At 66.2% G+C, this 56561-nt stretch carries 52 protein-coding genes (2 of these 52 only partly in view); 24 read left to right on the top strand and 28 right to left on the bottom strand.

Annotation, left to right across the window (positions count from 1 at the left end; translation table 11 throughout):
* The 4 genes from LZD57_RS17820 to zapE form a co-directional block, all read left to right on the top strand.
* A protein-coding gene (locus tag LZD57_RS17820; protein WP_233720832.1) for a DUF3800 domain-containing protein crosses the window boundary here: on the top strand, nucleotides 1-725 show its 3' portion. It extends 16 nt beyond the left edge of the window; only the last 725 of its 741 coding nucleotides appear in the window; its start codon lies beyond the left edge, outside the window; it ends in the stop codon at nucleotides 723-725.
* Between the two features lie 12 nt (nucleotides 726-737).
* The gene (locus LZD57_RS17815; protein WP_233720831.1) at nucleotides 738-1385 is read left to right on the top strand and encodes a carbonic anhydrase; all 648 of its coding nucleotides are present in this window, start codon (nucleotides 738-740) and stop codon (nucleotides 1383-1385) included.
* A 223-nt stretch (nucleotides 1386-1608) separates the two neighbouring features.
* Complete coding sequence (locus tag LZD57_RS17810; RefSeq protein WP_233720830.1) at nucleotides 1609-2184, top strand: AprI/Inh family metalloprotease inhibitor; 576 nt, start codon at nucleotides 1609-1611, stop codon at nucleotides 2182-2184.
* A 315-nt stretch (nucleotides 2185-2499) separates the two neighbouring features.
* Nucleotides 2500-3678 (top strand): cell division protein ZapE, encoded by a 1179-nt coding sequence (gene zapE / locus LZD57_RS17805; protein WP_233720829.1) that lies wholly within the window; start codon nucleotides 2500-2502, stop codon nucleotides 3676-3678.
* 96 nt (nucleotides 3679-3774) lie between these two features.
* On the opposite strand, the gene LZD57_RS17800 is transcribed toward zapE, so the two are convergent.
* From LZD57_RS17800 to LZD57_RS17790, 3 genes are all read right to left on the bottom strand, one after another.
* Nucleotides 3775-3939 carry a DUF1328 domain-containing protein gene (locus tag LZD57_RS17800; RefSeq protein ID WP_083592076.1) on the bottom strand — a complete coding sequence of 55 codons (165 nt, stop codon included), beginning with the start codon at nucleotides 3937-3939 and terminating at the stop codon, nucleotides 3775-3777.
* Nucleotides 3940-4438: 499 nt separating this feature from the next.
* Nucleotides 4439-4720, bottom strand: a complete 282-nt coding sequence (locus LZD57_RS17795; RefSeq protein WP_233720828.1) for a hypothetical protein — start codon at nucleotides 4718-4720, stop codon at nucleotides 4439-4441.
* 324 nt (nucleotides 4721-5044) lie between these two features.
* Nucleotides 5045-5434 carry a septal ring lytic transglycosylase RlpA family protein gene (locus LZD57_RS17790; RefSeq protein ID WP_233720827.1) on the bottom strand — a complete coding sequence of 130 codons (390 nt, stop codon included), beginning with the start codon at nucleotides 5432-5434 and terminating at the stop codon, nucleotides 5045-5047.
* 406 nt (nucleotides 5435-5840) lie between these two features.
* On the opposite strand from LZD57_RS17790, the gene LZD57_RS17785 reads away from it, so the two are divergent.
* The 3 genes from LZD57_RS17785 to LZD57_RS17775 all read left to right on the top strand — a co-directional run bounded on the left by LZD57_RS17785 (nucleotide 5841) and on the right by LZD57_RS17775 (nucleotide 9935).
* On the top strand, nucleotides 5841-7016 hold the full coding sequence (locus LZD57_RS17785) for a phosphoserine transaminase (protein ID WP_233720826.1): 1176 nt from the start codon (nucleotides 5841-5843) through the stop codon (nucleotides 7014-7016).
* 473 nt (nucleotides 7017-7489) lie between these two features.
* Nucleotides 7490-9097, top strand: coding sequence for a phosphoglycerate dehydrogenase (serA, locus tag LZD57_RS17780; RefSeq protein WP_233720825.1), 1608 nt, complete (start codon nucleotides 7490-7492; stop codon nucleotides 9095-9097).
* Between the two features lie 166 nt (nucleotides 9098-9263).
* Entirely contained in the window at nucleotides 9264-9935 is a 672-nt protein-coding gene (locus LZD57_RS17775) for a GNAT family N-acetyltransferase (protein WP_233720824.1), read from the top strand.
* Between the two features lie 42 nt (nucleotides 9936-9977).
* Here LZD57_RS17775 and LZD57_RS17770 read toward each other — a convergent pair whose 3' ends face one another.
* The 3 genes from LZD57_RS17770 to LZD57_RS17760 all read right to left on the bottom strand — a co-directional run bounded on the left by LZD57_RS17770 (nucleotide 9978) and on the right by LZD57_RS17760 (nucleotide 12454).
* On the bottom strand, nucleotides 9978-10454 hold the full coding sequence (locus LZD57_RS17770) for a GFA family protein (RefSeq protein ID WP_233720823.1): 477 nt from the start codon (nucleotides 10452-10454) through the stop codon (nucleotides 9978-9980).
* Nucleotides 10455-10564: 110 nt separating this feature from the next.
* Nucleotides 10565-11551, bottom strand: coding sequence for an aldo/keto reductase (locus LZD57_RS17765; RefSeq protein WP_233720822.1), 987 nt, complete (start codon nucleotides 11549-11551; stop codon nucleotides 10565-10567).
* 210 nt (nucleotides 11552-11761) lie between these two features.
* Nucleotides 11762-12454 (bottom strand): glutathione S-transferase family protein, encoded by a 693-nt coding sequence (locus LZD57_RS17760; RefSeq protein WP_233720821.1) that lies wholly within the window; start codon nucleotides 12452-12454, stop codon nucleotides 11762-11764.
* Between the two features lie 440 nt (nucleotides 12455-12894).
* On the opposite strand from LZD57_RS17760, the gene LZD57_RS17755 reads away from it, so the two are divergent.
* Complete coding sequence (locus LZD57_RS17755) at nucleotides 12895-13839, top strand: undecaprenyl-diphosphate phosphatase (RefSeq protein WP_233720820.1); 945 nt, start codon at nucleotides 12895-12897, stop codon at nucleotides 13837-13839.
* Here LZD57_RS17755 and LZD57_RS17750 read toward each other — a convergent pair.
* Nucleotides 13823-14581, bottom strand: a complete 759-nt coding sequence (locus LZD57_RS17750; RefSeq protein WP_233720819.1) for a sulfite exporter TauE/SafE family protein — start codon at nucleotides 14579-14581, stop codon at nucleotides 13823-13825. The two genes, LZD57_RS17755 and LZD57_RS17750, sit on opposite strands and share 17 nt — an antisense overlap.
* A 40-nt stretch (nucleotides 14582-14621) precedes the next feature.
* A complete protein-coding gene (locus LZD57_RS17745; protein WP_233720818.1) occupies nucleotides 14622-15629 on the bottom strand; it encodes a complex I NDUFA9 subunit family protein in 1008 nt (335 codons plus the stop codon).
* 312 nt (nucleotides 15630-15941) lie between these two features.
* Between LZD57_RS17745 and LZD57_RS17740 the strand changes: the two genes are divergently transcribed.
* Complete coding sequence (locus LZD57_RS17740) at nucleotides 15942-16358, top strand: RusA family crossover junction endodeoxyribonuclease (RefSeq protein ID WP_233720817.1); 417 nt, start codon at nucleotides 15942-15944, stop codon at nucleotides 16356-16358.
* Nucleotides 16359-16360: 2 nt separating this feature from the next.
* Nucleotides 16361-16984, top strand: coding sequence for a hypothetical protein (locus LZD57_RS17735; protein WP_233720816.1), 624 nt, complete (start codon nucleotides 16361-16363; stop codon nucleotides 16982-16984).
* Between the two features lie 13 nt (nucleotides 16985-16997).
* Here the strand turns inward: LZD57_RS17735 and LZD57_RS17730 are convergent, their stop codons facing one another.
* From LZD57_RS17730 to LZD57_RS17705, 6 genes are all read right to left on the bottom strand, one after another.
* A complete protein-coding gene (locus LZD57_RS17730; RefSeq protein WP_233720842.1) occupies nucleotides 16998-18524 on the bottom strand; it encodes a SpoVR family protein in 1527 nt (508 codons plus the stop codon).
* 47 nt (nucleotides 18525-18571) lie between these two features.
* Nucleotides 18572-19876, bottom strand: a complete 1305-nt coding sequence (locus LZD57_RS17725; protein WP_233720815.1) for a YeaH/YhbH family protein — start codon at nucleotides 19874-19876, stop codon at nucleotides 18572-18574.
* A gap of 31 nt (nucleotides 19877-19907) precedes the next feature.
* Complete coding sequence (locus LZD57_RS17720) at nucleotides 19908-21845, bottom strand: PrkA family serine protein kinase (protein ID WP_233720814.1); 1938 nt, start codon at nucleotides 21843-21845, stop codon at nucleotides 19908-19910.
* A gap of 383 nt (nucleotides 21846-22228) precedes the next feature.
* Entirely contained in the window at nucleotides 22229-22927 is a 699-nt protein-coding gene (locus tag LZD57_RS17715) for an NAD-dependent deacylase (RefSeq protein WP_233720813.1), read from the bottom strand.
* A gap of 4 nt (nucleotides 22928-22931) precedes the next feature.
* On the bottom strand, nucleotides 22932-23570 hold the full coding sequence (gene pncA / locus LZD57_RS17710; RefSeq protein ID WP_233720812.1) for a bifunctional nicotinamidase/pyrazinamidase: 639 nt from the start codon (nucleotides 23568-23570) through the stop codon (nucleotides 22932-22934).
* Between the two features lie 139 nt (nucleotides 23571-23709).
* A complete protein-coding gene (locus tag LZD57_RS17705; RefSeq protein ID WP_233720811.1) occupies nucleotides 23710-24057 on the bottom strand; it encodes a hypothetical protein in 348 nt (115 codons plus the stop codon).
* Between the two features lie 558 nt (nucleotides 24058-24615).
* Here LZD57_RS17705 and LZD57_RS17700 point away from each other — a divergent pair.
* The 5 genes from LZD57_RS17700 to LZD57_RS17680 all read left to right on the top strand — a co-directional run bounded on the left by LZD57_RS17700 (nucleotide 24616) and on the right by LZD57_RS17680 (nucleotide 28919).
* Entirely contained in the window at nucleotides 24616-24984 is a 369-nt protein-coding gene (locus tag LZD57_RS17700) for a hypothetical protein (RefSeq protein WP_233720810.1), read from the top strand.
* 240 nt (nucleotides 24985-25224) lie between these two features.
* The gene (locus LZD57_RS17695; protein ID WP_233720809.1) at nucleotides 25225-25839 is read left to right on the top strand and encodes a hypothetical protein; all 615 of its coding nucleotides are present in this window, start codon (nucleotides 25225-25227) and stop codon (nucleotides 25837-25839) included.
* A 455-nt stretch (nucleotides 25840-26294) separates the two neighbouring features.
* Nucleotides 26295-26441, top strand: a complete 147-nt coding sequence (locus LZD57_RS17690) for an ABC transporter (RefSeq protein ID WP_163465667.1) — start codon at nucleotides 26295-26297, stop codon at nucleotides 26439-26441.
* 310 nt (nucleotides 26442-26751) lie between these two features.
* On the top strand, nucleotides 26752-27384 hold the full coding sequence (locus LZD57_RS17685) for a hypothetical protein (RefSeq protein WP_233720808.1): 633 nt from the start codon (nucleotides 26752-26754) through the stop codon (nucleotides 27382-27384).
* 299 nt (nucleotides 27385-27683) lie between these two features.
* Nucleotides 27684-28919, top strand: a complete 1236-nt coding sequence (locus LZD57_RS17680; RefSeq protein WP_233720807.1) for a lytic murein transglycosylase — start codon at nucleotides 27684-27686, stop codon at nucleotides 28917-28919.
* A gap of 451 nt (nucleotides 28920-29370) precedes the next feature.
* On the opposite strand, the gene folD is transcribed toward LZD57_RS17680, so the two are convergent.
* Together folD and LZD57_RS17670 are read right to left on the bottom strand one after the other, a co-directional pair.
* Nucleotides 29371-30291, bottom strand: a complete 921-nt coding sequence (gene folD, locus LZD57_RS17675) for a bifunctional methylenetetrahydrofolate dehydrogenase/methenyltetrahydrofolate cyclohydrolase FolD (RefSeq protein ID WP_233720806.1) — start codon at nucleotides 30289-30291, stop codon at nucleotides 29371-29373.
* Nucleotides 30292-30385: 94 nt separating this feature from the next.
* Nucleotides 30386-31822, bottom strand: coding sequence for an alanine/glycine:cation symporter family protein (locus LZD57_RS17670; RefSeq protein ID WP_233720841.1), 1437 nt, complete (start codon nucleotides 31820-31822; stop codon nucleotides 30386-30388).
* A gap of 329 nt (nucleotides 31823-32151) precedes the next feature.
* Here LZD57_RS17670 and LZD57_RS17665 point away from each other — a divergent pair, with 329 nt between their 5' ends.
* Nucleotides 32152-32538: a hypothetical protein gene (locus tag LZD57_RS17665; RefSeq protein WP_233720805.1), complete on the top strand. Its 387-nt coding sequence runs from the start codon at nucleotides 32152-32154 to the stop codon at nucleotides 32536-32538.
* Between the two features lie 265 nt (nucleotides 32539-32803).
* On the opposite strand, the gene LZD57_RS17660 is transcribed toward LZD57_RS17665, so the two are convergent.
* The 8 genes from LZD57_RS17660 to LZD57_RS17625 form a co-directional block, all read right to left on the bottom strand.
* Nucleotides 32804-34051, bottom strand: coding sequence for a saccharopine dehydrogenase family protein (locus tag LZD57_RS17660; RefSeq protein ID WP_233720804.1), 1248 nt, complete (start codon nucleotides 34049-34051; stop codon nucleotides 32804-32806).
* 36 nt (nucleotides 34052-34087) lie between these two features.
* On the bottom strand, nucleotides 34088-35191 hold the full coding sequence (locus LZD57_RS17655) for a carboxynorspermidine decarboxylase (RefSeq protein WP_233720803.1): 1104 nt from the start codon (nucleotides 35189-35191) through the stop codon (nucleotides 34088-34090).
* Nucleotides 35192-35326: 135 nt separating this feature from the next.
* Complete coding sequence (locus LZD57_RS17650) at nucleotides 35327-36193, bottom strand: ABC transporter permease (RefSeq protein WP_233720802.1); 867 nt, start codon at nucleotides 36191-36193, stop codon at nucleotides 35327-35329.
* Between the two features lie 63 nt (nucleotides 36194-36256).
* Nucleotides 36257-37312: an ABC transporter substrate-binding protein gene (locus tag LZD57_RS17645; RefSeq protein WP_233720801.1), complete on the bottom strand. Its 1056-nt coding sequence runs from the start codon at nucleotides 37310-37312 to the stop codon at nucleotides 36257-36259.
* 49 nt (nucleotides 37313-37361) lie between these two features.
* Nucleotides 37362-38429: an ABC transporter ATP-binding protein gene (locus tag LZD57_RS17640; protein ID WP_233720800.1), complete on the bottom strand. Its 1068-nt coding sequence runs from the start codon at nucleotides 38427-38429 to the stop codon at nucleotides 37362-37364.
* A gap of 4 nt (nucleotides 38430-38433) precedes the next feature.
* On the bottom strand, nucleotides 38434-39276 hold the full coding sequence (locus tag LZD57_RS17635; protein ID WP_233720799.1) for an ABC transporter permease: 843 nt from the start codon (nucleotides 39274-39276) through the stop codon (nucleotides 38434-38436).
* A complete protein-coding gene (locus tag LZD57_RS17630; protein WP_233720798.1) occupies nucleotides 39273-40541 on the bottom strand; it encodes a metal-dependent hydrolase family protein in 1269 nt (422 codons plus the stop codon). The genes LZD57_RS17635 and LZD57_RS17630 overlap by 4 nt, the downstream gene beginning before the upstream one ends.
* Before the next feature lie 46 nt (nucleotides 40542-40587).
* Nucleotides 40588-41820: a metal-dependent hydrolase family protein gene (locus tag LZD57_RS17625; RefSeq protein ID WP_233720797.1), complete on the bottom strand. Its 1233-nt coding sequence runs from the start codon at nucleotides 41818-41820 to the stop codon at nucleotides 40588-40590.
* Here LZD57_RS17625 and LZD57_RS17620 point away from each other — a divergent pair.
* The 7 genes from LZD57_RS17620 to LZD57_RS17590 all read left to right on the top strand — a co-directional run bounded on the left by LZD57_RS17620 (nucleotide 41758) and on the right by LZD57_RS17590 (nucleotide 49283).
* Nucleotides 41758-43047, top strand: a complete 1290-nt coding sequence (locus LZD57_RS17620) for a CobW family GTP-binding protein (protein ID WP_233720796.1) — start codon at nucleotides 41758-41760, stop codon at nucleotides 43045-43047. The two genes, LZD57_RS17625 and LZD57_RS17620, sit on opposite strands and share 63 nt — an antisense overlap.
* A gap of 56 nt (nucleotides 43048-43103) precedes the next feature.
* Nucleotides 43104-44327 carry a M24 family metallopeptidase gene (locus LZD57_RS17615; RefSeq protein WP_233720795.1) on the top strand — a complete coding sequence of 408 codons (1224 nt, stop codon included), beginning with the start codon at nucleotides 43104-43106 and terminating at the stop codon, nucleotides 44325-44327.
* Between the two features lie 185 nt (nucleotides 44328-44512).
* Nucleotides 44513-45217: a GntR family transcriptional regulator gene (locus LZD57_RS17610; protein WP_233720794.1), complete on the top strand. Its 705-nt coding sequence runs from the start codon at nucleotides 44513-44515 to the stop codon at nucleotides 45215-45217.
* A gap of 103 nt (nucleotides 45218-45320) precedes the next feature.
* On the top strand, nucleotides 45321-46262 hold the full coding sequence (locus LZD57_RS17605; protein WP_233720793.1) for a dihydrodipicolinate synthase family protein: 942 nt from the start codon (nucleotides 45321-45323) through the stop codon (nucleotides 46260-46262).
* 21 nt (nucleotides 46263-46283) lie between these two features.
* Nucleotides 46284-47537, top strand: coding sequence for an NAD(P)/FAD-dependent oxidoreductase (locus tag LZD57_RS17600; RefSeq protein ID WP_233720792.1), 1254 nt, complete (start codon nucleotides 46284-46286; stop codon nucleotides 47535-47537).
* Between the two features lie 14 nt (nucleotides 47538-47551).
* Nucleotides 47552-48553 carry a 4-hydroxyproline epimerase gene (locus LZD57_RS17595; RefSeq protein ID WP_233720791.1) on the top strand — a complete coding sequence of 334 codons (1002 nt, stop codon included), beginning with the start codon at nucleotides 47552-47554 and terminating at the stop codon, nucleotides 48551-48553.
* 196 nt (nucleotides 48554-48749) lie between these two features.
* Complete coding sequence (locus tag LZD57_RS17590; protein ID WP_233720790.1) at nucleotides 48750-49283, top strand: DUF2380 domain-containing protein; 534 nt, start codon at nucleotides 48750-48752, stop codon at nucleotides 49281-49283.
* 108 nt (nucleotides 49284-49391) lie between these two features.
* On the opposite strand, the gene LZD57_RS17585 is transcribed toward LZD57_RS17590, so the two are convergent.
* Nucleotides 49392-50978, bottom strand: coding sequence for a gamma-glutamyltransferase family protein (locus LZD57_RS17585; RefSeq protein ID WP_233720789.1), 1587 nt, complete (start codon nucleotides 50976-50978; stop codon nucleotides 49392-49394).
* A 469-nt stretch (nucleotides 50979-51447) separates the two neighbouring features.
* On the opposite strand from LZD57_RS17585, the gene LZD57_RS17580 reads away from it, so the two are divergent.
* Entirely contained in the window at nucleotides 51448-52785 is a 1338-nt protein-coding gene (locus LZD57_RS17580; protein WP_233720788.1) for a L,D-transpeptidase family protein, read from the top strand.
* A gap of 555 nt (nucleotides 52786-53340) precedes the next feature.
* Here the strand turns inward: LZD57_RS17580 and LZD57_RS17575 are convergent.
* The 3 genes from LZD57_RS17575 to LZD57_RS17565 all read right to left on the bottom strand — a co-directional run.
* Nucleotides 53341-54072 carry a proteasome-type protease gene (locus tag LZD57_RS17575; RefSeq protein WP_233720787.1) on the bottom strand — a complete coding sequence of 244 codons (732 nt, stop codon included), beginning with the start codon at nucleotides 54070-54072 and terminating at the stop codon, nucleotides 53341-53343.
* A gap of 331 nt (nucleotides 54073-54403) precedes the next feature.
* On the bottom strand, nucleotides 54404-55357 hold the full coding sequence (locus LZD57_RS17570) for an alpha-E domain-containing protein (protein ID WP_233720786.1): 954 nt from the start codon (nucleotides 55355-55357) through the stop codon (nucleotides 54404-54406).
* Nucleotides 55358-55360: 3 nt separating this feature from the next.
* Nucleotides 55361-56561: the 3' portion of a circularly permuted type 2 ATP-grasp protein gene (locus tag LZD57_RS17565; protein ID WP_233720840.1), read on the bottom strand. Its footprint extends 194 nt past the window's final position; 1201 of the gene's 1395 nt are visible here — the last part of the coding sequence; the start codon falls outside the window, past its right edge — the gene reads right to left on this strand; its stop codon occupies nucleotides 55361-55363.

The following is a 56561-nucleotide window of genomic DNA, read 5'->3' as shown; positions in this document are numbered from 1 at the left end:
TCGACTACTCCGGTTCCTCGGGAAATGCTTCCGACAAGCATGTCATCCTGGCCGGATTCGCGGTCTTCGAGCGCCAACCGCACTGGCTTTCCCTCAAACTCGATGATCTCGCCAAGGAAATGTGGCCGGAGAATCCCCAGGGACTGGAATTTCGCGGGGCCGACATGTTCAGCGGCAAGCGGCACTGGCGAGGCGTCGAAAAGGCGCGGCGGCTGGATGCCTATCGCCGCGCGCTCGCCATTCTGGGAACATCGCGGCTCGTGCATGTTTTCGGCGTCGCCGTCCACAAGGCGTCCGTCTCGCCGGACGATCCCATGGAGCGCGCGTTCGAAGCGGTTGCCAATCGTTTCGACCGCTTCCTCGGACGACTTCACAAGCAGAACAACACCCAGCGTGGCCTGATCGTTCTCGACAAGTCCTCCTACGAGACGTCTCTGCAGGGGCTGGCGACGAATTTTCGCTCGGTCGGCCATCGTTGGGGGCAGCTGTTCAATCTCACGGACGTGCCGTTGTTCGTGGATTCGCGAGCCACTCGGCTCATTCAATATGCCGACTTGGTTGCCTATGCACTGCGGCGCTATTACGAGAATGGGCAGTCCGCCTATCTCGATACGATCAGCGGACGTTTCGACGCGCAAGGCGGCGTGGTGCATGGTCTCGCTCACATGGTCAGCCCCGAATACCCCTGCAATTGCCAAGCATGCCGGCAGAGGGTTCGGACATAGGATCGAAGTGTAATGGCGGTTCTTCTTCCCGATCATCTGGTGGACGGCTACAAGTCCTTCATGGAAAAGCGCCTGCCCGGCGAGCGGCAGCTGTTTCGCGAGCTGGCGCAGCAGGGGCAGCATCCCAAGACCATGGTGATCGCCTGCTGCGACAGCCGCACGGCGCCGGAAACCCTCTTCGACAGCGCGCCGGGCGACATCTTCGTCGTGCGCAACGTCGCCAATCTCGTGCCGCCCTACGAGCCGGACGGGGAATATCACTCCACCTCGGCGGCGCTGGAATTCGCGGTCAACTCGCTGAAGGTCGAGCACGTCGTCGTTCTCGGTCACGGCAATTGCGGCGGCATTCACGCGGCCCTTTCGCCGGCGGTCGAGCCGCTGTCGCCGGGCGATTTCATCGGCAAGTGGATGAGCCTGCTCGATCCCGCCGTCCGGGCGGTGGGCGCCAACGAACTGATGACCGGGCGCGAGCGCCAGTCGGCCCTGGAGCGCATCGCCATCCGCTATTCGATCACCAACCTGCGCAGCTTCCCCTTCGTCGCGGCGCTGGAGGCGGAGGGCAAGATCACCATCCACGGCGCCTGGGTCGACATCTCCTCGGGGGAACTCTGGGCGATGGATCCGGAGAGCGGCGACTTCTCCAAGATGATCGACGAATAGCACCGTGCCGAGCGGCGGCGGAACTTCGCCGTCCCGATCGTCTTCGTCTCTCGACGCGGGCGCAGCGGCAGGGTTGGTCGTGGATTATCCGTCGATCCGACCCCGTTCGTCCGGTTTTGGACGATGATGCCTTGCGTTGTCGCCTCTCCGTCCGCTTTATGGTGGGGAAGGAACATCGCCGGACAGGCGTTGTCGACGCCAATCGATTTGGGGGAATTATCCGATGAACCATCCGGTCAGGACCACGGCCGTGACCGCCATGCTGCTGTTGGCGGTGGGCTGTTCGCGGTCGGTGTCGCCTTATGCGGACAACGGTCCGCCGCCGCTGGCTCCCGTGCCGGCAGGCCAGGTGGCCTCGAACCAGCTGCCGCCGCCACCGCCGCCACCACCGCCGGGCAACGACATGGCGGCCGGGCAGGACATGACCAGCGACGGCGATGCCAGCCTGGACGCGAGCAATGGCGGACAGCCGGAGACGAGCGGCACGCAGAACACCCAGGTCGCCAGCGCCAGCCAGCCGGCGCTGTCGCGCAATTCCGTCCTCGGCGCCTACAAGGTCACCACCGACGGCGGCAACTGCCAGATCATCCTGTCGCTGACCAAGTGGTCCGGCGGCTACCGCGCCGCCTCGCGCGGCTGCCCGGGCAAGGTCGCCGACGTGTCGGCATGGGACGTTTCAGGCAGTCAGGTCGTGCTGCGCGATTCCGGCGGCACCAACGTCGCCAATCTGAACTCGGCCGGCAACGCCCGCTACGAGGGCCGCACCACCGGCGGCCAGAGCATCACCCTCTACCGCTGACGAGGGGCGCCGGGGCCACGGCCCCGCCCCCATGCGGGTCGCCGAGCCCCGCCGCCGGATCGGTCGGCGGCCTTTGCATGGCCGTGGGCGATCGACGGCACTCGCCGCATCCGCGCCGAAGGAGGCAGCGCTTGTCCTTGCCGTTCCGCAGGGCAATATAGATGATTGCTGCAATGCGGAAGCGATGGACATCCCGGGCCGGTCGCGGCGGTCGGCACCGGGGCGCCGAAACGGATTGAACGAGCTCCCGCATCGTGTCGGCGTGACCGCGGGGCGGGACGGCGGACCGGAACGGACGAAGGAACGCGCGAAGACATGGCCTCCAGCGCAATCGCCCCGCAGAAGCCGCGGCACGGCCCCGTCCGCTCCGCACTGGAGCGGTTGATCGAAAGCGGCGAGATCGAGGCCGACCCGCTGCAGCGCAAGTTGGCCGATCGTCTCGACGCTCTCGACCGGCGCCTGTCGGCCGAGGTCGGCGCCTCGAAGAAGAGCGCCCTCGGCTGGCTGTTCGGCAAGCGGCGCGAGGAGGAGCCGGTCAAGGGGCTCTACGTTCATGGCGAGGTCGGCCGTGGCAAGACCATGCTGATGGACATGTTCTTCCGCCAGAGTTCGATCGCCGCCAAGCGCCGCGTCCATTTCCACGCCTTCATGGGCGACGTGCACGAGCGGATCGGCGCGCATCGGCGGGCGCACAAGAACGGCGAGGCGAAGGGCGACGATCCGATCCCGCCGGTCGCCGCCGCGATCGCCGCAGAGTCCCGCCTCCTCTGCTTCGACGAGTTCACCGTGACCGACATCGCCGATGCGATGATCCTGTCGCGCCTGTTCAAGGCGCTGTTCGCCAACGGCCTCGTTCTCGTCGCGACCTCGAACGTGGCGCCCGACGATCTCTATCCCGACGGTCTCAACCGGCCGCTCTTCCTGCCCTTCGTCGACGTCCTCAAGCGGCATACCGAGATCTTCGAACTTGCCGGGGCGGAGGACTATCGCCTCGCCTTTCTCGGCGAGGAGGACGTCTATCTGGAGACGAGCGATCCGACGGCCGGGGAGCGCCTCGACGCCGCCTGGCGGCGGCTGCTCGACGGGGCACGGGAAAAGCCGGCCTCGCTGTCGGTGAAGGGGCGGACGATCCCGGTTCCGCGAGCCGGCAACGGCGCGGCCCGCTTCAGCTTCGACGATCTCCTGAAGCGGCCGCTCGGGGCGCAGGACTATCTGGCGCTGGCGCGGCGCTTCCACACCGTTCTCGTCGAGAACGTCCCGGTGATGGCCGAGGCCGAGCGCAACGAGGCGAAGCGGTTCATCACGCTGGTCGATTCGTTCTACGATGCCGGCGGGCGTCTGGTCGTCTCGGCGGATGCGCCGGCAAACGAACTCTACCGCGGCCGGTCGGGGACGGAGGCCTTCGAGTTCGAGCGCACCGCCTCGCGCCTCTTCGAAATGCGCTCGAAGGAATATCTGGAACGGGCCGGCGCGGGGCAGGCCGAACGGGTCTGACGCCTGCATTCGCAGGCTGCCGACACTCCGAGAGGATAAACGAAACCGCCCCGTCCGGAGACGAGGCGGCTTCTCGTTCGTTCCGTCAGTTGCGATCTACAGCGCGCGGCGGCGGCCGAAGATCAGCGACAGCACGAAGAGCACGATCGCGACGAAGAAGATGATCTTGGCGATACCGACGGCCGTACCGGCAATGCCGCCGAATCCAAGAACCGCGGCAATCAACGCGATCACCAGAAAAGTAATGGCCCAACCGATCATGGCTGGTACTCCTTTCGCACAGAATGTTTGGTCGTCGAAATAACGGTTCCCATGCTGGAAGGTTGCACGGATCCCCGTGAATCTTTGCCGGCCAAGGTAAACGTCCGGCCGGATCCCGATCACGCGCCAGGAACACGAAGAGCGGGTGGACCGTCGGTCCGCCACTCCGCATCTCCCGGGTCGACCCTCGCCGCTTGGCGGCCGAGCTTTCGGGTCTCATCGAGGTCCCGGACGAGAGTCGCAATGCCCTCCATCCGTGCCGTTGCGCCGATGCCGGGGAGGGTGGAAGCGGCAACGATCGACGGACGCCGGGCGAAGAGAGCGTGAAAGGCCTGCAGAATCGCGCAGCCGCGCACCTTGTGGTCGCGGCTGCGAAGCGGATTTTGGCGGGAACGCCGCGCCGAAGTTTTCCCGGGACCCGCGGCAGGTCCAAATCGCGCCGTGGAGTGAAATGGAAGACCTCTTCGCCCCATGCAGGAATGGCGGCTGGTCTTCGACCCTACTGGCGATCTTCCGGGAAGAACACCGGCCCGACGATGCGAATGCCATCCGCAGTACGACGGATCTTCCGTTGCTCCGATACCTTGGTATCGATACCGAGGGCTGAGGCCCGGGAAGTCGGAACGGGCAGGCTGGTCAATCGAAGACTGGAGACTTCATAGCTCTGCGTAGATTTCGCGTCCTGCGCAGCCGCCATTGCCGGAACGCCGGCAAGTATCAGCGAGATTGCGATAATTTTACCGGTATTTCCGACCACGAGCTGCTCCTTCGAAACCATCAAGGCAGGTTTTTTCGACTTGCAGCATAAAGGCGCGTGGCGGAATCCGGTTCCTTCGCCGCGACGAGAAATGTGTCGAAAGTTCGGAAAGGCCGTCCGCGCATGGCCCGGAAGCGGGCGACGCGGAGGCGTTCGGCAACGTGCCCGAGTCCCTCACGGCGCGGTGTGAGCAGAGAGCGAAAATGCGGAGCTGAAAAAAGCTGGAAAACCCGGGTGGGAAAGCGAGCGCTCACCCATCCCCCTCTCATGTCGTTGGCGAAGCGATGTCCGCCGTCGGACCCCCGTTTCGATCCCTCGGACCGAATCCCCTCGGGAGAAGCCGTGATTTTACAGAATGTCGATCTGCACCGGCGCGGTGCCCGAGCTGATCATTCCGATCCGCGAAGCGGCGGCCCGCGACAGGTCGATCACCCGGCCATGGGCATAGGGACCGCGGTCGTTGATCCGGACGACGACGGACTTGCCGTTGCGCCGGTTGGTGACGCGCACCTTGGTGCCGAAGGGGAGCGACTTGTGGGCCGCCGTCATGGCGTTCATGTTGAAGCGTTCGCCATTGGCGGTGCGCCGGCCATGGAAGCGCTTGCCGTAGTAGGATGCGTTGCCGGCGCGGGCCTTGCTGGCGCCGGCGAATGCCTCGGCGGAGATGATCGGCGCCTGGGTGAGGGCCGGAGCGGAGAGAAGGGCGACCGCCAGGGCAATGGTCTTCGCGATGTTCATCTGGGTCCTTTGCTGAATTTGCGTTCGGTGGCGGCTCTTTCGTCAATCGGTTTGACGAGACCGTGATCAGAAACGGGCGATCGCAAGATTTTTTCAGGGCAGAGGGAACCTTTTTCAGTTTCGCTCCAACTTTCTGATCGCGCGGAGAAAATTCGAGCGAGAGAATGTCCGATCGCGACGGCGATGTCGCAATCGGGCGAAATGCGGCGCCGATCCGGCCCGATCCCAAAAGCGATTTGACGAGCGGCACTTGTCACGTCGGACGGTCGTCCGGGCGCTCCGCAAGGGCGGCCCCGGGAGCCGATCCCGCTTTCTTGTGCTTGCGAGGTGCCCGGCTTTGGTCTATCTCCCGCGGCGGGACACCTCTCCCCAACGAGAGGCGCCTATCTGAAAGGGTAGCTACAAGATGGCGAACATTTCCAAGCCGGACCTGCGTCCGGCCAATCCCCGCTTTTCGTCCGGACCTTGCGCCAAGCGACCTGGTTGGTCGCTGGAAGCGCTGAACGATGCCGCGCTCGGCCGCTCGCATCGCGCCAAGGTCGGCAAGTCGAAACTTGCCCAGGCGATCGACGACACCCGCGAAATCCTCGGCGTTCCCGCCGACTACCGGATCGGCATCGTGCCGGCGTCCGACACCGGCGCCGTCGAGATGGCGATGTGGTCGCTGCTCGGGGCGCGCGGCACCGACGTGCTCGCGTGGGAAAGCTTCGGCGCCGGCTGGGTGACCGATGCGGTGAAGCAGCTCCAGTTGAAAGACGTGCGCACCTTCGACGCGCCCTATGGCGAGATCGTCGATCTCGCCGAAGTCGATTTCGACCGCGACGTCGTCTTCACCTGGAACGGCACGACCTCCGGCGTGAAGATGCCGAATGGCGACGCGATCCCGGCGAACCGCCAGGGCCTGACGATCTGCGACGCGACCTCGGCGGCCTTCGCCCAGGACCTGCCCTTCGACAAGCTCGACGTCGTCACCTTCTCCTGGCAGAAGGTCATGGGCGGCGAGGCGGCCCACGGCATGCTGATCCTCAGCCCCCGAGCCGTCGAACGGCTGGAATCCTACAAGCCGGCCTGGCCGCTGCCGAAGATCTTCCGCATGACCAAGGGCGGCAAGCTGATCGAGGGCATCTTCAAGGGCGAGACCATCAACACGCCCTCGATGCTCTGCGTCGAGGACTATCTGGACGCGCTTGCCTGGGGCAAGCAGATCGGCGGCCTCGAAGCGCTGAAGGCGCGGGCGAACGCCAATCTGAAGGTGGTCGAGGACTTCGTCGCGAAGAACGACTGGATCGGCTTCCTCGCCAGACGCCAGGAGATCCGCTCCAACACCTCGGTCTGCCTCACCTTCACCGATCCCGATCTGGTCGCGGCATCCGAGGACGCGCAGAACGCCTTCGCCAAGGGCGTCGCCTCGGCGCTCGAGAAGGAGGGCGTCGCCCTCGACGTCGGCGCCTATCGCGATGCGCCGGCGGGGCTTCGGATCTGGTGCGGCGCGACCGTCGAGGCCTCCGACCTCGAAGCGCTGATGCCCTGGCTCGCCTGGGCCTACGAGCAGCAGAAGGCGGAGCTGAAAAAGGCTGCCTGAGGGCGCCCGGCGTTTCCTCATCCCTCATCCTGAGGTGCCACCGAAGGTGGCCTCGACGGGCGAGGGATGACAGGCGCCGAGGTCCGCTCCTCGCCCTTCGAGGCTCGCTTCGCTCGCACCTCGGGACGAGGGGCTCGGGGCGGCGGATGTCTGAGCCGGGCTTCGTCGCTGCAAAGTTCAGGCCAGCCCTGAAGCCTTGGAATGCAAGTCTTCGGTCGGCTCATCCGTCATGCTTTTCCCGGCTCGGGCCGACCCCCGACGCTTCGTCATCCCGGGCTTGACCCGGGATCCATGCCTCGCCGTTTCGGCGGCAGTCCGGTCGATGAGAAGCTTCGACCCGATCGGTTCATGTTCTGCGGTTTGGAATGGATCCCGGGTCAAGCCCGGGATGACGACCTCTGTTCCAGTTCCGCGTCTTTCATCCTCACGGCGCAGGCCACGTCGCCGGCGTCGCACCGACAAGGACCAATCCCATGGCACCTCGCGTTCTCGTTTCCGACGCTCTTTCCGAAACCGCCGTCCAGATCTTCAAGGATCGCGGCGTCGAGGTCGACTTCCAGCCGCAGCTCGGCAAGGACAAGGACAAGCTGCTCGAGATCATCGGCAATTACGATGGTCTCGCCATCCGCTCGGCGACCAAGGTCACCGAGAAGATCATCGAGGCGGCGACCAATCTGAAGGTCATCGGCCGGGCCGGGATCGGCGTCGACAACGTCGACATCCCGGCGGCCAGCCGCAAGGGCATCATCGTGATGAACACGCCCTTCGGCAATTCCATCACCACCGCCGAACACGCCGTCGCGCTGATGTTCGCCGTTGCCCGCGAGCTGCCCGCAGCCGATGCCTCGACCCAGGCCGGCAAGTGGGAGAAGAACCGCTTCATGGGCGTCGAGATCACCGGCAAGACCCTCGGCGTCATCGGCTGCGGCAACATCGGCTCGATCGTCGCCTCGCGCGGGGTGGGGCTCAAGATGCGCGTCGTCGCCTTCGATCCGTTCCTGTCGGCCGAGCGCGCCGCCCAGCTCGGCATCGAGAAGGTCGAGCTCGACGAATTGTTCAAGCGCGCCGACTTCATCACCCTCCACACGCCGATGACCGACAAGACCCGCGGCATCATCAACGCCGCGGCGATCGCCAAGATGAAGGACGGCGTCCGCATCATCAACTGCGCCCGCGGCGGCCTCGTCGTCGAAGCCGATCTCGCCGAGGCGCTGAAGAGCGGCAAGGTGGCGGGCGCCGGCATCGACGTCTTCGAGACCGAGCCGGCTAAGGAAAGCGTGCTCTTCGGCCTGCCGGGCGTCGTCTGCACGCCGCATCTCGGCGCCTCGACCTCGGAAGCCCAGGAGAACGTCGCCCTGCAGGTGGCCGAGCAGATGGCCGACTATCTGATCCGCGGCGCCGTCTCCAACGCCATCAACATGCCCTCGATCACCGCCGAGGAAGCGCCGATCCTGACGCCCTTCGTGAAGCTCGCCGAATGCCTCGGCGCCTTCGTTGGGCAGGTGACGGAGGAGCCGATCAAGTCGGTCGAGATCGTCTATGACGGCGCCGTCGCGGCGATGAACACGAGGGCGCTGACCTCTGCCGCCCTCTCCGGCCTGATGAAGAGCCAGGTCGCCGACGTCAACATGGTCTCGGCGCCGGTGATGGCGAAGGAGCGCGGCATCCAGGTGACGGAGTCGCGGCGCGACCAGTCGGGCGTTTTCGAGACCTACATCAAGCTGACGATCACCACCGAGAAGCAGACCCGCGACGTCGCCGGCACGGTGTTCTCCGACGGCAAGCCGCGCTTCATCCAGATCAAGGGCATCAATCTCGACGCCGAGATCGGCCGCTACATGGTCTACACCACCAACAACGACGCACCGGGCATCATCGGCCTGCTCGGCACGACGTTCGGCCAGGCAAACGTCAACATCGCCAACTTCCAGCTCGGCCGCAACCGGCCGGGCGGCGACGCCATCGCGCTGCTCTACGTCGACTCGCCGGTGCCGGAAGACGTGCTGGAAAAGGTCCGCGCCCACAAGGCGATCGCCAGCGCCAAGCCGCTGACCTTCGACGTCGCGGAAGTCACCGCCTGATCGGGCGAGAGCCCGGATTTTCGTCCTCCCGAGACGAGCCATGTGCCGGCGACATTCGTGTCGCCGGCACATTTTTGCGTCTGCCTGCCCGCGATCCTGCCTGCTATCGACGATTTCGGGGCTAAAACCGGCGCGGCGGCGTCGGACCGACGAGCAGGATTTTCGCATGACCGAGGCAGACGACGTCGTGATCCGCGTTCCCGCGGCTAGCCCCGAGCGCATCGTCCTCGAAGGCCGCTACGCGCGGTTGGAGCCATTGGATCCCGCGCGGCACGCGGACGATCTCTTCGCCGCGATCGCCTTTGATGCCGAGACGCGGCATCGCTGGCTCTTCGACCACGCGCCGGCAACGACCGAGGCTCTTCGGGAATGGATGGAGGGGGCGTCCCGATCGAGCGATCCGCTCTTTCACGCCGTGGTCGACGGGGCGACCGGCCGCGCCGGCGGGCGCCAGTCGCTGATGCGGATCACCCCCGAGCATGGGGTGGTCGAGGTCGGCAACATTCTGTGGGGGGAGGGGATCGCCGGAACCCGGATCGCGACCGAAGCTCTTTATCTCACCGCCCGTTACGTCTTCGAAACCCTCGGCTACCGCCGCTTCGAATGGAAGTGCAACGACCTGAACGAGCCCTCGAAGCGCGCGGCGGAGCGTTTCGGCTTCACCTTCGAGGGCGTCTTTCGCCAGCACATGGTGGTGAAGGGCGAGAACCGCGACACCGCCTGGTTCGCGATGCTCGACCGCGACTGGCCGCGGCTGAAGGCCGGCTACGAGGCCTGGCTCGACCCGAAGAATTTCGACGTCGAGGGCAGGCAGAAGGACCGGCTGCGTTTCGCCTGATGCGAACGGGGGTGGAAGGAAGCGACGACGAGAGACCGCTCGTCAGCCTCCTCTCGTTCCGTCTCCCCGTTCCGCGAAGGCCTGGAGCAGCGACCCGAACGCCTCCGGCGGCGGAAACTGCGGAAAGCTCTCCGGCGCGCCGGTTTCGGCGAAGGGCAGTTTTTCGTCCGTCCAGCTTTCGATGAACGGCGCGATGTCGCTGGTGTCGTCGAGCATCGGCGAGCGCAGATTGACGAAACCGGCGATCCGCCGCGGCCTGGAGAACACCCAGGTGAGGCAGGACGGACAGAAGAAGTGCTGGACCTCCTCGGCCTTCAGGCCGCCGAGCACCGGCTCGCCGGACGTCACCCTGAAGCCGTCCTCCGGCAGCATCATCGTCAGCGAATAGGCGCTGGAGGTCATTTTCTGGCAGCCGCGGCAATGGCAGGCGGCCGTGATCGCCGGCGCCGTCGTCACCTCGAAGCCCAGCGCGCCGCAGCGGCAGCTGCCGTTGCGGGGAAGTTTCCAGTCTCGTGCCATCGTTCCCTCTCAAGTCGGTCCGGGCGCTCGGAGCGAATCTCCCGCCCGATCCGCCCGGATTTTCCGGCCCGACGCCGCAAGGCGGCGGGGGCGGTTCGTCGGTCGGCGATTCAGCGTCCGGTCATCGCCAGCTGCTCGGGGCGATAGCGGGCACCGGCGACATTGGCGAGCTTCTCGCCGATCTCGGCCTGTTCCGCTTCCGTCAGGGTGACGTCGGCGGCCGCGGCGTTCTCCTCGAGGTGTTTGATCTTGCGGGCGCCGGGGATCGGCACGACGAAGTCCTTGCGCGACAGGAGCCAGGCGAGCGCCAACTGCGCCGCCGTCACGCCCTTCGCCTCGGCCAGCGACTTCAGCGTCTCCACCAGGGCGGCATTGGCGGCCAACGCCTCCCCCTGAAACCGCGGCAGGTTCCTGCGGAAATCGCCCTCGGAGAGCTGATCGGGGCTGGAGAATCCGCCCGTCAGCTGGCCGCGGCCGAGCGGCGAATAGGGCACGAGGGTGATGCCGAGCTCCTCGCAGAGCGGGATGATCTCCGTCTCGGGGTCGCGGGTGAACAGCGAATATTCGTTCTGCAGCGCCGCGATCGGATGGACCTTGTGGGCCCGCCGGATCGTCTCCGGTCCCGCTTCGGAAAGGCCGAGGGCCCGCACCTTGCCCGCCGCGACGAGCTCGACCATTGCCCCGACCGTGTCCTCGATCGGTACGTCGGGATCGACCCGGTGCTGGTAGAACAGGTCGATCGTCTCGATGCCGAGCCGCTTCAGCGATTCCTCGCACACCGCCTTGACGTGTTCGGGACGGGAGTCGGTGCCCCCCATGGGATTGGCGCCGCGCTCGGGCGAGATCCTGAAGCCGAACTTCGTCGCCACGACCACCTCGTCGCGCCGGCCCTTCAGCGCCTTGCCGACCAGCTCCTCGTTGGTGAAGGGCCCGTAGACCTCGGCGGTATCCCAGAAGGTGACGCCGATCTCGACGGCCCGGTGCAGGGTCTTGATCGACTCCGCCTCGTCCTGGCCGCCATAGGCGTGGCTCATGCCCATGCAGCCGAGGCCGATTGCCGAGACGGTGAGGTCGGAGCCGAGCTTTCGCTGATGCATCTTGGTTCTCCTCGCATTTCGACGGGAGAAATACGTCAGCCGAAGGGTTCGGCCAGTGCGGCAGCCGGGGAGCGACGTCGCGGCGCAGCAATTTCACCGCCGCAGATATGCGGGAGATCGGGGCTCTCGTTCATTCTGCGTCGACGTGGAGGCGAACAGCGTGGACGCCGTCGGAGGAAGAGCACCCGTCGCCGTCGGTTCGCCCGACGCTCAGAAATCCAGTTCGGCGTAGTTCAGCGAGGGCGGCAGGCCGCGGACCCGCTCGGTCAGGAGTATGCGAAAGGCGGGGCGGGATTTCATCCGCATGTACCAGTCCTTCGCCTGGGGCTCGGAATCCCACGGCACTTCGCCGATATAGTCGAGCGTCGAGAGTGCCGCCGCCGCCGCCATGTCCGCATAGGTCAGCTTCGGCCCGGCGAGCCAGTCCCGCGCCTCGACCAGCCAGCCGAGATAGCGCAGGTGATGCTTGAGATTGGTGCGGGCCGCGCGGATCGCCGAGGCGTCCGGCGCGCCGCCGCCGTCCTCCGGCCGCATCTCCAGCTTGAACACCCGCTCGCGGATGAGATAGCGAGTGACCTCGCTCTCCATCTTCTTCAGAAACCATTCGGTGAGACGCCGCGCTTCGGCACGCTCCAGCGGCTTTTCCGACATCAGCCGCTTGTCGCGCTGAAAGGCGCCTCGGGTCTCGTCGAGATATTCGCCGACGACGATGCCGCCGACGATCGGCGGGCCGTTGTCCTCGATCAGCACCGGCAGGGTCGCCGCCGGATTGAGCATCAGAAAGTCGCGGCGCCGTTCCCAGGGCCGCTCCTCCACCAGTTCGCAGCGCTCGCCGTACTCGGCAAGGACCAGCCGAACGAAGCGGGAGGCGGCGGACATCGGATGGTGGTGCAGTTTCAACATTTCGCCTGGGATCGGATTCTGGGCTGCTGAGGGATGAGCATCGGACACATGATGGTGTCCGCGCCGTAACCCGCAAGAGTCGCAGCCGGGGCCTTGGCGCAAACATCGCACAAAATCGTCAACAGATTGGAAAGGCCGGGGTTTTGAAAAATGCGCGGCAGCGGACGCTCCCTGGGTGGCTGGCTGTCGAATGCGCGGTGCGAAGGCTTGGTTCCCCCTCGGGCCGCCGGCAGGTCAGCCCGGCGCCAGACTCGAGGCTCAAAGAGCGAGCGTTTGAGCGGGCAGGCTCTTTGCGGCGCGCCGCAATTCGGCCAGACGCATGGTGCCGAACGGCGCCGGATCGAGAGCCGGCCGGCCGGGCGCCCCTGCCGCCGGATGGCGGGTGTTTGCCGGGTGGACGCCGAAGGCGTCCTCGGCCGTTGATGTGAGGGAGATCGGACTTGGATCTTGGAGCCTATGTCGACGCGGCGATCCTCGGCATCGTCGAGGGCCTGACCGAGTTCATCCCGGTCTCGTCCACCGGGCACATCCTTCTGCTCGGCCATTTCCTCGGCTTCCATTCGACCGCGCGCACCTTCGAGATCGTCATCCAGCTGGGGGCGATCCTCGCCATCCTGCTCGTCTATTTCGCCAAGCTCTGGCAGCTCTTCGTCACGCTGCCGACCAGCCCTCGCAGCCGGCATTTCGTCATCGGCATCCTGATCGCCTTCCTGCCGGCGGCCGTCGTCGGCGTCATCGCCCACGACTTCATCAAGCGCGTCTTGTTCGAGACGCCGATGGTGATCTGCATCGCCCTCGTCGTCGGCGGAATCCTGCTGCTCGTCATCGACAAGCTGCCGCGCCGCGTGCGCTACGACGACGTGATGGACTATCCGCTGTCGCTGTGCCTGGCCATCGGCGTCTTCCAGTGCCTCGCCATGATCCCCGGCACGTCGCGCTCGGGCGCCACCATCGCCGGGTCCCTCTTGATGGGCACCGACAAGCGCTCGGCCGCCGAGTTCTCCTTCTTCCTTGCGATGCCGACCATGGCCGGCGCCGTCGCCTACGACGTCTTCAAGAACCGGGACGTCCTGTCGATGGACGACGCCGGCCTGATCGCGCTCGGCTTCGTCCTCGCCTTCGTCTCGGCACTGTTCGTCGTCCGCTCGCTGCTCGACTTCGTCTCCCGCCACGGTTTTGCGCCCTTCGCCTGGTGGCGCATCGCCGTGGGGACGCTCGGCATGGTGCTGCTCCTCACCGTCGCGCCGGCGGCCGATGCGGGAAAGCCCGCCCCGGTCCAGCTGGACGGCTCGCTCAGCGTCGAGGACGTGATCGGGGCGGAGGGCGGCGTGCCCGCCGACCATGCGGCGACCGGCAAGAGCGACCGCGTCACCAGAGCCCAGTGATCCCGCGGCGGATCAGATCGGCCGCGAGAACCGTGAGAATGACCGTCAGGACGAGGCGGAAGATCCGCTCGTCGAGGCGCTTCAGGAGATGTGTTCCCGCCAGCGTGCCGGCAAAGCCCGAGGCGGCGAGGAGACCGATCAGCCCGGCATAGCGCGACAGGGCGACGCCGAGCGCGAAGAAGGCGACGACCTTCAGGGCATGCTGGATGGCGGTGATCGCGGCGAGCGTCGCGACGAGCGACCGCCGGTCCGCGAAGATCTTGGAAAACATCGCGACGTTGATCGGCCCGGTGGCGCCGACGAACATCGACAGGAACGTCGTCGCAAGGCCCGTCAGGGCAAGACCGAACGGGCCGATCGCCGCGAGTTTCGGCAGCCTGGCGAAGGTGACGATCAGGAGGAAGGCGCCGAGCGTCAGATCGAGCACCGCCTCGGGCAGTGCGACGACGAAACGGGCGCCGATCGCGGCGCCGATGGCCGCCCCGACGAAGAACGGCCCGATCACCCACCACCGGACGGCTCGGCGCTGGACCAACACACGGCCGAAATTCGAGGCGAACTGGACGACGCCGTGAACCGGGACGAGCACCTGGACCGGCAGGAACAGGCTCAGGATCGCAAGCAGCGTCACGCCGCCGCCGAGCGCGAAGGCGGCCGTCAGGGCCGAGGTGAAGAAGCTGACGACGACGAGAAAGGTGGCGCCGGCGGGCGACAGCCCGTCGGGAAGCAGCGCCGCCGTCATCGCCCGCTCATGGTCCGATCACGCCCGGACCCGGACCCGGTCAGGCAAGGCCGTCCTGGTTCTCGGGATCGAGACCGCCGGCCTGGGGCTGCGGCTTGGTGAACTGGCCCTGCGGGCGGAAGCGGATGAGATAGGTCGGCAGGATGGCGTCGAGCGAGCGCGGCATCCGCTCGAAGGCGTCGAGCGTCCGGCCTTCGGCCTTGGCCTCCTCGGAGACGACGTTGTCGTGCTTCAGCAGTTCGACCTGGTCCTCGGTGAGCGGCGCCCCCGGCAGGAAGCGCATCAGCCTGGCCATGGTCGAGGCGGCGCCGAAGGGGACGTTGACGAAGCGGCGCTTGCGGCCGACGACCCGCAGCATCTCCTCCATCATCTCCCTGAAGGTCAGCACCTCGGGGCCGCCGAGTTCGTAGATCCGGCCGTTCGCCACCTTGCCCTCGACGCTGTCGGCCACCGCCTCGGCTACGTCGCCGACGAAGACCGGCTGGTAGCGCGTCTTGCCTCCGCCGATCAGCGGCAGGAACGGCGAAAACCGCGACATGCCGGCGAAGCGGTTGAAGAAGTGGTCCTCGGCGCCGAAGACGATGGAGGGGCGAAGGATCGTCGCCTGCGGGATCGCCTCGAATACCGCCGCCTCGCCGGCGGCCTTGGAGCGGGCGTAGCGCGACTTCGACCCGGCATCGGCACCGATCGCCGAGATCTGCGTCATGCCGGCGCCGACGCTGCTGGCGGCTTCCGCCACGGCCCTTGCGCCGGAATTCTGCACCGCGTCGAAGCTCTGCCGGCCGCTCTCGGCCAGAATGCCGACGAGATTGACGACATGGTCGGCATTTTCGACCGCCCGGTCGACCGACCAGCGATAGCGCAGATTGGCCTGGATCGGCAGGATCTGCCCCATGTTGCCGGCGATCTGCAGATGATAGGCGAGATCCGGCCGTCGGCAGGCGACGCGCACCCTGTGCCCGCGCCGGCAGAGCGCCCGCGCGACGTAGCGCCCGAGAAAGCCGGACCCGCCGAACAGAACCACCGTCTGCTTCAAACCGATCGTCATCCAATCCGCTCCTTCATTCTCACGCGGGCAACGATTTCCACTCGCAGGAACGCCCCACGAGGTCGGGGATCCAGATTCGCCCATCGCCCTTGCCCAGCCGGCCCCTGCCGAGTCGGTCGAGGTGAGGCGAACGTCCCGGCCGCCCCGCGCCAGATGGCCCTTCACCGGCTCATAACCTGTTCGCCTTCCAAGGTGAAGGCAGGATTTCGCGGCGGTGTCCTGACGAGAGGGCGATACACGCGAAAGGAATGTTTTGCCGGAATGAAACCGGTCCGGTCGTCTCGGCGCGTCTCAAAGCCGAGAAAGCTCATCTTGTCCCTCGACCCTTTGCTCCCTTTGGAGTTTCTCGTTCAGGGAACGCCGACGAGCCTCCAGGGGTCGGCGCGATCGCGCGATGAGTGGCAGGAACGCGTTCGTGAGGCGGTCCGTGCCGTCATTCCGCCCGATGCCTGGCTTTTGCTTCAACCACTCGCGGTGACCATCTATATTTTTCCGGCAACGGTTCTTCCGGGAGACATCGACAACCGCGTGAAGCACATACTCGATGCGATGACGCGAGTTGTGTATTTGGAGGACAGGCAGATACACCGGATCGTCGTGCAGAAATTCGAACCCGGCGCCATCTTCCTGTTTTCAGCCCTGAGCAGAGATCTTGCCGAGGCGATGAATTCGCGAGAGCCGGTGGTCTATCTGAGGATTACCGACGATCTTCATGAGGAGCTGCGGTGATGTTGGCATTGACCGAGCGGAGTGTTCTCGACGCGATGGAGCCGCGGTGGAAAGCGCGCGGCTACACATTGATCCGGGAACCGGCCGAGTCGCAGGTGCCGGCGTTCTTCGGCGGATTTCGCCCCGATGCGATCGCGGTGGGACGCGATCCCTCGCTGCTGATCGAGGTCCAGCGCCCGGGCAGCGAAGTGACGGACTATAAGCTCGCCAAGCTCCAGGAACTCCTCAAAGGGCGCAACGACTGGCGTCTCGAAGTTCTCTATGCCGCCTCCGAGTCGCCGGTCGTCGAAGCGGTCGCGACCGAGTGGATCGAGAGCACTCTCCTCTCTGCGACCCAGCTTTCGGCGCAAAATCCGCGAGCCGCCTTTCTTCTCGCATGGGCAGCGTTCCAGGCAACCCTGAAACGCAGGTTCCCGACCGAGGCGAGGGGACCGATTTCGGCGTCGTTGCTGGCTCTCCTCGACGCCGGGGAGATTGGCCAGGACGCACACCGTCAGCTGCTGGACCTCTCCCGCAAGCGGAATGCGCTGGCGCATGGTCAGCTCGACGTGCCGATCGACGACGAGGACGTGTCGACGATCGTCGACCTTGCCGGGCGGATCGCGTCAGACAATCCGCCGCTATAGGTTCGAACGCGAGCTACCGGAACGCCCGCGACGGCGAGCCGTCGTGGGCGGCGATCGTCTCGCCCTCTTCGATCTCCAGGAGCTTGACGTCGTAGCCCCAGAGATTGGCGAGGTGGTGGAGGACCTTGGCGGCGTCCTTGCCGTCGAGGGTGATGCCGTCGACGACGTTGTGGTGGAGGATCAGCTTGCGGTCGCCGGCGAGGTCGACGTCGGCGACCTGGATGTCCGGATCCTGCCGCCCGACGTCGAACTGCCTGGAGAGGGACTGGCGCACCGCCTTGTAGCCGCGCTCGTCGTGGATCGACGCGACGACGATCTCCGGGTCCTCCGAATCGTCGACCAGTCGGAAGAGCTTCTGCTTGCGGATGACGGCGGGGCTGAGGAACTGCAGGATGAAGCTTTCGTCGCGATAGTTCGCCCAGGCGTCGCGCAACACGCCGTAGCCGTCGCCGCAGCCGGCGAAATCGGGAAAGAAGGCGCGGTCCTCCGGCGTCGGGTTCAGCGCGATGCGCTCGATGTCCTCCATCATGGCGAAGCCGAGCGCATAGGGGTTGATGCCGGAATAGCGCTGATCGTCGTATTCCGGCTGGAACACGACGCTCGTATGGGAGTGGAGGAATTCTAGGAACGACCCGTCGGTGATCTTCCCGCGTTCGTGCAGCCGCGACATCAGCCGGTAGTGGGTGAAGGTGGCGCAGCCCTCGTTCATCACCTTGGTCTGGCGCTGGGGATAGAAATACTGGGCGATCTGGCGGACGATGCGGATCAGCTCGCGCTGCCAGCCGGCGAGCCGCGGGGCGTTCTTTTCCAGGAAGTAGAGGATGTTCTCCTCGGGCAGTCCGAGCATCTGGCGCCGCCGCTCGTCCTCGCCGTCCCGCTTCTTGCGGCTGGCGGTCTTCGGCAGGGTGCGCCACAGGTCGGAGAAATGCTGCTCGGCGAAGGCCTGGCGTTCCTCCTGCCGGCGCTGCTCGGATCTGAGGTCGAGGGCGTGCTTGCCGGGATAGCGGTGGACGCCGTGGCTCATCAGGGCATGGGCGGCGTCGAGGATCTGCTCGACGTTCTCCTGGCCGTAGCGATCCTCGCAGGAGGCGACGAATTTCTTGGCGAAGGCCAGATAGTCGAGAATGCTGGTCGCGTCGGTCCACTGCTTGAAGCAGTAGTTGTTCTTGAAGAAGTGGTTGTGGCCGAAGGCGGCATGCGCCAGCACCAGGGTCTGCATCGTCGCGGAGTTCTCCTCCATGATGTAGACGATGCAAGGCGAGGAGTTGATGACGATCTCGTAGGCGAGGCCCTGCCAGCCCTTGCGGTAGAGCGTCTCGTTGCGCACGAAGTGCTTGCCGAAGGACCAGTGCTTGTAGAACAGCGGCATGCCGGTGGAGGCATAGGCGTCGAGCATCTGCTCGGAGGTGATCACCTCGATCTGGTTGGGATAGATGTCGAGCTTCAACTCGCTCTCGGCGATCTCCTGGATTGCGCCGTAGACGCGGTCGAGCAGGCCGAAATCCCAGTCCCGGCCGGTGAAGAGGGGCTCGCCCGTCATCGGGGCGGCTGGAGCCGCGATCGGCGTGGTCTTCCGGGCTCTTGCCATCAGCGTGCCTCCGCCGCCTCGTCGCGGCGTTCGAAGAGTTCGCGGAACACGGGATAGATGTCGCGTCGGTCGTTGACCTTGCGCATCGCCATCGGCAGGTTCGGGCGGATGAGCTCCTGATAGGCCCGCCAGAGCGTCGTCTCCTGGCGGGCGAAGACGCCGTCCTCGCGATCGTAGTCGCCGCGGCCGACCTGCAGATAGGCGTAGTACTGGGCCATCGGCAGGATGGTCTCGCGCAGGATCGCCAGCGAGCGGGCGTTGTCCGACGACAGATTGTCGCCGTCGGACGCCTGCGCGGCATAGATGTTCCACTGGTCGGCCGGATAGCGCTCCTTGGCGATCCTCGCCATCTCGATCAGCGCCGAGGAGATCACCGTGCCGCCGGATTCGCGCGAGTGGAAGAAGGTCTCCTCGTCGACCTCCTTGGCCTCGTGGGTGTGGCGGATGAAGACGATCTCGACCTGCTTGTAGCGCCGGGTGAGGAACAGATAGAGCAGCGAGAAGAACCGCTTGGCGAGGTCCTTCATGTGCTCGTCCATCGACGCCGAGACGTCCATCAGGCAGAACATCGCGGCTCTCGCGATCGGCTCGGGCGTCACCTCGATGCGCCGGTATCTGAGATCGACCGGGTCGATGAAGGGGATCACCTTGGCGCGCCGTTCCTGCCGCTCGATCTCGGCCTTGAGGGCGGCGATGCGGGACGCGTCCCCGCCGGCCGTCTCCAGCTCGTCCAGCTCCCGGCGCATCGCCTCGAGCTCGGCCGGGTTCGGCCGCTTCAGCGCGATCCGCCGGGACAGGCTGCGCCGCAGGGTCCGTCCGACCGACAGCGAGGAGGGCGGGCCGGAGGTCTTGAAGCCCGCCGGATGACGCTTCTCGATGGCGTCGCCCATCACCTGGCGCTTGGCGAGATTGGGCAGTTCCAGATCTTCCAGGAACAGGTCGAGGAACTCGTCCCGCGACAGGACGAAGCGGAAATTGTCCTCGCCTTCGCCGTCGGCCGAGCCTTCCGAGCCGGAGCCGCCGCCCTGTTTCGGGCGCTCGATCCGGTCGCCGGAGACGAACTTCTTGTTGCCGGGCAGGACGTAGTCGCGCATCCCGCCGTCGCGCCCGGCATGAAAGCTCGGCTCGTGGACGCCGTCGGCGGGGATCGTGACGGCGCCGCCGCCGTCGATCTCGCGGATCTTGCGGCTGCCGGAAGCCTCGCGCACCGCCTGCTTCACCAGAGCCCTCGCCCGCCGCATGAAACGCTGACGGTTGGCGAGGCTCTTGCCCCCGGGGTCGGGACGACGGTCGATGATGTGCATGGTTTATCCCGTGGAATGCGTGGGGATACGCTCAGCTCGCCTGCCTGACACGCATATACCATTCGACGAGACGCCGCACCTGCCTCGGCGTAAACCCGCGCTCGACCATCCGCTCGACGAACTCGTTGTGTTTCTTCTCGGTCTCCGAATCTTTCTTCGAGCCGAAGGAGATGACCGGCAGGAGATCCTCGACCTGGCTGAACATCCGTTTCTCGACGACGTCGCGGATCTTCTCGTAGCTGGTCCAGGAGGGATTGTGGCCGCGATTGGCCGCCCGCGAGCGCAGCGAGAACTTCACCACCTCGTTGCGGAAGTCCTTCGGATTGGCGATGCCCGCCGGCTTCTCGATCTTGGTCAGCTCCTGGTTCAGAAGATCGCGGTCGAGCAGCTGGCCGGTGTCGGGATCCTTGTAGTCCTGATCCTCGATCCAGGCGTCGGCATAGGAGACGTAGCGGTCGAAGAGGTTCTGGCCGTAGTCGTGATAGCTCTCGAGATAGGCCTTCTGGATCTCGTTGCCGATGAACTCGGCATAGCGCGGCGCGAGTTCCGCCTTGACGAACTCAAGATAGTCGCTCTCGACGTCCTCGGGAAACTGTTCGCGGCGCACCGCCTGTTCGAGCACGTACATCAGATGGACGGGATCGGCCGCCACCTCCTCGGTGTCGTGGTTGAAGGTCGCCGACAGCGCCTTGAAGGCGAAGCGGGTCGAGATGCCGTTCATCCCCTCGTCGACGCCGGCGGCGTCCCGGTATTCCTGCAGGGTGCGGGCCTTGGGATCGACCTCGCGCAGGCTCTCGCCGTTGTAGACGCGCATCTTGGCGTAGAGCGAGGAGTTCTCGTGCGGCTTCAGCCGGGAGAGGACGGCAAAGCGCGCCAGCATCTCCAACGTGTCCGGGGCGCAGGGCGCCTCGGCGAGCTCGGAGCCCTGGACGAGCTTTTCGTAGATCCGCGTCTCCTCGTCGACGCGCAGGCAGTAGGGCACCTTGATCACGTAGATCCGGTCGATGAAGGCCTCGTTGTTCTTGTTGTTCTTGAAGCTCTTCCACTCCGATTCGTTCGAGTGGGCCATGATCATGCCGGTGAAGGGGATCGCGCCGATGTTCTCCGAGCCGACATACGAGCCTTCCTGGGTCGCCGTCAGCAGCGGATGCAGCATCTTGATCGGCGCCTTGAACATCTCGACGAATTCGAGGACGCCCTGATTCGCCCGGTTGAGGCCGCCCGAATAGGAATAGGCGTCCGGGTCGTTCTGGGCGAAGGTCTCGAGCCTGCGGATGTCGACCTTGCCGACGAGCGAGGAGATGTCCTGGTTGTTCTCGTCGCCGGGCTCGGTCTTGGCGACGCCGATCTGCTTCAGCCGCGAGGGCGTCAGCTTGGCGACCTTGAACTTGGAGATGTCGCCGCCGAACTCGTCGAGCCGCTTGACGCACCAGGGGCTCATCAGGCCGGACAACCGTCGGCGCGGGATGCCGTATTCGGTTTCCAGCATCTCGCCCATGGTCTCGGGATCGAACAAAGCGAGCGGGCTCTCGAACACCGGCGAGAGTTCGTCGCCGGCCTTCAGCACGTAGATCGGCTGGTTCTCGATCAGCGCCTTGATCCGCTCCGCCAGCGACGACTTGCCGCCGCCGACCGGTCCGAGCAGATAGAGGATCTGCTTGCGCTCCTCGAGGCCCTGCGCCGCCTGGCGCAGGAAGGCGACGATCCGTTCGACCGTCTCCTCCATGCCGTAGAAGTCCGGAAACGCCTTGTAGGTCCGGATCGTGCGGTTCTGGAAGATCCGGCCCAGCCGGGAATCCATCGACGTATCGACCATCTCCGGTTCGCCGATCGCTGCCAAAAGCCGCTCGTGCGGTCCGGCATACAGGATCGGGTCCGTCCGGCAGTCGTCGAGATATTGCGACAGCGACATCACGGTCTCGCGTCGCTGCTCGTAGCTCCTGGCGTACTGGTCGAACAATGCGCTCATCACCCACCTCCATTCGCCTCGTCGGAAAACACAGGGCTTCCGAAACCCCCCTCGGGGTTAGGCTAGTGTGGGCACAGGATGAGCCGAGCGCAAGTCAAATGATTGAAAAACATCGCTAAATCTCGGCACTGTGAGGAACGGTCGAAACCGTCCGGCCGAGCGCCCTGCGGACGATCCCCGGCGGCCGAATCGTTGGATTCGGGACATTGTGCGATGCGAAAGAGTCTCGCGTATCGCCGGAGACAAATCAAGCTGGCGCTGTACCCCACGCGAAACGTGATGGGCGAAAGCGGCGCTTTCGCGGCGTTTGCCATCCCCTCGGAATGGCTCCGGCCGGGCCGGAAGGACGCGGCTGCGTGGAATGGTCGCGGGAACGGGTGGCGCTACCCGGCGAGCGCGGCGGCCACGAAGGTCGGCACCAGCTTCGTCGCGGGGCCGTGCCGTGCCTCGTCGAAGAGGCTGGTGCCCTCGGAGGGCTCGAGATTGAGCTCCAGGGTCCTTATGCGCGCCGACCGCGCCTCGGCGACGAAGCCGGCGGCAGGGTAGACGGCGCCCGACGTTCCGATCGAGACGAACAGATCGGCATCCATCAGCCGGTCGTAGATCTCGTTAATCCGGTAGGGCATCTCGCCGAACCAGACGACGTCGGGCCGCAGGCTTCCGGCGGTGCCGCAGGCGGCGCAGGCGAGCGCCGTCGAAAGATCGCCGACGGCCTCCGCCTTGGCTCCGCAATGGCCGCAGAGCGAGCGCGACAATTCGCCGTGCATGTGGATCACCGCCGGGGAGCCCGCCCGTTCGTGCAGGTCGTCGATGTTCTGCGTGACGAGGGTCACGTCGCCGGCATAGTCCCGCTGGAGCCGGGCGAGGGCGCGGTGCGCCGCGTTCGGCTCGGCGTCGCGCAGGCTCGCCCGCCGGGCGTTGTAGAAGGCGTGCACCGCCGCCGGATCGCGGAGAAAGCCCTCCGGCGTCGCGACGTCCTCCAGCCTGACCTGCGACCACAGGCCGCCCACGTCGCGAAAGGTGGCGACGCCGGACTCGGCGGAGATGCCCGCACCGGTCAGGACGAAGATCGACGCCGTCATCCCGTCATGCCGCCAAAAGGTCGCCCGAGCCGATCCGCCCGACGCCGAGCCGGGTCATCTCGTCCCATGCCGTTGCGAGCGAGCCGTCGAGATCGATCGCCCGGCAGGCGTCCTCGACGACGGCGACCTCGAAGCCGGCCTTCCGCCCGTCCATCGCCGTCCAGGCGACGCAGAAGTCGGTGGCGAGGCCGCAGACGAACAGCCGACCGATGCCGCGTTCCCGCAGGTAGCCGGCAAGGCCGGTGGGGGTCCGGTGATCGGCCTCCATGAAGGCGGAATAGCTGTCGACTTCAGGGTGGAAGCCCTTGCGCACCACCATCTGGGCCGTCGGCACGGCGAGTTCGGGATGCAGGGCCGCGCCGGCCGAGCCCATGACGCAGTGGTCGGGCCACAGAACCTGAGTGCCATAGCCGAGTTCGATCGTCTCGAACGGCTCTCGGCCATGGGTCGAAGCGAAGGAGGCGTGACCGGGCGTGTGCCAGTCCTGCGTGAGGACGCTGACGGCGAAGGCCGGGGCGAGGCGGTTGACGATCGGCACCACGGCGTCGCCGTCGGGAACGGCGAGCGCGCCACCGGCGCAGAAGTCGTTCTGGACGTCGACGACGATGAGGGCGTCGCCGGGGCCGGGGCGGATCTCGGTCATGGCGGCAGAATGCCAGCAAAACCGCCGCGACGAAAGCGTCGTTCGGGCCGGGCGATGGATGAAAAATCGGCAAAACCGGCCGGCGCGCGCCCCTTCGCGCCGGCCAGGAGAAAGGGAGCCGCGTCGGCCCCCTTCTCGTTCAGTCGGCCATCGCGGCGCGAAGGTCGGGGCTCGCCTCGACGACGACGTGCTCGCCGACCCGCCTGAAGGTCAGAGCTTCGGCGTTCTGGCCGCCGGTCCCGGGGACTTCGACGACCATCGTCTGGCCGTCGGAAAGGGTCGACACGAAGCGGACGGAATCGCCGGTTTCGCCCCCGGCGACCGTCGCGACGAGGCGCAGGCCGTCGTCCTCGACGGTGTAATAGGCCGCTCCCTGGACGTTGCCGAGGTGAATCGCGTGGCCTGCCGCCGGCTTGAGTTCACCGGCCGTGGCGCTGGTCGCAGCAGCGGCGATGATGGCGGCTGCGGTGACGAGTTTCGTCTTCATCGGATGCCTCGTTACTTGGATGGGACGGTGTCGAGGCCAGAGATATCCATTGATGCTGCGGTGCACAATGGCATGGCAGCCATGACATTTCGTACGAACGGCGGATTTCTATTGAATAATCGGCGTCATCGATCGTAACCGGGTCACTCCTTCCCTTGGGGCGTCCCGTGCTGCAGGCACTGGTGCGTTCGATTGTGCAATGCAGTATCAAAGCCGGCGAAATTCCTCGCGGGACGATTGACTTCGAAGGCCGGAGCACCAGCCTTTGCGCGGCGTGGGACGGGTCCGCTGCGAAAGCGGGTTCGCCGGCCTGGGCGCTCGCCCGCCGGACCTCGCCGTGTCGGAGACCGGCGTGGCGCGAACTCGCCGAGGGCCTCGCGGATCCCGACATTCGGTTGGCCGACATTCGCCTGGCCATCGACGAGGTCGGATCCACATATCGGCATCGCACCGCCGGCAGAGGCAGGCGAGGATACGGAAGAGTTCCGGTTCGTGGGACGCAACACTGTTGGGAGCGCGGAGGCGATGGGCACGCTGCTTGAGGATGGGTCGAGACGAATGCTGAAACGGCGCCGCCGGCTCGTCGCGTCGACCCTGGCGGTCGTGGTCGCGGCCTCGGCCGCGTCGGCCCAGACGGCGCCGGCTGCGGCGGACGATCCGGTCGCCGCCGACGAACAGTCGATGCTGGTGGAGGTCTCGCTCGGCGACTGGGGCGTCAAGACCTCGCTCGCCTCGAAGCTGTCGCGCAAGATTTCCGACATCCCGCTGACCGTGACGGTGTCGCCGGACATCGCCCACGAGGTCTGTCCGATCGATCGCGGTGACCTCGACCAGCAGGCGGTCGTCAGTCCGCGCCGAACCTGCGCCGCCAAGAAGACGACCGAGGCGCTGGAATCGGCCGTGCGCGACGTGGTCCCCGCGCAATAGCCGGAATTTTTCCTTTCGGTTCAAGGCGGCGGAGGGGGCTACGCCACACCTTCGCCGCAATGAACTTCACGAGGTCCGGGCTTGGCCGGCCGATCCGAATGATCCCGGCTTCGTCCCGAATTCGTGTATTTCGGGGCAGGGGTCTCGGGCGCCGAACCATCGCGGATGGTCGGGCCGCTCGCCTCGTCCCGAACAACTGCGGGCCGTCGGAGGAACCGACGCCCTTTTGGATTGACCGCCATGCGCCTGATGGCCTTCGCCGCCGCTTCCCTGGTTCTTTCCGCTGCCCTGTCGGGCTGCGTTTCCGCGAGCGGCGATATCGCGGAGGTGATGAATCCCGAGGACCCGGCCGACGACGCCCATTGCCAGAGCCTTCTCATCCGGCCGGGCGAACTGGTCTACGCGCAGTGCCGACTGGCCCTGCGCAAGACCTATCTGAACGACTACAACGCCCGCAAGGCGGTCCTCGCCCAGCGCTACGGCCCGGTGACGGGCACCCTCGACGCGGCGCTGCGCGCCGACGCCTTCTGCAATTACGACGAGAGCGTCAAGCAGGTGACCTCGGGTCTGTCCGACGACGTCGTCGCGTCGACGGCCTATCAGAACTGCGCCAACACCCGCGAGGAACTCGGCGCCGCATTCGTCGCCGCCACGGGACAGCCCGCCGAGGCGCTCGTCGAAGCCGAGCGCGGCATGGTCCTCGATCAGAACCGGGCCGCGATCCGCGAAGCGCACGTCGTCATCAAGGGACCGCCGGGTTCGGTGCTGACGACCGAGGCCGAGGTGGCGGAGCGGGGAGGGATGGCACCCGCGGTGCCGGCCGAAATCCTGCCGCCGGCCCCGCTCTCCCGCTGAGGGGATGGCGAGCCGGCAAATAATTCCCAAGAAAAGATCCGGTCGTTGCTTGCAGCGGTTGTGCCGCACGCCCGCAGCGGCGTCGCCGATTCGTGGCCTTCGGGCATCCGCAGCGAGTCGCCCCGGCTTCTCCCTCGCCAGCCAGACCGTTGATTTCCAACGGTGCGATTTGCCGGCGGATGCGGCACGTCCGCCACGCCCCCTCGCGAGACGGGCAGGCGTCGCCGCAAATCTCTCGAACCCCTTGCCGACAGGGCTTTCGTGACGCCGGAAAGCAGGTTTGAAACAAATTGTTAACGATACGTAGGTTAGGGTTCTGAGGTTCGGCGGTAACTGTGGCTTTTGGGCACTTGTCGGTAGCGTGTTTTGGCAACAGGTTCCGAACGCACCGGCCGCAAACGCGTCGGGAATTTGAACTGCGGCAACCAACCGACAGACACGAATAGGTAGCTACTATGAAGAAAGTCATCATCGCATCGGTCGCGTGCTTCGCTCTCGCAACCTTCGCTGGCTGCATGGGCAAGGGCATCGGCAAGGGCAAGGGCAAGGCCCCGGTCGCCGAGCCGGTCTACTCCGAGCCGGCTTACGTCACCAAGGGTTGATCCCTGACAGACGTCGGGGAGGCTGCTTGCGGCCTCCCCGTTCTCTTTCGCCGCCCGCGTCAAAACGACCGGCGGCCGTCGGTGACGGAACCGACACAATGCAAGCGCATTCTTGATCCGGTGATCGGAATCGAGATCTTCGGCAAGAAGACAAGCGCTGCGCTCCATGGCTGGAGCATCGATAGCGTGACATGACGCCACGCCGCACCCGGGATCGGGTGCAAGTGCGATGGACGCGTCGTGATTGTTGCTCGACAGACCCGCGAGCCGGTCGGGGTAACCACGTTTCGTTTTCTGGAAAGGCGGCACAATGCTCCCCTCATTTCTTCGGCTTGCGGCCGCGGCTCTTCTGAGTCTCACCGTCGCCGGATGCACGTCCTCGGCCTCCAACCGCAGCACCGTGATGGCCGGAGCGCCGGTGACCACCGCGGGAAGCCTGGTGCAGCCGGCGGCCTATGCCCCGACGGTCAACGAGGCAAAGCCCTATTTCATCTCCTTCCGCGCCCGAAACGCCGAGAGCTATGGCCATACCTTCGTGGTCTTCGGCCAGTTCGACGCGAACGGCCGTGTGCCCTACGATTCGACCGGGACGCTGGTTCCGAGCATGACGGAAGTCGCCGGGCTCCATCCCGCATCGACCAGCGTCATCCCCTACATGGTCGGCCACATCCTCCCGGTCCCCTCCGAGACCGGCGCGAGCGACGGTGACACCGAGCGCCAGTATCTCCTTGCCGAGTGGACGATCCCGCTGACTGCGGCGCAGTATCAGGAGATCGCCGCCTATATCCACGATCTTCAGGACCGCAGTCCCGTCTGGAACGCGGCGACCTACAATTGCAGCGCCTTCGTCGGCGACATTGCCCGCCACATGGGCTTCAAGACGCCGAGCCCGCTGCATCTGCCGAAGAACTACATCAACGATCTTCGCGCGATGAACAGCTGAGGGACGAACGTCCCGACGGCTGGCGTCTCGGCGCTTTGGCCCGGCATCCTCGATGCCGGGTTTTTTGCGTTTCAGGCCACGCTTGCCGGGGCTTGTGGTGCGTGGTCGTGTCCAAACGTCGCGGAACGCCGGGGCCGCTTCGGAAAGAGCGTGATGGCCGACGGAACGACCGGCTTCGAGCAGCGGCGAGGCACCGGCTGGATCCCTCGGCAATGCGCAGCCGGTCTTCGAGGGGCGTTGACCGGGGTGCCCCGGAAAGAGGCTTTCGGCGGTGCCGCCGTACCGTTATCACTGATGGCATGATCGATCGTCTCTGCCGTCTCTTGCTCGTCCTCCTTCTTCTCGCGATCACGGCTGCCGCGCCGGCCCGCGCCGCCTCGCTCGACGCCGGCTTCCGCACGTTTCTCGAAGCCGACATCTGGCCGGCGGCGAGGGCCGAAGGCGTGCCGCGCGGCGTCTTCGACGCGGCCTTCACCGGCGTCTCTGCCGACACCAAGCTGCCTGACCTCGTCCTGCCCGGCGGCAAGGACACCGTCGCCGAGATCAATTTCCAGTCGGAGTTCAAGAGCGGCGCCGACTATCTGTCCGAGCGCGCGGTCGCCGGCAACGCCGCCACGGCGCGAAAGCTTCGGTCGCGCTACGGCGATCTTCTCTCCCGCATCGAGCAGCGCTACGGCGTGCCGGCGCCGATCATCCTCGCCATCTGGGGGCGCGAATCGGCCTTCGGCGCGGCGAAGATCCCGATGAACGCCTTCGAGGTGCTCGGCACCAAGGCCTTTCTCTCGCGCCGGAAGGCGATGTTCCGCGAGGAGCTGGTCGCGGCCTTGAAGATCGTCGCCGACGGGCATCTGAAGGTCTCGGAGATGAAATCTTCCTGGGCCGGCGCCCTCGGCCAGCCCCAGTTCATGCCGACGAAGTTTTTGAAATATGCCGTCGACTTCGACGGGGACGGGCGCCGGGACATCTGGAATTCGGTGCCCGACACGCTCGCCTCGATCGCCAACTACCTGAAGGCCGCCGGCTGGCAGGCCGGCCGCGACTGGGGCTTCGAGGCGGAGATCCCGGCTGCGGTCTCCTGCCGCGGCGAGGGGCCGGACAAGGCGTACAGGATCGGCGATCTGGTGGATGCCGGCGTCTCGCGCGTCGCCGGACGAACGTTCCCGAAAGACGAACTCTCGGCCACCGGCCATCTGTTGTTTCCGGCCGGCCGTCTCGGCCCGAGCTTCGTCGCCACGCCGAACTTCTACGTCATCAAGGAATACAACAACTCCGACCTCTACGCCCTGTTCGTCGGCCATGTCGCCGATCGGATCCAGGGCGCCGGGCCGCTGGTGGGGGCGTGGCGGAAGACCGACCGGCTGACCCGTGGCGACGTCTTCCGGATGCAGGAGAAGCTCGTTGCGAACGGGCGCGACGTCGGCGCGGTGGACGGGCTCGCCGGCTTCAAGACCCGCCGCTCGATCGGCGAGGCGGAGGCGAGGCTCGGCCTGCCGGAGACCTGCTGGCCGTCGAGGGCCCTCGTCGCACGGCTGTGAGCGCCGGCCGGCTGCGCTTTTGCGAGGGCCGTGGCGAGGTCCCGGGCATTTGCCTGTGGATGAAGTAGGGATTCATTAACGAGAGTTGCCAAATCCTTGGGGAAGGGGATTCCTGTCACTACCCTGGGGTAGCGGGCCATAGTATTGACGACATCGTGGATACCCACGGAGAGCAACGAGCAAATGCGTTGCCGCGGCGGGAGTTGCCGGGGAGGCGACTCGGACGGTTCGACCTTGCGAAGGGTCGAACCGTCCTCTGACCCCCATTCATCAAATGCCTTCACATCGCCCGGCCGTCCTGCCTGCAGAGCCCGACCGCATCTGTGGGGTCGTCTTCAGCCGGCGACGGTCTGCACCATGGATGATTCCGTCGTGGCGGGGCCGGGAAGATCCCTGGGGCGACGAGCCGCGGAAGGTGGCCGCTCAGCCGGACTGACCGAGCGACGGGCGTTCAGAGCGCCGGCGGCGTCGTTCCCGCCGCCCGGCAGGCCGAGCGCAGCGTGTTGGCCATCAGCATGGCGATGGTCATCGGCCCGACGCCGCCCGGCACCGGCGTGATTGCCGCGGCCTTCGCCGCCGCCTCGGCGTAGTTCACGTCGCCGACCAGACGGGTCTTCGGCGTGCCGTCCTCCTTCAGGCCCTTTTCCGGCGCCTCGATGCGGTTGATGCCGACGTCGACGACCACCGCGCCGTCCTTGACGTAGTCGCCGGTCAGCATTTCCGGCCGCCCGACCGCCGCGACCAGGATGTCCGCCCCGCGGCAGACGCCGGCGAGATCCTTCGTCCGCGAATGGGCGATGGTGACGGTGGCGTTGGCGGCGAGCAGGAGCTGCGCCATCGGCTTGCCGACGATGTTCGAGCGGCCGACGATGACGGCGTTCTTGCCGGAGAGGTCGTCGCCGAGCACCTCGCGGATCAGCAGCATCGAGCCAGCCGGCGTGCAGGGCACGAAGGCCGCTGCGGTATCGCCCGTCGACAGGCGTCCGACGTTGATCAGATGGAAGCCGTCGACGTCCTTGTCGGGATCGATGGTCTGGATGACCTTGGCCTCGTCGACGTGCTCGGGCAGGGGAAGCTGGACGAGGATGCCGTGGACTTCCGGATCCTCGTTGAGATCGCGCACGACCTTCAGAAGCGTCTCTTCGCTGGTCTCGGCGGGGAGCTCGTGCTTGATCGACTTGAAGCCGCACTCGCTGGCCATCTTCGCCTTCGAGCCGACATAGACCTGGCTCGCCGGATCCTCGCCGACGATGACGACGGCGAGGCCGGGAACCACGCCGGTCTCCCCCGTCAGTTTTGCCACGCCGGCCTTCACGCCATCGACGATCCGTGCTGCGACTGCCTTGCCGTCGATCCGCTGTGCCTCTGCCATGGCGCTCTCCCTGTCGTTTCGGTGCATTGCGTCAGGGAGGGTGATAGTGGCGCGGCGCCGGAATGAAAAGGCGGCGGGCCGGCTTCTGCCGGCCTCAGGCCTTTGCGATGTCCCCGTGCGGCGTCCAGATCGTGCCGTCGATCTTGCCCTGTAGCTCCGGATAGTCGTCGTTGTCGAAGCGCGGCTCGAGCCCGGTCGCTTTCTGGCGGAAATAGTCGCGGGTGAGCTTCACGACCGTTCCGGAAAGCGCGACGATGGCGATCAGGTTGATCGTCGCCATCAGGCCCATCGAGGCGTCGGCGGTGTTGAATACCGTCTCGACCTTCACCAGCGAGCCCCAGACCACCATCGCCAGGAGGCCGATCCTCAGGATCGACAGCCAGATCCGGTTGCCGGCGCGCAGGAAGGTCATGGCGTTCTCGGCATAGGAATAGTTGCCGATGATCGAGGTGAAGGCGAAGAAGAAGATCGCCACCGCGACGAAGATCTGGCCCCAGTCGCCGATGTGGGCCGACAAAGCGTTCTGCGTGAGCTCGGTGCCGGTGACCTCCTGGCCCGGCGTGTAGACGCCCGACAGAAGGATCATCAGCGCCGTGGCGGTGCAGATCACCAGCGTGTCGATGAAGACGCCGAGGCCCTGGACGAGCCCCTGCGAGGACGGGTGGTGCGGATCGGGCGTCGCGACGGCGGCGATGTTCGGCGCCGAGCCCATGCCGGCCTCGTTGGAGAACAGGCCGCGCTTGACGCCGTTCAGCATCGCCGCGGCGATGCCCCCGGTCACGCCGCCCGCCGCCTCCTGAAAGCCGAAGGCGCTCTTGACGATCAGCCAGAGCGTCGCCGGAACCTCGGTGATGTTGACGGCGATCACGTAGATCGCCACTGCGAGATAGGCGACGGCCATGAAGGGCACGACGATCTCGGCGACGTTGGCGATGGAGCGGATGCCGCCGAAGATGACGATGGCCGACAGGACGGCGAGGGCGATGCCGATCCACAGCTTGTCGTAGCCGAAGGCGGCCTCGACGGCATCGGCGATGGAATTGGCCTGGACGGCGTTGAAGATCAGGCCGTAGGCGAGGATCAGGCTGAGCGAGAACAGCCCGCCGAGCCAGGGCAGGCCGAGCCCGTGCGCCATGTAGAAGGCCGGGCCGCCGCGATACTGACCCTCGTCGTTGCGGATCTTGTAGAGCTGGGCGAGGGTCGATTCGGCATAGGCGGTCGCCATGCCGACGAGGGCGACCATCCACATCCAGAAGATCGCGCCCGGCCCGCCGAGGGTGAGCGCCACTGCGACGCCCGCGAGGTTGCCGGTGCCGACGCGGCTGGCAAGCGAGACCGTCAGCGCCTGGAGCGGCGAGATGCCCGCCTTGTCGCCGCCACGGCTGCCTTTGACCACCCGGAAATATTCCGGGAAGTGGCGGATCTGGATGAAGCCGAGACGCAGCGTGAAGAAGATGCCGACCGCAAGCAGGCCGTAGATGAGCACGTAGCCCCAGAAAATGTCGTTCATGAAATTGATGATGGGATCGATAAAGGCCATGCCGGTCTCCGCTGGTGGCCTCGTCGGCCCGTCCTTACGTCAATAGGTTTGATAGACGGGAAGGAAAGAGTCCACTGCCGCCCGAGGGCTTCTCCCCCGCGAAAAATCGGCGGGAGGCGGTTCGGCGGGCGTTTTCGGGCGGCAGGACGGGCGTTGCTTCGAAAAGGTCCGCTGCGGCCGTCTTTCACGGCCACACCGCATGTGGTGCGCGCCGCGACCGCTCACGGTTTGGCGTGAGCCCGGCCGGCACTTGCATTGCAGCCCGTCGGCATGGAAAGGCTCGGGCCGAGTCTGGAAGACTTCGAAAACAAGGACGCGAAATGTACGAAATTCTGGTCAAGGCCCATGGCGGCCTCGCCCTTCTGGCGCTGCTTCTGTCCATCGGCTGGACCGGCGTCGCGCTGACCGCGCCGTCCGGCGCCGTCAGCGCCGTCGGCGGGATGCGCAAGCTGGTCTATGTCGCGGCCGTCGCCCTCACCAGCCTCGTCGGGCTCCTCGGCCTCGTGCTCCTTGCGATGATGCCGGATTGGGCCGGGCAGGCCTTCACCTGGGTCGGCCTCGCCGTCCTCGTCGCCTATCCGATCCTCGGCGCGCGCAGCCGGCGGGCCTATGCGGCGGGCGAGAAGACGACGGCCATCGGCCTGTCGGTCGCCATGCTCGCCCTCGTGGTCCTCGCCTACGGGGTGATGGTGGCGAAGCCGTTCTGAGACTGCGTGTCGTTCCCTCTCAACCTCGTCGACTCGGGCTTGACGCAGCCCTTCTGAAACCGAAGGCCCGCTTCCCTGGCAGTCTCGTCATCCCGAGCCTGATCCAGGATCCTGTGTGGGGGAAGCGACAAGTCGTTTCGGACAACCCGCCGAGCCGATAATGGCACCGTCTCGGCGGGTGAGACGGTTTGGCATGGATCCCGGGTCAAGCCCGGGATGACGAGGTGTTCATGGCTCCGCTCCCTCGATCACGCGGCGACGTCAGTCACGCCGCGAGATCGATCGCGGCTTCCTCGCCGTTCACCTTGACCTGCGTCGGCAGGCCCATCCGGCCGAGCAGGTCGAGGAAGGGCTTCGGCGGCAGATCCTCGACGTTGACCATCTTCTTCACGTCCCAGGTGCCGTCGGCGATCAAGAGCGCGGCGGCCACCGGCGGCACGCCCGCCGTATAGGATATCCCCTGGCTGCCGACCTCGTTATAGGCGTCCTTATGCTCGGCGACGTTGTAGATGAAGACCTCTACGTCGCGGCCGTTCTTCCTGCCCTTGACGAGATCGCCGATGCAGGTCTTGCCCTCGTATTCCGGGGCGAGTTCGGCCGGGTTCGGCAGGCAGGCCTTCACCACCTTCAAGGGCACGACCTCCTGGCCCTCGGCGGTCGTCACCGGCTGCTCGGAGAGAAGCCCGAGGTTCTTCAGCACCGTGAAGACCTGCACGTAGCGCTCGCCGAAGCCCATCCAGAACCGCACGTCGGCGTCCTTGTAGCGGGCGGACAGCGAGTGGATCTCGTCGTGTCCGGTCATGTAGGTCGGGCGCTTGCCGACCACCGGCAGGTCCCATTCGCGCGGGATCTCGAACATCCGGTTGGTCTGCCAGGCACCGTTCTGCCAGGAATAGACCACGCCGGTGAATTCGCGGAAGTTGATCTCCGGGTCGAAGTTGGTCGCGAACCACTTGCCGTGGCTGCCGGCATTGACGTCGACGATGTCGATCGAAGTGATCTCGTCGAGATATTCGTCCTCGGCGAGCCGCGCATAGGCGTTGACGACGCCGGGGTCGAAGCCGGCGCCGAGGATCGCGGTGATCCCGGCCTTTGCGACCTCCTCGCGGCGCTTCCACTCGTAATTGCCGTACCAGGGCGGCGTCTCGCAGATCTTCAAGGGATCCTCGTGGATCGCCGTGTCGATATAGGCCGCACCCGTCTCGATGCAGGCGGACAGCACCGACATGTTGACGAAGGCCGAGCCGACATTGATGACGATCGCGGCCTCGACCTTCCGGATCAGCGCGACCGTCGCGGGAACGTCCAGCGCGTCGAGGCGATGGGCGACGATCACCCCGTCCTTCACCTTCATCGCGCCCTTGTCGCGCACGGACTCGACGATCGCCTCGCACTTCCCGACGGTGCGCGAGGCGATGTGGATCTCGCCGAAGCGGTCGTTGTTCTGGGCGCATTTGTGCGCCGCCACCTGCGCGACGCCGCCGGCGCCGATGATCAGGACGTTGGGTTTCATCGAGGATTTCCCCTTCAGGAGGTTTTTGGCTCCGCCTTACGAGAGGCTGCTTTCAAAGTCGTCATAGGTGAAGTCGCGCACGACCTCGATCCGGCCGCCGAGGCGCTTCACCGCGATCGCCGGCATCTTCACGCCGTTGAACCAGTTCTTCTTGACCATGGTATAACCGGCTGCATCCTGAATGGAGATGCGGTCGCCGATTTCCAAGGGCGTCTCGAAGCAAAAGGTCCCGAAGACGTCGCCGGCAAGGCACGATTTGCCGCAGATCATCACCTCGTGCGGTCCGGTATTCGGCAAGAGCTTGGCGCTCTCGCGATAGATCAGGAGATCGAGCATGTGCGCCTCGACCGAGGAATCGACGATCGCCAGTTCCTTGCCGTTGAACAGGCGGTCGAGCACCGTCAGCTCCAGCGTCGTCGTCCTCGTGATCGCCGCCTCGCCGGGTTCGAGATAGACCTGGACGCCGTATTTTTCGGCGAAGTCCTTCAGCCGCCGGCAGAAGGCGTCGAGCGGGTAGTCCGTGCCGGTGAAATGAATGCCGCCGCCGAGGCTGACCCAACCCACCCGTTCGAACAGATGGCCGAACTTCGCCTCGACCGCGCCGAGCATGGCGTCGAACAAAGCGAAATCGCCGTTCTCGCAGTTGTTGTGGACCATGAAGCCGGAGATCTTCTCGATCACCGCCTCGACCTTCTCCGCACTCCACTCGCCGAGCCGCGAGAACGGCCGGGCGGGGTCGGCGAGATCGAAGGAGGAGGTGGAGACGCCGGGGTTCAGCCGGAGACCCCGGACGATCCCGGCGCTTTCTGCCTCGAACCGCTGCAGCTGCGAGATCGAGTTGAAGATGATCTTGTCGGCATTGTCGATCACCTCGGCGATCTCGTGATCGGCATAGGCGACGGAATAGGCGTGGGTCTCGCCGCCGAACTTGCGGCGTCCGAGCTTCACCTCGTTGAGCGAGGACGACGTCGTGCCGTCCATGTGCCCGGCCATCAGCGGGAACACCGCCCAGGACGCGAAGCACTTCAGCGCCAGGAGGACCTTCGCGCCGGACTTCTGGCGCACCGCGTCCATCACCTGCATGTTGGCGAGCAGCCGCGTCTCGTCGATCAGGTAATAGGGGGTCTGAAGCTCTGCCATGGCCCGCCCGCTTTGCCGCTGGTTCCGGATGAGGGCCGCTGTTTAGGCGAGGGGGGCAGGGGGTGCAAGGGACGGCGGCCGGGAGAGGGCCGGAGGCGGTTCCTCACCGGGCGGCATCAAAGGCGTCCGGTCGGCCTAACCCTCGCGGAACTTCTGCCGGGTGATGATCGCGACGAGGATGGTCAGAAGCAGCGTCGTCGCCATCAGGACGAAGGCGACGGCCGCCGCGCTCGGCCAGTTGTTCAGTTGGAACTGACCGTAGACGAGCGGCGCCAGCATGTTGAAGCTCGGTCCGCCGAGAAGCACCGGCGTCGCATAGGCGTTCATCGCCAGGATGAAGGTCAGGATCGTGCCTGCTGCGATGCCGGGGAGGGCGAGCGGTAAGAGCACGCGGCGCGCCATGGTCAGCGGCGGGGCACCGAGCGAGAAGGCGGCTTCCTCGACGTTGCGGTTGATACCTTCCAGGACGCTCTGGAGCGACAGCACCATATAGGGCAGGTTCACCGCGACGATGCCGACGATCACCGTCCCCTCGGTGTACATGAAGTCCGTCGGGCCATCGGTGAGCCCGAGCTTCATCAGCGTGACGCTGAGAAGGCCGCGGCTGCCGAGAAAGCTCATCCAGCCGGCGGCCCGCACCGCATTGCCGACGAACAGCGGCACGACGATGCCGATGATCATCAGGTTCTTGAAGCGCGACGCCGAGCGGGCGAGGACGTAGGCGAGGGGAAACCCGGAGACGAGGCAGATCGCCGTCGAGATCAGCCCGACCCTCAGCGTCGTCAGATAGGCGCCGAGATAATACGGGCTGGTGAAGAACTCCCCGTAATTGCTCAGCGTGAAGGTCTCGATCATCAGCTCCATCGGGTCGTATTTGTTGAAGCTGTAGCGCAACAGATAGAGCATCGGACCGATGACCCCGAGGCCGGCGATGAAGGTCGCCGGCCCGATCAGGAACGTCGCGGTCAAGATCCTCGGCCTGGAAGCGGCATGCGCGCTCATCGCCCGTCTCCCTAATGTCGGATTGTGGTCACGTTTTATCCTCGAGGGACGGGCGAAGCGCGGTCAGCCGATGAATTCCCGGTCCCACCAGGTCTTCAGCTCCAGATCGTTCTTGGCGAAGAACTCGAAGTCCAAGGGGTTCATCGCTTCGATCTGCTCGGGCGTGAAGCTGACGCGCTCCTGCAGCTCCTTGGGCATCTCGACGTCGGTCGTGCCGGCATAGCCCATGTTCTCGGCGAAGCCGATCTGCGCCTCGGGCTCCAGCAGGGCGTTGAGATAGGCGTAGGCCCCGTCCTTGTTCGGCGCGTTCTTCGGGATGACGAAGCCGGACACGTAGGGCACCATGCCCTCGGACGGCACGGCGGCGAGGACGTTGATGCCGGCCTTCTGCCACTGCAGCGACCGCGCCTTCCACATCGGGCCGCCGTCGATCTCTTCGGTCTTGAGGGCCTGGGCGAAGGCTTCGTTGGTCGGGTAGATGCGCACGCCGGCCTTGCGCAGCTCCATGAGAAGCGCCTTGCCCTTTTCAACGGCGGTGACCGAACCGCCGGCGATCAGAGAGGCGACGGCGATGTTGTGCCGATACTGGATGTCGATGATGCCGAGGCGGTTGCCCATCTTCGGATCGAAGAGATCGGCATAGGCCGAAGGCGCGTCCATCTTGTCCGGATTGTAGAGCAAAACCATGCCCGAGAAGATCTGCGGAATGCCGTAGGGCAGGCGCATGTTGGGCAGAAGCTTGGAGGCGTTGGGAATCTTGTCGAAATCCAGTTCCTCGACCAGGCCCTGCGCGTAGACCTGATACATCGAGCTGTCCTGCAGAGCGTTGGTGTCGACCGAGCCGCGCGGCAGACGGCGCTCGGCCAGCATCTTGGCGCGGCGCTCCGGATCGCCGGCCTGATCCTGGACGATTTCGTAGCCGAGCGGGTTCAAGATCGGCTGGTCAATGTTCTCCGTCAGAAGGCGGGCGTAGTCGCCGCCCCAGGTGCCGACCACGATCCGGCCGCCTGCGGCGAAGGCCGGCATGCCGGGGAGGATGAGGGAGGACGCGGCCACGCCGGCGGTTCCGGCCAGAAAGCTGCGACGGCTGATCGACATGCTCTTGGTTTCTCTGGTCATTTCGTCTTCCTGCTGGTTGTTGACACGAGGGACATGGACCGGACCCGCCTCAAGCGGGCGAGGCGGCGAATACGGGCACGTCGCGCGGGAACGTGACCGATACCTCGTCGCCGACCGAGGCGCCGCTTTCGCGACCCTTGTTGACGACCTGCGCGATGACTCTGTCGGTCTCGTTGAGCTTCACCTCGACGTCGATCGAGCTGCCGAGATAGGAGATCGACGCGACCTTGCCGCGATAGGTGTTGCTCCCGTCGGGGCTCGCGGCGTCCGCCGCATCGGCGCCGAGATGGATGCGCTCGGGCCGCAGCGCCAGCACCGCCTCGCCGGCGAGGCGCCGCTCGGTCTCGACCGCCAGCCCGCCATGGCTGACGAACCGTCCGCCGGAAAATCGCCCCTTGATGAAGCTCGAACGGCCGACGAAGGAGGCGACGAATTCGCTCGCCGGATCGTCGTAGAGTTCGCGCTGGGTGCCGAGCTGCTGGATGCGCCCGTCCTTCATCACCACCATCCGGTCGGCCATGGTCAGCGCCTCCTCCTGGTCGTGCGTCACCATGACCGTGGTGATCCCGAGGCGCTGCTGGAGATTGCGGATCTGGTGGCGCACTTCGTGGCGCAGCTTGGCGTCGAGGTTCGACAGCGGTTCGTCGAGCAGAAGGACGTCCGGCTGGAAGGCCAGCGCACGGGCGAGCGCCACGCGCTGCTGCTGGCCGCCCGACATCTGGCGGGGATAGCGGTCGGCCAGATGCCCGAGCTGGACGAGGTCCAGCGCCGTCGCGACCTTGCCGCCGATCTCGGCCTTCGGGACCTTGTGCATCTCGAGCCCGAAGGCGACGTTCTGGGCGACGGTGAGATGGGGAAACAGCGCATAGTTCTGGAAGACCAGCCCGGTGGAGCGCTTCCACGGCGGCAGCCGCGTCACGTCGGCGCCGCCGACCGTGATGGTGCCCTTCGTCGGCTCGATGAAGCCGGCGATCATCCGCAAGGTGGTGGTCTTGCCGCAGCCGGACGGCCCGAGCAGCACCAGGAACTCCCCGTCGGCGATGTCGAGGTTGACGTCCTCGGTCGCCTGGAAGTCGCCGTAATGCTTGGACAGTCCTTGAAGTTCGACGCCAGCCATATCGCTACACCACTCGGCTAATTCGGACGAAGCGGTCCGTGATCAGCATCGCGGCGATGATGATCAGGATCTGCAGGACGGAAATCGCCGCGATGGTCGGGTCGATCTTCCATTCGAGATACTGGAGGATGGCGATCGGCAGCGTCGTCTGGCCCGGTGCGACGAGGAAGAGGCTGACCTCGAGATTGCCGAAGGAACTGACGAAGCCGAACATCGCGCCCGCCACGATCCCCGGCAGGATCCCCGGCACGGTCACCCGCCGGAACGCCGTGAAGGGATCGGCGCCGAGATTCATCGCGGCCTCCTCCAGCGTGCGGTCGAAACCGACGAGGCTGGCGGTGATCAGCCGCACACTCCACGGGATGACCAGGAGAACGTGGCCGAAGACGAGACCCCAGAACGAGCCCATGATCGGCAGTTCGGTGGCGATCGTGGTTTCCACCTGGAAGATGTAGAGCGAGAAGCCGAGCACGATGCCCGGGATGACCAGCGGCATCAAAAGCAGGTTGTTGATCGCTCCGCGCCCGGTGAAGCGGTAGCGCGTCAGGGCGATCGACGCCGGAATGGCGACGATGAGGCCGATCGCGGTGGCGACCAGGCCGACCTGCGCACTGATGACGAAGGCGTCGATGAAACGCTCGTTGGCGATCGCCAGGGCGTACCAGTGCAACGAATAGCCCGTCGGCGGAAAGGAGGGGATCTCCTGCTCGTAGAAAGACAGCCACGTCACGAAGATCAGCGGCAACAGGGCGAAGAGGAAGGCGAGGGTGGCGAGGGCGTTCAACGTCCAGCGGCCGATCCGCCGGTTGGAGAACATCCCGCCCTGGTGCGGCCGGACCGCGCTCACGCCATCGACCCGAGGCGGTTCTTGTGGAAAGCGCCGCCTTTCATGATGGCGCTGAGATGCCGGCCCTGTCCCTCCAGAAGCGAAATGTCGGCGAGCGGATCGCCGTCGACGACGATCAGGTCGGCCCAGGCGCCGGGCGCGATCGTGCCGAGCTGGCCCGGCCGGCGGACGATCTCGGCGCCGATCGTCGTCGCGGACCGGATCACCTCGATCGCCGGCTGGATCTCGGCGCGGATCGAGAACTCGCGGCTCTGGTCTTCGGCCAGGGCGCCGAGGAGGTCCGAGCCGTAACCGACCTTGACCCCTGCCGCCTTGCAGATCTCCAGCGACCGGTAGCCGCCCTCGATCACCATGTCGTTCTTCTCGAGCATTTCCGGCAGCATGCCGTAGTCGGCGGCGCGCTCCTTCATCGCGACGTAGGCGACGAGATTGGCGACCACATAGGCGCCCTTCTCGGCCATCAGCGCGGCGGCAGCCTCGTCGATCAGGTTGCCGTGTTCGATGGTGCGCACGCCGAGGGTCACGGCCCGGGTAATGGCGCTCGCCGAATAGGCGTGGGCGGCGACGTAGCGGCCGAAGGCGTCGGCCTCTTCCACCGCGGCGCTGATCTCGGCGTCGGAGAACTGTTCCGACATCAATGGGTCGTAGGGCGAGGCGACGCCGCCCGAGACCATGATCTTGATGTGATCCGTACCCTGGCGCATCTGCTCGCGCACGGCCTTGCGCACGGCGTCCTCGCCGTCGACGATCAGTCTGAGGAACGCCTGCCCGTTGCAGCACAGGCACGGATAGCCGGGATTGGTCCGGCTGCGCCCGTCGCTGTGGCCGCCGGTCGGTCCGATCGAGCGCCCGGCGATGAACAGCCGCGGGCCGGGGATCAGTCCCTGCTCGACCGCCTGCTTCATGCCCCAGTCGGTGCCGCCGGCGTCGCGCACGGTGGTGAAGCCGCGATCGAGCATGTCCTTCAGGCGCTGGGCGCCGCGGGCCGAGGCGAGCGTCAGCGGCACCTCCTCGAGCCGGCGCGTGAACACCTCCGAATGCATCGAATGCACGTGGCAATCGATCAGGCCGGGCATCACCACCTTGCCGGCGCAGTCCACCACGTCGGCCGAGGCGCTCCGGATCGGGGTGTCGGAGACCTCGCGGATCTTCTCGCCCTCGACGAGAATCTCGTAGCCGCCGCGGGCCTCGCCGAAGGACGGCTCGAGCAGACGAAGGTTCTTCAGGAGGATCGGCGTGCCGGTCCGGGTGCTGGTCTTGCTCATTGTACGGCTACCTTACGGGGCGCACTGCAGATGCGATGGAAGCGGGTCAAAGGGCGCATTTGTGGAAGACGCCGTCCTTCATGATCGCCTTGAGATGGCGACCCTGCCCCGCGAGGAGTTCGAGGTTCTGCAGCGGATTGCCATCCACCACGATGAGGTCGGCCAGGGCGCCCTCGCGCAGGCAGCCGAGTTCGCCTTCCTTGCGCAGGATCTGCGCGCCGACCGTGGTGGCCGAGCGGATGATGTCGATCGCCGGCAGCACCTGCGAGCGGATGGTGAATTCGCGGCTCTGGTCGATGCGCAGGGCCCCCAGAAGGTCCGATCCGTAGGCCACCGGCACGCCGGCGCGTTTGCAGATCTCCAGGGACCGCAGGCCACCCTCGATGACCACGTCGTTCTTTTCCAGCATGTCCGCGGACATGCCGAAATCGGAGGCGCGCTCCTTCATGGCGTAATAGGCGACGAGATTGGCCACCATGAACATGCCCTTCTCGGCCATCAGGGCGGCGGAGGGCTCGTCGATCAGATTGCCGTGCTCGATGCAGCGAACGCCGTTCCGGGCGGCCCGGGTGATGGCCTGCGGCGTATAGGCGTGCGCGGTGACGTAGCGGCCGAAGGCCGTCGCCTCCTCGACCGCCGCCCGGACCTCACGCTCGGAATACTGCAGGGAATGAAGCGGGTCGTAGGGCGAGGCGACGCCGCCCGACATCATGATCTTGATGTGGTCGCAGCCCTGGCGCATCTCCTCGCGCACCGCCCGGCGCACTTCCGCCTCGCCGTCCGCGATGCCCATGGCGAAGGACATGGCGTCGCAGCACGGACAGCCGATCGCGGTGTCGGTGCGGCGCCTGGCGTCGCTGTGGCCGCCGGTGGGCCCGATGGCGCGGCCGGAAATGAACAGCCGCGGCCCGGCGATGAGGCCCTGCTCCACGCCCTGGCGAAGGCCCCAGTCGGCGCCGCCGGTGTCGCGCACGGTGGTGAAGCCGCGGCCGAGCATCGCCCGCATCTCGGCCATGGCGTTCGCCGTCATCAGGGTGATCGGCGTGCTCTCCATGTTGCGGATGAAGACTTCGCTCAGCACCACGTGAACGTGGCTGTCGATGAGGCCGGGCATGAGCGTCGCGCCGCCGCAATCGATCACGTCGGCGCCGTTGGCGCCGATCTCGCCTTCGCGAACTTCGCGGATCCTGCCGCCTTCGACCAGGAGCGAGTGACCGTGGCGGATCTCGTCCTGCTCGGGATCGAGCATCGCGAAGTTCTGAAACAGCGTCTTGGCCAAGCCACGCCTCCTCGAAGCCACGAGCCCGGACGAGTGACGGCGCCGGGCACCCGGGCAGAAATCTTCCATCGGTCGGGGAATTCGCCCGGCTCCGATGGCACCTTGCATCGATTATGCATACAGATAATATGCAAAGCAAGAGCCGAGCTGCATTGCAATTTTGCACTGCGCAAAAGAAAGGCAGAAGTTGTGAGCGCCGATCGACACCCATTGCCTGCGACCGTTCTCACCGGTTTCCTCGGGGCGGGGAAGACGACCCTCGTGCGCGAAATCCTGGCCAATCCGCGCGGTCAGCGTATCGGCGTGCTGGTCAACGATTTCGGCGAGATCAACATCGATGCGGCGCTGATCGTCGAGGGTTCCGCCAACAGCGTCACGCTCAGCAATGGCTGCGTGTGCTGCACGATCCAGTCCGAACTGGTGACGGCGGTGCGGGAGCTGATCGCCTCGCGGCCCGATCTCGACCGCATCGTCGTCGAAGCCAGCGGCGTCTCCCGCTCGCTGCCGCTCGCGGACACGATGATCTCGGAAGAGCTCGAAGGTCTCGTCACGCTCGACGGCATCTTCTGCATCGTCGACGCCGCCGCGTTCCCCGAACTCGACTATGCGACGACGGAACTGGCGATCGACCAGATCGTCGGCGCCGACCTGCTCATCCTGAACAAGGTCGACCTCGTCTCCGAAAACGAGCAAGAGCGGTTGCGAACCCAGCTCAGCGGGCTCACGCCGCATCTGCGGATCGTCCCCTGCCGGCACGGCGACGTCCCGATCGAGGTCCTGCTCGGCCCTGCGCGCGGCGAGCGCCCCGCGACGGAAAGCGGCGGGGGCCACGATCATCGAAGCCACTCTCATGGAAGCCACGATCACGTTCATGGGCCGGACTGCGGCTGCGACGGAGCCCACCCGACCGAATCGCACACGAAGGACTTCTCGTCGTGGTCGTGGCGGAGCGACGATCCGTTGGACGAAAAGCTGCTGCGGCCGGCCCTGAAGCGGATCGGCGGCGGCCTGCTGCGCGCCAAGGGGGTGCTGCGCGTGCGCGGCGAAAGCGGCGAGGAACGGTCCTTCGAATTCCAGCAGGTCGGCAAGCGAGCGCAGATGACCGCGATCGAGGCGGTCGAAATGGCCGAAAGCGCGTTCGTCGCCATCGGCCTCAGCGGGCAGATGGACGGTGCCGCCTTCAAGGCCGCGCTCGACGCCTGCCGGCTGGAGAAATCCGGGAACTGAAACCTCTCCCGGCCAGAGCGAACCCCAGACAATCCATCGAACGAGGACTATCCAGGATGACCATCGGTGTGGGCGGATCGACGCCCGAGCAGGAACTGGCGAAGATGCAGGACATGTCCGGCGGCGTCGCGTTCATCGACGATGCCGACCGCGAGGCGAGGCTGGACAAGGCCCGCGCGCTGATGCGCGAGCAGAAGATCGACGCCCTCTATCTCGATACGACGGTGAACCTCAACTACTTCACCGGCCTCAACCTGAAGCTGACGGAGCGCCTGCACGGCGCCATCCTGCCCGCCGACGGGCCGCTGGTCTATCTCAGCCCCGCCTTCGAGGAACCGAAGACCCGCTCGATGCTCAAGATCGACGGCGACATCCGGGTCTGGGACGAGCACGAGGATCCGAGCGCGCTGGTCATCGACACCGTCGAAAGCCTCGGCATCGCGGCCGGCCGGCTGGCCATCGACCCCAACGCCCCCTTCTTCAACGTCGACGGCCTGCGCCGGTCGGGCAACCGCTACGAACTGGTGAACGGCGCCGCGATCACCGGCGCCTGTCGTTCGGTCAAGACGCCGCGCGAGATCGCCCTCTTGCAGCGCTCCAACGAGATCACGCTGGAAGTCCACAAGGCCGCGGCGCGCATCATGCGCGAGGGGATCGGCACGGTGGAGGTCGAGGAGTTCATTCTCGAAGCCTTCCGCCGGCTCGGCGGCAAGGCGCCGCAGGCGGGCCGACCGATCGTCCTGTTCGGCGAGGCCACGGCCTATCCGCACGGCGTCGACTATCCGCAGTCCCTGCAGGACGGCGACATGGTTCTCCTGGATATCGGTTGCTTCCTCGGCGACTACCGGTCCGACATGACCCGGACCTACGTCTTCGGCAATGCGAACCCGCGCCAGCGCGAAGTCTGGGAGCTGGAGAAGGCCGCGCAGCTCGCGGGCTTCGCCGCTGCCCGGTTGGGCGCGCCCTGCGAGGCGGTGGATGCCGGCGCTCGCGGCCTGATCGAGGCCGCTCCCGGCTTCGAGAAGGACTACAAGACCCCCGGCCTGCCGCACCGCACCGGCCACGGCATCGGGATCGAGGTCCACGAAGAGAGCTACATCGTCAAGAACAACAAGCGGCCGCTGGAAGTCGGAATGTGCTTCTCGATCGAGCCGATGATCTGCATCTACGGGGAGTTCGGCATCCGTCTCGAGGACTGCGCCTACATGGCCGAAGACGGGGTCCGCTGGTTCACGACGCCGAGCCATAGCGTCGACGATCCGTTCGGCTACGAGGCCTGAGCAGCTCCCGCTTCGTTCGGACCATTCCTTCGCTTCCGCTTCGCGCCCCTTCCGGGGCGCGAAGCACGGTCGGAGCGGCCGTCGCGTCTTCGTCTTGACGCCGCGGCGAAGAATTCGCTGTCATGTCACGAAGCCGGCATGTAACGCGCAGGTGGTGATCGCTCGGGATCCCGTCAGGAGGGCTCATGGAAGACAGGGACGGCAATCGCCCGGCAGAGCGCAAGCGCGGCTCGGGCGTCAAGAGGGTCTACGACATCCTGCGGGACGAGATTCTCGAACTGGCCCTGCCGCCCGGCAGCCCCGTCGACGAGGTTCAACTGGCCGAACGCTTCGGCATGTCCCGCACGCCGATCCGGGAGGCGCTGGTGCGGCTCGCGGGCGAGGGGCTGGTCGAGACGCTGCCCAATCGCTCGACGATGGTCTCGAACATCGACGTCCTCAATCTCAACACCTTCTTCGACGCGATCACCCTGATGTACCGGGTGACGACGCGGCTGGCCGCGGAGAACCGCAGCGCCGCCGATCTCGATCGCATCCGCGCCCTTCAGGCGACATATGCGCAGACCGTCGCCGCCCAGGATGCGCTCGGCATGATCGCGGTCAACCGCGAGTTCCACGCCGCCATCGCCAAGGCCGGGCGCAACCCATACTACCACTCGCTGATGGTCCGGCTGCTCGACGACGGGCGCCGTCTCTTGCGGCTTTATTATCAGTCGTTCGACGACCGATTGCCCGAACAGTACGTCCACGAGCATGAAGAGATCATCGACGCCATCGCCCGGCGCGACGTCGAGGCGGCGGACCGGCTCGCCCGCGTCCATGCCGACCAGATCGTCGGGCAGATCCAGCGGCTTTTCGCGACGGACAACCGCCAGCATCCGGTCCTTTGACCTCCTCTCGGTATGCGCATATTTTATGTCGACAAATAATATGCATGAACGATAGAATGTCCGCACGGCACGGCGTCCCGTGCACCGGCCAAGGAGTGCCCCCATGTCATCGAACGTATTTCAAGGTGTCATCCCGGCCCTGATGACGCCGTGCAGGCCCGATCGCTCGCCCGATTTCCAAGCGCTCGCCCGCAAGGGACGCGAACTCGTCGATCTCGGCATGAACGCCGTCGTCTATTGCGGCTCGATGGGCGACTGGCCGCTCCTGACCGACGAGCAGCGCATGGAGGGCGTGCGGCATCTGGTCGAAGCGGGGGTGCCCACCGTCGTCGGGACAGGCGCGGTCAACACCAAAGTCGCCGCCGCGCATGCCGCGCATGCCGCGAGCGTCGGCGCCAAGGGCCTGATGGTCATTCCGCGCGTCCTGTCGCGCGGCACCTCGCCCGCCGCCCAGCGGGCGCATTTCTCGGCCGTGCTCGACGCCGGCGGGGACCTGCCCGCGGTGATCTACAACAGCCCCTATTACGGCTTCGCGACGCGCGCCGATCTCTTCTTCGAGCTGCGCCGCGCCCATGCGAACCTCGTCGGCTTCAAGGAGTTCGGCGGCGCCAAGGATCTGTCCTATGCCGCCGAGACCATCACCTCCGGAGACGACGCCCTGACCTTGATGGTCGGCGTCGACACCAACGTCTCTCACGGCTACGTCCGCTGCGGCGCGCGCGGCGCCATCACCGGCATCGGCAACGCGCTGCCGCAGGCGGTTCTCCAGCTCGTCTCGCTCTGCGAGAAGGCCGCCGCAGGCGACGCCCTGGCGCGCCGGCAGGCCCAGGAGCTGGACGAGGCGCTGATGGTCCTGTCGCGCTTCGACGAGGGCGCCGATCTCGTTCTGTACTACAAGCATCTGATGGTGTTGAACGGCGACGAGGAATATCGGCTGCACTTCAACGAGACCGACGAACTGAGCCCTGCGCAGAAGGCTTTCGCCGAGGCGCAATACGCTTTGTTCAAGGCCTGGTATGCCGATTGGTCGGGCAGGGCCGCCTGACGCGTCGCAAGAGGCAGGTCGATGACGACGACACGCGATCTCGATGCCGAGACCGTCATCATCGGGGGCGGCATCGTCGGCATTTGCTCCGCCCATGTGCTGGCGGAGAGGGGGACGAGCGTCGTCCTGGTCGAGCGCGGCGAGATCGCCAGGGGCGCCAGCTTCGGCAATGCCGGCGCCTTCGCCTTTTCCGACATCCTTCCGCTGGCCTCTCCGGGGATCATGCGGCGGGCCCCCCGCTGGCTCGCCGATCCGCTCGGCCCCTTGAGCGTTCGCCCCGCCTATCTGCCGAAGATCGCGCCGTGGCTCTGGCGGTTCTGGCGCGCGAGTTCCGCCGAGTCCTGCCGCCATTCCACCCGCGCCCAGGCCGAGCTGATGCGTCTTGCCCGTGGCGAGACCCACCGGCTGATCGCGGCGGCGGGTCTACAGTCGCTCCTGCGCTCCGACGGCAATCTCGAACTCTACGAATCCGCCCGCGAGCGCGATGCGTCGCTTGCGAGCTGGGCCGCGCGGGAGCGCGAGGGGATCGAGTTCCACCATCTCTCCGGCGAAGCCATCGCCGCGTACCAGCCGGGCCTGTCGCCCCGCTTCACCCACGCGACCTTCGTGCCGGGATGGCAGTCGGTCTCCGACCCCTACGACTATGCCTGTGCGCTCTGGCAGAGTGCCGCCGCCGGTGCCCAGCGACGGCAGGGTGAGGTGCGCGGCATCGAAGCCGATGAACACGGGGTGACGGTCGCTCTGGCGGACGGAACGAGCCTACGCGCCCGCCACGCCGTCGTCGCAGCCGGCGCCTGGTCGAAGCCGCTCGCCGCCATGCTCGGCGACCGCATTCCGCTGGACACCGAGCGCGGCTACAACACGACGCTGCCGGCCGATGCCTTCGACCTGAAGCGCCAGCTCACCTTCGGCGGTCACGGCTTCGTCGTCTCGCGGCTGTCCTCGGGCATCCGGGTCGGCGGCGCCGTGGAGTTCGCCGGGCTCGATCTGCCGGCGAACTTCAAGCGGTCCGAGGCGATGCTCGGCAAGGCGAAGAGCTTCCTTCCCGGCCTGAGGACCGAGGGCGGGCGGCAGTGGATGGGGTTTCGCCCCTCGCTGCCGGATTCGCTCCCCGTCATCGGCCGCTCCACGGCCAGCCCGCGCGTCGTTTACGCCTTCGGCCACGGCCATCTCGGCCTCACCCAATCGGCGGCGACCGCCCGTCTCGTCGCCGACCTCGTGACCGACCGTCCGCCGGCCATAGACCTTTCGCCGTTTCGCCCGAGCCGCTTCTGACAGGATCCGATCCCATGGCCCGCCACTCCTTCTTCTGCATCGACGGTCACACCTGCGGCAATCCGGTCCGCCTCGTCGCCGGCGGCGGGCCGAACCTTTCGGGCGCGACGATGATCGAGAAGCGCGCGCATTTCCTCGCCGAATTCGACTGGATCCGGACTGCGCTGATGTTCGAGCCGCGCGGCCACGACATGATGTCGGGATCGATCCTCTATCCGCCGACGCGCGCCGATTGCGACGTCGCGATCCTCTTCATCGAGACCTCCGGCTGCCTGCCGATGTGCGGCCACGGCACGATCGGCACGGTGACGATGGCCATCGAGCACGGGCTAGTCACGCCGCGCGAGCCCGGCATCCTGCGGCTCGACACGCCGGCGGGCGTCGTCGTCGCGACCTATCGCCAGGAGGGCGCGCATGTCGAGGAAGTGCGCCTCGTCAACGTGCCCGCCTTCCTGCATTCGCAGAAACTGGAGGTCGAGAGCGACGCTCTCGGCAGGCTCGAGGTCGACGTCGCCTATGGCGGAAATTTCTACGCCATCGTCGATCCGCAGGAAAACTTCCGCGACATGGCGGACTTCACGGCCGGCGCGCTCGTCGCGATGTCCGGCCAGCTGCGCCGGGCGCTGAACGAGCGCTACCGCTTCGTCCATCCGGAAAAGCCGGAGATCTCCGGCCTCTCGCACATTCTGTGGACCGGCGCGCCGACCGTCCCCGGGGCCACGGCGCGCAACGCGGTCTTCTACGGCGACAAGGCGATCGATCGCTCGCCCTGCGGCACGGGAACCTCGGCACGGATCGCCCAATGGGCGGCGAAGGGCAAGCTGAAGCCGGGGGACGAATTCGTCCATGAATCGATCATCGGCTCGCTCTTCAAGGGCCGCGTCGAATCCGGAACGAAGGTCGGCGACCGCGATGCCGTCGTGCCGTCCATCGCCGGCTGGGCGCGGATGACCGGGCTCAACACCATTTTCGTCGACGATCGCGACCCCTTCGCCCTCGGCTTCCAGGTCGTCTGACGCCGCCTGGACGACGGCGTTGCCGCGCGGTTTCGGCACACGGCAGCGATGCGACCGGCCAGACGCAGGCCTATCGTTGCAGACGGCGGGAAACGACCGGTCAGGGGCTCGACGAGTGCGGGCCCGCGCAGCGGGGTTCGCACGGGATCGACGAACCTTATCTGCATCGGGAGGAAATCGTGATCGGGAGGAAACCGTGACACCGGCAAAACAGCTCAGAGCCGCGCTTGCATCCCTGTTGATGGCGGGGGCCAGCATCCTCCCGACGAGCGCTCCGGCGGCGGGCGGAACACAGAAGGTCGCCGTCCTCGCGTTCGACTATTCCGACTCGTCCGGAGAACCGGAAGACCAGACGGCCGAACATGCCGCCCGCCTGTCGCTGTTTCGCGAGACGCTCGACGCCGACCTCGCAAAGACGGATGCCCTCGATACCGCGACCATCCCCTGCATGGCCCGCAACTGCACCATCTCGACGATGCGCGCCGCCGATCTCCTGGCGGAATGCCGGGCCGCGGGCCTCGACTACCTGGTCTTCGGAGGCGTCCACAAGATGAGCACGCTCGTCGGCGGTGGCCGGATCGTGGTTCTCGACGTGGCCCGGAACAAGTTCGTCTTCGAGCGCCTCATCTCCTTTCGCGGTGACGACGACGAGGCCTTCGTCCGCGCCGCGAAGTTCAGCGCCAGAGAGATCGTGCGCTCCGTCGGCTCGGCGAAACCCGAAGAACATTGAGGCCCGAGGGCGGGACGCAGGCGCGTCTGCCCGCCGATCGACCCGTGGTCGCGCCACCGGCGTCGCGCCCGGCCGCGGGACGATGCGGAAAGGGGGCGCCGACGCTGGTCAGAACGCCAGCGCGGCGCCGTCGGCGCGCGGGTCGCTCGCCCCTTCGAGGACGCCGGATGCATGGCGCACCACGGCGCCGGCATGGCCCGCGAGGTCGGAAAAGGCGGGGATGATCTCGGTCTCGTGGCCGGCGGCCTTCAACGCCGCGACGAGGGCGGGGTCGAAGCGATCCTCGAGCTTCAGCGTCGTCGTCGCGTCGCCCCAGGTCTTGCCGAGCAGCCAGCGCGGCGCCGTCACCGCCTGCTGCAGGTCCTCGCCGAACAGAGCATAGCGGGAGAACACCGCGGCCTGCGTCTGCGGCTGGCCCTCGCCGCCCATCGTGCCATAGGCCATCACCCGGCCGTCTGAGAGCTCCGCCAAGGCGGGGTTCAGCGTGTGGAAGGGCCGGCGGCGCGGACCGAGCTGGTTCGGGCCCGGCTGCAGCGAGAAGCCGGCTCCGCGGTTCTGGAAGAACACGCCGGTGTCGGGGCAGGTCAGCCCCGAGCCGAACTCCCAGAAGACGCTCTGGATGAAGCTCACCACCGTGCCGTCCCGGTCGGCCGCCCCCATCCAGATCGTGTCGCCGGCTTTGGCCACATGCGGCCAGGGCAGGGCGGTGTCGGCGTCGATCTCGCCGGCGAGTTCGGAGAGGGTCGCCTCGCTCAGCCAGTCCACCGCCGGCCGCGCCATGAAGTCCGGGTCGCCGAGTTCGGCATTCCTCAGGATGAAGGCCTGCTTGGTCGCCTCGATCAGGCCGTGCAGATGCGCGAAGCCCTCGGCCTCGGTAACGCCCAACCGGTCGAAGAGGGCGAGGATCATCAGGGACGAGACACCCTGCGTCGGCGGCACCATGTTGAACAGCCGGCCGGCGGAAATTTTAACCGACAGCGGCTCGACGGTCTCGGCCGTGAACCCGTCGAAATCCTCGCGGCGCAGCGGCGAGCCGGCGGCTTCGAGGAAGGCGGCATGAGCCTTTGCGATGTCCCCGCGATAATAGGCGTCGAGGCCTTCGCCGGCGAGGCTCCGCAGCGTTCCTGCGAGAGCCGGCTGTTTCAGGATCTCGCCCGCTTTGGGCGCCCTGCCGTCGATCAGGAAGGTCTCGGCGAAGCCCGGCACGTCCTTCAGCCCGGCGAGCTTCGCCGCCGTCGTGTCCGCCTGGTTGCCGGTCACCACCATGCCGTTCTCGGCATAGGCGATCGCGGCTTCGAGCAGGGCTTCCAGCGGAAGCCTGCGGGCCGGATCGACGAGGTCGAGCGCCTTCTGCCAGCCGGAGATCGTGCCGGGCACGGTCAGCGCCGCATGGGCGCCGCGGGTCGGCATCGCCTCGTGGTGGTCGCGGGCCGCGTACCATTCCGGCGTCGCCAGTGCCGCCGCCCGGCCGCAGCCGGAGATGCCGACCGGCCTTTCGCCCGGTCGGTGGACGATCCAGAACCCGTCGCCGCCGATGCCGTTCATGTGCGGATAGACGACCGCAATGGTGGCGGCCGCGGCGACCATCGCCTCGATGGCGCTCCCACCTTTTGCGAGGATCGCCTGGCCGGCGAGCGCCGCCGCAGTGTGGGGCGCGCTCATGCAGCCGTTCAATCCCCGGGCGCCGTGAAGCATGTTCGTTTCTCCTTACCAGCCGATCGCATCCGGCAGCCATAGCGCCAATCGTGGGAAGAGGTACACCGGCAATAGCCCGATCCGCCGCAATGACGACGAAGCGCCGGCCTCCGGGGCCGGCCAAGCCTTTGGGAGAACGATAGACCCGGATTTCACGCCAGATTGTTCGCGAATGCAGCATCTTCGGCCGCGCCTTCACGCTTTGGCCATATTGCGAAGCTTTACCGTAGTGGAGGGTGGAAGCCTTTTGAGATTGGGTCGGGCGTCGAGCGGAGCGGGTACCGGTTCGCGGCGGCTCACGCGACGGCGATGCTGTCGAAGCCTGACGTCGAAGTCGCGCGATCGGCAGGTGTCGGGCCTTGGCCATCGATCGCGTCTTGCGCGGCGCACGGCTGGCGGCAGAGCGGATGCCACATCGCAGGCTTCGTGCAGGCTTCGACGGCCATCTTGACGAGAAACGGGGGCATGAATGACGATCGATCGCAGGCGTTCTTCTTCGACGCGCAGGCAGTTTCTTCTGGGGGCGGCCGCGGCCGGAGCCGGCTTGGCGCCCGGTGCGGCGTTCGCCCAGAATGCGCTGGTCGACATTCTCAACGCGCCCACCCGCGGCAATTGGGACGATCAGTTCGACACCCGCGGCTCGAACGCCCGGCAGGTCGCCTCCAACACGCCGATCTTCTCGAATGCGGCGCTGGTCTCGACCCAGAACGCCGTCGGCGCTTATCAGGGCATCGTCGCCTCGGGCGGCTGGCCCGAACTGCCGGCGAACGAGAAGCTGCGGATCGGCGCGGAATCCGCTGCCGTCCCGCTGTTGCGCCGGCGTCTCGCCATTGCCGGTGATCTCGCGGCTTCGGCCGGCTCCTCGACGGTCTTCGACACCTATGTCGACGCGGCGGTGAAGCGCTTCCAGGCCCGCCACGGCCTGCCGGCGGACGGCGTCGTCGGCGAAACCACCTACAAGGCGCTCAACGTTCCGGCGCAGCTGCGTCTCAACCAGCTGATCACCAACGTCGCCCGCCTGCAGGATATGGTGGGCAAGGACCTCGGCCAGCGCTTCGTCATGGTGAACATTCCGGCCGCCTCGGTGGAGGCCGTCGAGAACGGTCAGGTCGTCCAGCGCCACACCGCCATCGTCGGCAAGGTCGACCGCCAGTCGCCGCTGCTCGAATCCAAGATCACCAATCTGAACCTCAATCCCTACTGGCACGCGCCGGCGTCGATCGTCCGCAAGGACATTATTCCGCTGATGCGCAAGAACCCGCAATATCTCGAACAGTCGAACATCCACATCTACGACGGCAACGGCAACGAGATCCCGCCGCAGTCGATCGACTGGAACACCGACGAAGCGGTGAAATATCTGTTCCGCCAGGATCCGGGCAAGAACAACGCCATGGCCTCGGTGAAGATCAACTTCCCGAACCCCTACGCGGTCTACATGCACGATACGCCGCAGCAGGGCCTGTTCTCGAACCTGATGCGCTTCGACTCGTCGGGTTGCGTGCGCGTGCAGAACGTCCGCGACCTGATCGTCTGGCTCGCCCGCGACGAGCCCACCTGGGACCGTCAGCACATCGAGCAGGTGATCGCCTCGCGCCAGCGCCAGGACATCGACCTCACCAATCCGGTGCCGGTCTATTTCACCTACGTCACCGCCTGGGCCACCGATCCGAACGTCGTGCAGTTCCGCGACGACATCTATCACCGCGACGGTGCCGAACAGCTGGCGATGAGCGAACTGACCGCGACCGCCTACAGTGGCGGCGAGCAGAACCCTTACGCGCAAGGCGACGACATCTACCAGTAAGGTCGAACGGCCGAGCCATCGCCATCACGTCGGAAGGCGCTCGCGGGACACCGCGGGCGCCTTTTTCACGTCGTTGAAATGAACGGAAGGGGTCTTGCCGACGCGTTGCTACAGAGACGCGCGATGACAGCGGGAAAACTGCCCGGCAATCTCGGAAACACGGCGGGCATGTTCGGCCTGACGGTTTCATCCGTCATCTTGTGCAACTTCAAGGCGGAGAATACCAATGTAGCGAGGGCAGAAGCAGCGCCGCGTCCCAGCCCGCGGACCGCGGAGGATGAGCCACCGCGGCCGAGGCAACGGCTTTGCCCTCGAAGGAGTGACGGAGATGTGGATGATTCCATGGACCGTCGTGCTTAGAGTGAAGAGGACCCGGACCGGCTGGGAGCTGGAAATCCGGGTCCAAATCATCACCTAAGCAAAGGAGGCCGGAGTTCACGCTCCGGTCTCCGCTCCTGCAATATATGCGATTTCAACCTGAACGGCAAATCGGGAGCCACGCGGTCTTCGTCGCAAAGGCCACGGATGCGTGACGAATTCAGAGCGGCGCGTACGTCACCGCTCGAAGGCGGGCAGGGCGTCGAAGGCGCTCTTCAGCGCGTCGGACCAGCCGTCCGAGACCGTCCGGTAGTATTCGTCCTTGGCATCGAAGCGCCGGCGATAGCCTTTGACGAAACTGTCCTTCTCGTAGAACTGCATGTCGATCGGCAGGCCGACGGACAGGTTCGACTTGATGGTCGAATCGAAGGAGACGAGCAGCAGCTTGGCGCAGTCCTCGAGCGACATCTCCGGCTCGTAGGTCCGGATGATGATCGGCCGGCCGTATTTGTGCTCGCCGATCTGGAAGAACGGATTGTCGCGGCCCGCCTCGATGAAGTTGCCTTCCGGATAGATCATGAACAGGCGCGGGCGCCCGCCCTTGATCTGGCCGCCGAGGATGAAGGAGGCGGAGAACACGGCGTCGGCGCTCTGGCCGCCCTGAGCGCTGCCGGAGATCACTTCCTTGACCGTCTCGCCGATCAGGGTCGCCGTCTGGAACATCGACGGCTGGGTGAGGATGCTCGGCTGCCGCTCGGCCGGCGCCAGCTTGCGCTCGTCGAGCAGGGACACGGTCGCCTGGGTCGTCGCCAGATTGCCGGCCGAGAGCAGGCACAGGAACCGCTCGCCGGGCACCTCCCAGGTCTTCATTTTCGAAACGACGGAAATGTTGTCGAGGCCGGCATTCGTCCGCGTGTCGGACATGAACACCAGGCCGCGTTCCACCAGAAGCCCGACGCAATAGGTCATCGAAGTCAGTTGCCCCGCACCGCAGAGAACATCGTCCCCGCTCGGGGCGATCATTCGACCAAAAAAAGCCCGGTGACAACTAACCGATCGGACTTGCCCGGAACCTTTTCGACATCTGCGGCGAAACTGCGTCATAAGTTCGCGGCAACCGTCCGGCACCTCCCATTGCAAGCTGATCGGGAATCGGTCGGCAGTCTCGCCGGCGGCACCCCCGGGAGGACGAACCGGCACTTGGTGACGCGACCGACCGCGCGCCACCGGGCCATGGGACGGTTCCCCGCCGCGGCGGGGGGCGGATCGGGATCGTGCCGGCAGGGCCGCCACGGCTCCGTCAGGCAGTTGGATAGAAGCGGTAGTTCTGGCCGATCTCCTGGGCGAGGCGATTGTTGTCGCGAATGAACGCCTCGATGAACTCGTGCAGGCCACCGTCGATGGTCTGGCGCACGCTCGCGTCGGAAAGCCGCTGGTTGATCTCGGTCGCGGTCTCGAAGCACGGGTGGCGGACTTCGTAGTTGCGGTTGAGATATTTCAGGCTCTCCTCGATCACCGTGTAGCAATAGGCGAGCGACCGGGGCATGCGGCGATTGAGCATCAGGAAGTCGATGATGTTCACCGCCCGGTATTCGCCGTCATACTCCCAGGCATAGGAGCGGTGGGCGGAGACGGATCTCAGGATCGAACGCCATTGGAAGTTGTCGAGAGCCGAACCCACCTGGCTGTGCTCGGGCAACAGCAGCCAGTATTTCACGTCGAGGATGCGGGCGGTGTTGTCGGCGCGTTCGATGAAGGCGCCGAGATTGCAGAAATCGAAGATCTCGTTGCGCAGCATCGTCGTCTGGAAGGTGCCACGGATGAGCGCGCCCTGCCGCTTGACGAGGTCGATCACGGCAGGCAGTTCCCGCGCCGTCACGGGCGAGGCGAGCCGTCGCTGGATGACGAGCCAGCTTTCGTTCACCGCCTCCCAGAGCTCGCGGCTGAGCGCCGTGCGCACCATCCGCCCGTTGGTGCGGGCGGTTTCCAGCGAGGCGCGCACGCTGGACGGGTTGTCGCGGTCGCACAGCATGAAGTCGACGACGGTGTCCGGGTCGTATTCCTGGTACTTGGCGGCATAGGCCGCTTCCACCCCCGCCGAGACCAGCACCGACTGCCACTCGTCGGGCTCGGCGGACAGGTTGGTGAGGGCGATGCGCTGGCCGGCATCGAGCAGGCGGGCGGTGTTTTCGGCCCGCTCGATGTAGCGGAACATCCAGAACAGGCCGTTTGCGGTGCGTCCGAGAAGTGCCATCGCTCAGTCCCTCAAAACCCAGGTGTCCTTGGTGCCGCCGCCCTGGCTGGAATTGACCACCAGGGAGCCCTCCTTGAGGGCGACGCGGGTGAGGCCGCCGGGAATGATCCGGACCTTGTCGGAGACGAGGACGAAGGGACGAAGATCGACGTGGCGCGGCGCCAGCCCGCCGTCGACGAGGATCGGCACGGTGGACAGCGCCAGGGTCGGCTGGGCGATGTAGTTCGTCGGCCGCTTCTTCAGCTTCTCGGCGAAAATCTCCCGCTCCTCGCGGGTCGAGGTCGGGCCGACGAGCATGCCGTAGCCGCCGGAGCCGTGCACCTCCTTGACCACCAGCTCTTCCAGATGGTCGAGGACGTATTTCAGGCTGTCGTCCTCGGCGCAGCGCCAGGTCGGCACGTTCTGCAGCTTGGCCTTCGCCCCGGTATAGAACTCGACGATCTCCGGCATGTAGGAGTAGATCGCCTTGTCGTCCGAGATTCCCGTGCCCGGTGCGTTGGCGATGGTGATGCCGCCGTTCTTGTAGACCTCCATGATGCCGGGGATGCCGAGCATGGAATCGGGGTTGAACACCTTCGGATCGAGGAAGGCGTCGTCGACCCGGCGATAGATCACGTCGATCGGCTTGTAGCCCTCGGTGGTGCGCATCTGGATGCGCCCGTCGATCTCGGCGACGTCCGACCCCTCGATCAGCTCGACCCCCATCTGGTCGGCGAGGAAAGCGTGTTCGAAGAAGGCCGAATTGTAGATGCCGGGGGTCAGCACGGCGATCGTCGGCGTGCCCTCGCAGGCCGGCGGCGCGACGGCGGCCAGCGAGCGGCGCAAGTGATGGGGATAGGTCTCGACCGGGCGCACCCGGTTCTGCGAGAACAGCTCGGGAAACATCTGCATCATCGTTTCCCGGTTCTCGATCATGTAGGAGACGCCGGAAGGGGTCCGGGCGTTGTCTTCCAGAACGTAGAACTCGTTCTCGCCGCAGCGCACGATGTCGGTGCCGATGATGTGGGTGTAGACGCCGCCGGGCGGACGGAAGCCGCGCATCTCTTCCAGAAACGCCTCGTTGCCGGTGATCAGCCGTTCCGGCACGATCCCGGCCTTGATGATCTCCTGATCGTGGTAGAGATCGTCGAGAAAGGCGTTGAGCGCGGTGACGCGCTGTTCGATCCCTTCGGCGAGATTGTCCCATTCGGCCTTGGCCATGATG

The organism is Jiella avicenniae, assembly GCF_021390325.1.
Lineage (GTDB): Bacteria > Pseudomonadota > Alphaproteobacteria > Rhizobiales > Rhizobiaceae > Jiella > Jiella avicenniae.
The sequence above is the reverse complement of the archived record's forward strand: the minus strand, read 5'-3'. Positions and strand labels throughout refer to the sequence as shown.

What these genes read in the sequence shown, in the direction of transcription:
- LZD57_RS17650 (WP_233720802.1), bottom strand. Translation starts at nt 36,193, where the DNA reads ATGAGCGCGCATGCCGCTTCCAGGCCGAGGATCTTGACCGCGACGTTC.
- LZD57_RS17660 (WP_233720804.1), bottom strand. Translation starts at nt 34,051, where the DNA reads ATGAAACCCAACGTCCTGATCATCGGCGCCGGCGGCGTCGCGCAGGTG.
- LZD57_RS17685 (WP_233720808.1), top strand. Translation starts at nt 26,752, where the DNA reads ATGCTCCCCTCATTTCTTCGGCTTGCGGCCGCGGCTCTTCTGAGTCTC.
- LZD57_RS17745 (WP_233720818.1), bottom strand. Translation starts at nt 15,629, where the DNA reads ATGACGATCGGTTTGAAGCAGACGGTGGTTCTGTTCGGCGGGTCCGGC.
- LZD57_RS17785 (WP_233720826.1), top strand. Translation starts at nt 5,841, where the DNA reads ATGGCGAACATTTCCAAGCCGGACCTGCGTCCGGCCAATCCCCGCTTT.
- LZD57_RS17570 (WP_233720786.1), bottom strand. Translation starts at nt 55,357, where the DNA reads ATGGCACTTCTCGGACGCACCGCAAACGGCCTGTTCTGGATGTTCCGC.
- LZD57_RS17705 (WP_233720811.1), bottom strand. Translation starts at nt 24,057, where the DNA reads ATGAAGACGAAACTCGTCACCGCAGCCGCCATCATCGCCGCTGCTGCG.
- LZD57_RS17730 (WP_233720842.1), bottom strand. Translation starts at nt 18,524, where the DNA reads ATGACGGGCGAGCCCCTCTTCACCGGCCGGGACTGGGATTTCGGCCTG.
- LZD57_RS17595 (WP_233720791.1), top strand. Translation starts at nt 47,552, where the DNA reads ATGGCCCGCCACTCCTTCTTCTGCATCGACGGTCACACCTGCGGCAAT.
- LZD57_RS17725 (WP_233720815.1), bottom strand. Translation starts at nt 19,876, where the DNA reads ATGCACATCATCGACCGTCGTCCCGACCCCGGGGGCAAGAGCCTCGCC.
- LZD57_RS17680 (WP_233720807.1), top strand. Translation starts at nt 27,684, where the DNA reads ATGATCGATCGTCTCTGCCGTCTCTTGCTCGTCCTCCTTCTTCTCGCG.
- LZD57_RS17715 (WP_233720813.1), bottom strand. Translation starts at nt 22,927, where the DNA reads ATGACGGCGTCGATCTTCGTCCTGACCGGTGCGGGCATCTCCGCCGAG.
- LZD57_RS17605 (WP_233720793.1), top strand. Translation starts at nt 45,321, where the DNA reads ATGTCATCGAACGTATTTCAAGGTGTCATCCCGGCCCTGATGACGCCG.
- LZD57_RS17810 (WP_233720830.1), top strand. Translation starts at nt 1,609, where the DNA reads ATGAACCATCCGGTCAGGACCACGGCCGTGACCGCCATGCTGCTGTTG.
- LZD57_RS17585 (WP_233720789.1), bottom strand. Translation starts at nt 50,978, where the DNA reads ATGCTTCACGGCGCCCGGGGATTGAACGGCTGCATGAGCGCGCCCCAC.
- serA (WP_233720825.1), top strand. Translation starts at nt 7,490, where the DNA reads ATGGCACCTCGCGTTCTCGTTTCCGACGCTCTTTCCGAAACCGCCGTC.
- LZD57_RS17600 (WP_233720792.1), top strand. Translation starts at nt 46,284, where the DNA reads ATGACGACGACACGCGATCTCGATGCCGAGACCGTCATCATCGGGGGC.
- LZD57_RS17580 (WP_233720788.1), top strand. Translation starts at nt 51,448, where the DNA reads ATGACGATCGATCGCAGGCGTTCTTCTTCGACGCGCAGGCAGTTTCTT.
- LZD57_RS17690 (WP_163465667.1), top strand. Translation starts at nt 26,295, where the DNA reads ATGAAGAAAGTCATCATCGCATCGGTCGCGTGCTTCGCTCTCGCAACC.
- folD (WP_233720806.1), bottom strand. Translation starts at nt 30,291, where the DNA reads ATGGCAGAGGCACAGCGGATCGACGGCAAGGCAGTCGCAGCACGGATC.
- LZD57_RS17790 (WP_233720827.1), bottom strand. Translation starts at nt 5,434, where the DNA reads ATGAACATCGCGAAGACCATTGCCCTGGCGGTCGCCCTTCTCTCCGCT.
- LZD57_RS17640 (WP_233720800.1), bottom strand. Translation starts at nt 38,429, where the DNA reads ATGGCTGGCGTCGAACTTCAAGGACTGTCCAAGCATTACGGCGACTTC.
- LZD57_RS17700 (WP_233720810.1), top strand. Translation starts at nt 24,616, where the DNA reads ATGCTGAAACGGCGCCGCCGGCTCGTCGCGTCGACCCTGGCGGTCGTG.
- LZD57_RS17750 (WP_233720819.1), bottom strand. Translation starts at nt 14,581, where the DNA reads ATGACGGCGGCGCTGCTTCCCGACGGGCTGTCGCCCGCCGGCGCCACC.
- LZD57_RS17655 (WP_233720803.1), bottom strand. Translation starts at nt 35,191, where the DNA reads ATGGCAGAGCTTCAGACCCCCTATTACCTGATCGACGAGACGCGGCTG.
- LZD57_RS17760 (WP_233720821.1), bottom strand. Translation starts at nt 12,454, where the DNA reads ATGTTGAAACTGCACCACCATCCGATGTCCGCCGCCTCCCGCTTCGTT.
- LZD57_RS17775 (WP_233720824.1), top strand. Translation starts at nt 9,264, where the DNA reads ATGACCGAGGCAGACGACGTCGTGATCCGCGTTCCCGCGGCTAGCCCC.
- LZD57_RS17765 (WP_233720822.1), bottom strand. Translation starts at nt 11,551, where the DNA reads ATGCATCAGCGAAAGCTCGGCTCCGACCTCACCGTCTCGGCAATCGGC.
- LZD57_RS17610 (WP_233720794.1), top strand. Translation starts at nt 44,513, where the DNA reads ATGGAAGACAGGGACGGCAATCGCCCGGCAGAGCGCAAGCGCGGCTCG.
- LZD57_RS17630 (WP_233720798.1), bottom strand. Translation starts at nt 40,541, where the DNA reads ATGAGCAAGACCAGCACCCGGACCGGCACGCCGATCCTCCTGAAGAAC.
- LZD57_RS17695 (WP_233720809.1), top strand. Translation starts at nt 25,225, where the DNA reads ATGCGCCTGATGGCCTTCGCCGCCGCTTCCCTGGTTCTTTCCGCTGCC.
- LZD57_RS17720 (WP_233720814.1), bottom strand. Translation starts at nt 21,845, where the DNA reads ATGAGCGCATTGTTCGACCAGTACGCCAGGAGCTACGAGCAGCGACGC.
- LZD57_RS17575 (WP_233720787.1), bottom strand. Translation starts at nt 54,072, where the DNA reads ATGACCTATTGCGTCGGGCTTCTGGTGGAACGCGGCCTGGTGTTCATG.
- zapE (WP_233720829.1), top strand. Translation starts at nt 2,500, where the DNA reads ATGGCCTCCAGCGCAATCGCCCCGCAGAAGCCGCGGCACGGCCCCGTC.
- LZD57_RS17770 (WP_233720823.1), bottom strand. Translation starts at nt 10,454, where the DNA reads ATGGCACGAGACTGGAAACTTCCCCGCAACGGCAGCTGCCGCTGCGGC.
- LZD57_RS17615 (WP_233720795.1), top strand. Translation starts at nt 43,104, where the DNA reads ATGACCATCGGTGTGGGCGGATCGACGCCCGAGCAGGAACTGGCGAAG.
- LZD57_RS17665 (WP_233720805.1), top strand. Translation starts at nt 32,152, where the DNA reads ATGTACGAAATTCTGGTCAAGGCCCATGGCGGCCTCGCCCTTCTGGCG.
- LZD57_RS17815 (WP_233720831.1), top strand. Translation starts at nt 738, where the DNA reads ATGGCGGTTCTTCTTCCCGATCATCTGGTGGACGGCTACAAGTCCTTC.
- pncA (WP_233720812.1), bottom strand. Translation starts at nt 23,570, where the DNA reads ATGACCGAGATCCGCCCCGGCCCCGGCGACGCCCTCATCGTCGTCGAC.
- LZD57_RS17645 (WP_233720801.1), bottom strand. Translation starts at nt 37,312, where the DNA reads ATGACCAGAGAAACCAAGAGCATGTCGATCAGCCGTCGCAGCTTTCTG.
- LZD57_RS17800 (WP_083592076.1), bottom strand. Translation starts at nt 3,939, where the DNA reads ATGATCGGTTGGGCCATTACTTTTCTGGTGATCGCGTTGATTGCCGCG.